Origin of the sequence: Stappia sp. BW2 (genome assembly GCF_008107695.1) — a bacterium.
GTDB lineage: Bacteria > Pseudomonadota > Alphaproteobacteria > Rhizobiales > Stappiaceae > Roseibium.
In genome coordinates, this window is record NZ_VIRG01000060.1 from 1 (window position 1) to 57,671 (window position 57,671).

Sequence of the window (57,671 nt, forward strand, 5' to 3'; positions counted from 1 at the left end):
GCCCCGCCCCGCCCTGCCGCGCGCTGAATGGTCCCTGCTCCCTTTATCGTCGCGTCTATTGCGCATCACCTGTGGGGCTTCGTTCAAAAAAGGTCGCATCCGTCTCAAGACATTCTCGAGGGTGTTGCATGCGTTTTGGAATATCTCAGGCGTCTTGGAGAGCCCAGAAACGGAAAGTCGTAGTACCCGCTTTCGCCTGCAGCCGTGCGTCGATGGCTCGTTCTCTAGGTTACCCTGCATCGCAGGCACCGGGTCGCGGAAGCGTTTTCTGCACGGGAAATATGGTCGGCCATGCGTCTGACCGTTCGCGCTACCCGCCGGCCATAAGCGAAGAAGAGCCGCGAGGCGTTTGCAGCGGATTGTCTGGATCCGTTGCTCGCACCCAATGGCGGATCGGACTATGCCGGAACAGGGTTGGTGGACTTTGGGTGCAGGAATTTGCCGTTCGGCGGCTTTAGCCTCTGATGTCTTTCGGTGTTTTGAACTATCAGGCATGCGGGGTGTTCAAATCACTGGAGAATGTGTGTTGTCACTGGGTTCGGGTGATCAGGAAAGCCGACCCGGGACAGCTGTCAGTTTGCAGCCAGGGTGCACCAAGGGCGAAGAGACGGCCGGCGTCAAATCGGGACTTCTAATCAGTCGCGGCACCGTGGCAATCAAGGGCCAATGAGGAGCGTCCTGATGGGCAATGGCGCCGTGCTCCGCACTATCGACCAAGGGGGAACTTCAAAAGTGCGCCCTCGCCTCCCAATCGATCATAGCCATCGTCAAGATATGGCGTGGGCTACGATGTCTTGAACCGAAAGAATTCGCCGCCCGGTGTCTGTGCTTTGGCCTTTTCATCAAGGCAGTTAACCCTGATGCCGCTATTCGTGACGCCGTGTAGCAGCCCAGCCATTGCCCCCCTCGCCCACGCGCCAAGCAACTCTTACGATGCTGGCAGTCGCAAAAATTGCTTTGCCAGATTGCGAGGGCGAGGCTAGCCATCACGGCTTGGACCTTATGAGCAAATGGCGATGCAATGATCCATGCCTGGCTCGCACCCTGTTATGCTCTGCGCGCCGCCTTAGCGTCGAGGGACATTTGATCACGGAGGCGAAACTGGCGAGGTTTGTTTCTTGAGGCTGTATTGAGCGTACCTGTGTAGGTTCAGGCGGCTACCATGCGTGTGGTGAATACATCAGCTTCCTGCTTTGGGTACTCGGTTTGGCGGTGCTCCTGTGGTCGTTCCGACGGCGAGAAGATGGTGCGCGCAAAGCGAGTAATCGAACGTAGGCATGGTGCACTAGTTTCCAATCAGCGACGTCGCAAATCGCGGTTGGCGGCTCAAGGGTTCCCGGTAGATTGGAAGTCCAATCAGAGCGGTTGTCTGCAATCTTTTTCCACCCCTGTTCTTCGTTCGCGAGGGGTGACGGTCTGGTTTCATGAATGGTCGCCGACTAACTGGAAGCTATTCTGAAGGGAGCATCGACTTTCTCTCAGATGCCCCCGGGCTCGTTACGCCCCTACCCTTCTTCGTTAGAGCGACGATGTCATTGCCTTTATTTTTATAGGTGTCTTTTTGCCTTCTTGGGGCTTCCTACCCATCAGAACTGGTGCCATGTGGCCCAATAGCTCTGCTCTGATTACTGCATAATTTCGCCCAACTAGTGTCGCTGTCCGTTCCTGTTGTTGAGTGAGAAAGGGTGTTGCGACGTTGGTTTAGGCGTTAAATACCAGAGGTGAGTGAAACTATTCTGCCTACGTCACCAAGGCCACTAGACGAGCGTTATGAGGCCGAATCTCACTGTTTCGTCCTAGTTCAGCGGTTTGGGCATTTGTTTGAATAAGTCTTCTTCTAACGGCCATGCGGCGGAGAGGAGCAAATATAGCAATTGCTATATCGCGTAGACGAGCAAGCCGAACGGGTTGCCTACTCCGACCTCTAACGAGCGTCGTTCGCAGTTTATAGCAATTGCTATATTCGATACTCCAAGGACCAGATTTGGAAAAGACGGGTATTGCCGGTCGGGAACTGTCTAGTTGACATGGGGCTGGGCAAGCCATTTGACGTGAGCCAACGTTCCCAAGAGGTTCCTAGGAGAGGGCTGCGGAGCAGCGCAATTTGTCTCGCTTTTCGACATCCGGGGCTGATGTTCCGAGTGCGAATGCCAGGGCATGTTAGTCTAGACCATCAGTGAGTGGCGCGTGCGGGTCAGGCGAAGGCCTCAGGGGCGTTGCGTGTCGATTTGATGTTTTTCTGACTTAAGAAGCATCGGGCAAGGCGCAGACGATAGCGTGTAGGAAATATAGTTTTTTGGAGGGGCTGGCAGACGCTTTGAAGAGGCTTTAGCTCAACCTATCTTCTGTTCGCCTTCAAGGGTGTTCGTGTTGTCCCGAATGCGCTGCAGAGTTCGCGTAGAGGAGAGGTGGACGGTGAAGCAGAGGTGGAAGCGGTTCAGTCAGCGATCCCGATCGGACGGGGCAATAGCTTGGCCCGAAGTCGCAAGCAGATATCCGGTTTGATGCTATCGGCATCGCTTCTCTTCCAGCGCGAGGGGCTGTCTGCAGGATCCAGCTGAAGTTCCGTCTTTCGGGTTTTGCAAGACAACGAATGGTGTGTTGGTGGTGGTCCAGAACATATTCAGCGCAGTAGGGGAGGGGCGGTGTGTGGCGTGAGAAAGTGGGCCTGGAATCTGCGCACCCTTCTGCACATGCCCCGAGGTGCAATCCAGTTACAGGTCACTTGAACCCTTTGAGGTTAACTGCCGGCGGGCGGGGCTAGGCTCTCTGTGATGGTCATTGTGGCGGGCCATGCAATCTTGGTTTTGTGGCTGCTGTCGCGTAACACCTTCAGAACTTCTCTTGCAATTGTTTGGCCCAGCTCCTTCAGGTCGATGTCGTAAGCCGTTAGGGGCGGGTGCAGGAAGGGGAGAGGCTTGCTCCGTCGAAGAGCTGCAACCGAAAGGTCTTTGCCAGGCGATAGTCCTGCTTCCTGCAAAGCGGAGTAAACGCCAAAAGCCATAAGGTCGTAGTTGAGCAGCAGTGCAGTCGCGCGGTTTGGCATGTCAAGGAGTTGGCGTGTCACCTGATGGCCACCGGACTCGCTGACTTCGCATTCGAAAATGAGATCAGGGTCGAATTCCAATCCCGTTTCTGCAATGGCTTTTTTAAACGTTTGGCGCAGCAGGCTGGTGATGTGGGATAGGGCAGGGGGCACCGTAATCGCGATACGCTTGTGTCCGAGTTCCACCAGCTTGCGGATTGTCTGGCCGACGTAGCCTTCGAGATCAAGATCGATCCATGGATGTTGATCCGCCAAACTAGACCGGCCGAGTGTCAGGAACGGAAGTCGCGACTTGAGCAGAAACTCGATCCGCGGGTCGTTTTTCATGGTGGTCGTGACAACAATGGCGTCCGTAGTGCCACGTGCGATCACGCGTTTCAGAAACGCGGTCGGGTCGGTTGCGGAATGGCAGGGCAGGATGATGAGATCGTAGCCTTCCCTTTCGAGCTCTGCCAGCATGGCATCGATCGCCGGCATGAAGAAATTGTCGCCGCTCCACAGTTTCGTCTGACCGGTTTCGAGCATGAAACCGATGGTCTGCGTCGTTCCACGACGGAGGGAGCGCCCTGAGGCGTTTGCGCTGTATCCCAGTTCAACAGCGGCGTTGAGCACCCGCTCTCGGGTCTTGGCATTTACGTCCGGCTTGTCGTTCAGCGCTCGCGAAACGGTTCCAATCGAAATCCCAAGATGTTGCGCGAGGTCTTTTATGTTCAATGAAAAGGACTCCTGGAGCAAATGCCGAGACCGTTTGCGAAAAGATCTTGGTGAAAAGTTACTCTGCGACATTGCACCGTAAACGTTTATGGAATGCAAGCGACAAAAGCAAGGAAGTGCCGGTCGTCAAGGACCTAAAGCCACCTGGAGATCTGAAAAGGGGGAGGGGAGGGGGCGCCAACTGGCTTCAATCAAGCAGCAGGTCAGCCCTGCTGAACCTCAAAAAACAGACTGAGGTGGGAAAGTCTTTCCGTTTGAGGAAGCCTGCTTTCAAACCCTAAGTTTCGATCCACTCGCACAGAAAAGCAGTCTGCTGGTCACTACTTTCCGAGGTAATGCTCAGTGTGCCACATTCCCTTTATCGGGGTCACGTCCTGCTGGTTCTCTTGAAATTCGTGCCACCAGCGTGCGGCTTGCCAGATTGCTTCTGGACAACTGGCACGGCTCTCCAGGCCAGGTGTCAGATCGTAACCGTTGGCGGAGCACAGAGCCTCGATGAATGCGGCCGACGGAATTCCATAGCCGTCGAACAAAGGATTGGTTGCCCGGCCGACACCCCAGGCGTAGCCAAGCCAAAGCAGAAGCAATTCAACGCAGTCCAGGTCAACACGCTGCTTCTTGAACTGTAGAATGGTTTTCTTCATCTCGCTCAGTTTCACCGGAAGCTGCATGAGCGCTATGTTGGGGTACATGTTCTTGCTGGCGTAGTTGGAAAGGTGGGCCTCTTCGACAGCGTTGTCGGAGGGTGGGTAACCAAATCCCTCTGCCGGCTCCAGAGGGATTTCCCAGATCGCACCTTTCTTTGTCGGGCCGGATCCTTGAAGCAGCACGACATGTGACCAGTGGCTTGGACTCATGTCGTTTCTGAGGTGGCCCTGGGCGACGCGTGTATGAAAATAGGCCTTCTGTTTGCCGCCGATGAGGACCAGATAGGACAGGCCGCTTGCGCCCTCTCTGCTTGCCAAATCTTCAAGATTTCTATTGACCCACTTAACGTTGTCTTCGTTTCTATGTCTGACCGTCTGCACGAATTCCGGATTAAGGTCCTTGGCCGAAGAGGCAATGATGTTCAGCATCTGAAATCTCCCTGAGGCCGGTTATCTGAGAAGTCCAAGCGGGACCACTCTCGGATTGGCCGGGCGTTTGTGGATTTCGTAGTAGGTAACTTTGGCTTCGAGCGTATTTGCGGCTTTACGCAGGGCAAGCATGGCGAATTGATCGCCCTGGTGTTTGTAGAGGACTTCAGTTCGGAAGCGTTTGCCGAAGAGCTGCTGCGCAAAATACGGCTCCGCATCGGGCGCTTTTGAATGACGTGGCCAACGCGCTTCCTCACCTTTGAAGAACTTGCGAAACCCAGCGCCTATGTTCTTGAGCTGGTCGCTGCCGACGGTAGACACCAACGAGGAAGGCGAGCAGACGATTTCAATGAACCGGGTCCTTCCGGCTTCCTTGATCCTGGTAACGCGCCCCCAGTGTACATCCCCTGTCAGAAGCAATACGGGGCGGCCGGCGTCGGAAAGCCGCTGGAGTGCTGTAACGATACCTACATAGTCGCGGTAATTGGACAGCAGCCAGTCTGCAACGGCACCCTGAAATTGGCCAACCGGTTTGTCCAGGAGCGATTGACCCGTCACAACGGCGCCGATTTTCTTTTCGTCGATTAATCGGTCCACCCAATCGTTCAGCTGCTCAAGTCCGCTGGGAGCAAGAGTTGCGCTGCGGTCTTCTGCCCGGTGAGTGCGCTGATCAAGCACCATGATCGAGAGTGGATTGACATCAATTTCAATGTTGTCTCCGCGATTTGCGGGCGTTGCGCATTGGAAGGCGTCGAAGAGCTGGTCTGCGGCGCTCTTCCAGCGTTGCCTGGAACTCTTCTTCCAGGAGTTTTGAATGATTGGAGAGCGGTGCGGGAAATTGTTCCAATATTCGTGGTCATCTGCACAAAAGACTGCCGGAGCGGACTTCAACAGGGCATCAAGACCGAAATATGTGGTCCAGTTGGTTTTGTAATATCTTTCAAACCTGGCAGCCAATTTGGCTTCGTTGTCGGGGTAATTGTTGAGTGTTGGCAGGTCGAGATAGACCTGGTCGCCCATAAACAGGGAAAGATCCTGTCGTTCTGCTGTCGGAATGTTCAAATAGGTTTGCGTAACAAGTGCTTGATGGTTTTCGGCCTGGTGGAAGCAAGACACCAGAAGAATTCGAAACCAGGCATCGTGGGAAAGAGTTTCCGGGAAATGTCTGATCTTTAATTCAGTTGACTGGGTCGGTGTCGCAACTGAAACCCGATTGACGGGGCCGAATGAGCCTTCGACCGGGAACTCATAGACGCCGGTGAACGAGGCAGCGCCAAATCTGTGAGCAGGCGTAAGCGGGCGCAATGGGGTCGGCTCAACGGCTTGGTCGTTGAGTTTCCACTTCAGTTGCAAGGGAGGTGCTTCTTCTCCCGTATGATCAACGCACAACCATACGCGTATCTTGTTTTTCGGTGCGGTTCGCGTGAGCAGCGTCAGATTGGTCACGGCCAAAGACCTAACAATTGAAGGTCAGAGTTTAGTCAATTCAAGCCGCCACAATCAAGGGTTTAGTGAATTCAGCCGTACGTCATGTTCTGCGGAAGATGAGATCCGCGTCGGATTGGTGGGGTGTATGGTGCGCTGGGGCGCACTTTGCCAGCTGGGTTACCCGACGGCTATTCAGCAGTCTTTCGCCAGGCCTAGGAACCGTGTTTGGAGAGCAGGGGCATGAAGCAGGAAAAAAGTTCGGCCTGTGATGAAATATTGCATTTGCGGTAGAGTTGCTTGCGAATGACCTTAACCGTCTGGAAGCTGATCCCCAGCCTCAAGCCGATTGAAACCGAGGAATGGCCGCGCAGGATCAAAAGGGCCACCTCTGCCTGACGCGGGCTGAGCTTGACGTCCAGTTCCTGTTCACCTGCGGTGATCAATGTGCTGGTGAGATCGGCTTCGGAATACTCTCCACCCCCCTCAAGACCGGACCAGTGCTGCTCTATCAGGCTGCATACGATCGGCGCCAGCTGGCTCGCGAGAAGCAAGTCGCGGCTGGAATACTTGCGTGCCGATGAGGCGTCTCTTCCAAGGCAGACATGAACCGACACTCCGTCGGACGGGTAGGCGACGTAAGCTATTTCGTCGATAAGTGTCGTGCGCTGGTAATAAGCCGCGAAATACTCGTTTCGATGGAACTGGTCCGGTGCGATGTCCTTCAGTCGGTAAAGACCGCGCGGCTCTTTCTCCACGTGCAGGGCATGAAAGGGATCAAGCAGATAAATTCCGGATACATAGTCGGTGTCGAGCTTTTCATGAACACGTCTTTCAACCGATTGCGCAAAAAGCACTTTCGGTTGCCTGTCCTGGAAATAGGCGAGCATGGTGGTATTGTCGATTTGGTAGCATCGGCTAAGCCATTGAAAGAGCGTGTTTTCAAACGTGTTTCTGCCGATTGAAGCGATGGCGTCGCCAAGAAGTTTCTCTGCTGAATTGGGAAGACGCACCGCATACCTCTTTGGGGGTATATACCCCCGAATTTTATATTTTTACGATCAAATTCATAAATTGAGGGGTATCACCAAGAGGTGCGTATGACTAGTCCCGGGATTGCAGTCTCAGTCGAACAAGTCGTCAAACGCTACGGAAGCGTGACAGCCCTTCACGGTGTTTCACTGGATATCCGGGAAAACGAATTCTTCACTCTTCTGGGGCCGTCAGGCTGCGGCAAGACAACCTTGCTGCGCGCGATAGCCGGATTTGAAGACGTCACGGAAGGCCATATCCGGCTGAAGGGCAAGGATCTGGTTGATCAGCCACCGTTCAAGCGGCCGGTCAACACCGTATTCCAGCAATATGCGTTGTTCCCGCACATGAGTGTGACCGACAACGTCATGTTCGGGCTGTTGCGCAAGGGCTGGAGCCGGCAAGAGGCGGAACGCCGCGTGCGGGACGTTCTGGAGCTGGTTCAACTGTCGGACTTTGCCGCTCGAAAACCGGGCCAGCTTTCCGGCGGTCAGCAGCAGCGTGTTGCGCTTGCCCGGGCGCTTGCCCCAAGACCGGAAGTCCTGCTTCTCGACGAGCCGCTCTCCGCCCTGGATCTGAAACTGCGTCAGGCCGTGCGCATGGAGCTCAAGGCCATTCAGCGGGAAACCGGTATTGCCTTCATCTTCGTGACCCACGACCAGGAAGAAGCGCTGACCATGTCGGACAGGATCGCCGTGATGTCGTCAGGTCGCGTGCAGCAAGTGGGCCCACCACGGGAAATCTACGAAGCGCCGGTCAACCGTTTTGTCGCGGACTTCATCGGTGAGACGAACCTGCTGGATGTCGAGGTCGAGTCCGTCAATGACGGCATGGCCAAGGTCCTGTTGCCTGGAAACCGACGCTTCGAATGCCCGGCAGCAGCTGTCGAAGCACGGGGGGCAGGGCACTTGTCCGTGCGGCCGGAGCGTATTTCCATTTGTGCAGAGGCCGCCGGAGACCTGATCGCAACGGTCACGGGGCACACCTATCTCGGCACTGACAATCAGCTGCACGTGAAACTGGTCGACGGCGAAGTGATGAGTATCCGTCTGCAGAACACGGAAAGCACACTTCTCCCGAAAACCGGCGATGTGATCGGCCTCGAACTGGAAGCAGGCGCTGCGCGTCTGCTGGCAGACTGATGGCGGCCGGAGCGCCCGTCGGCGCAGGCGGAACGTCCAATATCTACAAGGGTAGCGGCTGGAAACTGCTATTCCCCTCCTGGGTCATCATTGGCATCTTTCTGCTCGCACCTGTTCTGATGATGGCTGTCTATTCCTTCCTGACGAAGGAGTTTCGGGGCGGCGTGATCTGGGAGTTTTCGCTCAACGCCTACGATCAGTTCTTTTTCGATCGCGGCCTCTTCGGCGATGAGCCTCCCACGCTGGAATGGACCTATATCGGCATCTTCTGGCGATCCATCTGGCAGGCGGGACTTGCCACCATCACCTGCCTGTTGATCGGGTTCCCGACAGCCTGGTTCATTGCCACGAGAAAACCTGAATCCCGTTCGATCTGGCTGTTTCTCGTCACCATTCCCTACTGGGTGAACCTGCTGATCCGGACAGTCTCGATGAAGTTTCTGATCCGCGACACCGGCCCGCTGAACGAGTTCCTGCTGTCGCTCCACGTGATCAATGAGCCACTCGGCCTTATCAATACGAACTTCGCGGTGCAGCTCGGCCTGTTTTATTCCTACCTTCCCTTCATGGTGCTTCCGATCTATGCGGCGGTGGAGCGCTACGACTTTTCCCTGTCCGAGGCAGCGGCAGACCTCTACGCGAGCACCTGGACCATCCTTTGGCTGGTGATCCTGCCGGTCGTCAGGCCAGGCATCATCGCGGGCTGCATCCTGGTTTTTGTTCCCTCCCTCGGGGCCTTTCTGGCGCCGGATCTGCTGGGCGGTGCAAAAACCTTCATGATCGGGTCGCTGATCGAGGAACAGTTCAAGGGCAACGCCGGAAACTGGCCCTTCGGGGCCGCCGCCTCGATGATCCTGCTGACCATCGTGATGTGCGTTCTGCTGGTCTATGCCCGCAACCAGAACAAGGCGGAGGCGCGCTGATGGCTGCTTCGACAAATCTGCGCCGCTTCCCCGGCTTTCTCACGGTCACGATTATCTGCCTTTTCGTGCTTTATGCCCCTCTGATCGTCGTCGCTGTCTATTCCTTCAACGCGTCGACCTCGATCACCAATTGGGGCGGCATTTCCCTGGCCTGGTATGTGGATGTGTTCACCGGGCCGGAAGCACCAAAGTTCCAGCAGGCTGCGCTCAATTCCATAATCATCGCGGTTTGTGCCTCCATCGTTGCAACCATTGTTGCTACCCTCGCGGCCGTGGCGATGACCCGTGCCGGCCGTTTCCGGGGTAAGACCCTGTCCTTCGCGCTGATCAATCTGCCGCTGATGGTGCCGGAAGTGGTAACCGCCGTGGCAAGCCTGGTGTTTTTCTCCGCAATCGGATTCACCACCGGTCTGACGACCATCCTTATCGCGCACACCGTCTTCTGCATTCCATTTGCCTACCTGCCCATTTCGGCACGGATGCAATCGATTCCGGACATGTACGAGCAAGCCGCCATGGACCTTTACGCCACGCCGCGCGAAGCGTTCAAACTGGTGCTGCTTCCGCTGATGACGCCTGGCGTTCTCTCCGGCTTCCTGCTCGCCTTCATTATTTCGCTCGACGACTTCCTGATTACGAACTTCGTCAAGGGCGCAGGTATCGAGACCCTGCCGACAGCCATCTTCGGTTCCGTCAAGCAGGGCATCAAACCAAACATAATGGCCATTTCCACCCTGATGCTCGTCGTATCGGTGGTCTTCGTTTCCCTGTCCTGGCTGATTGGCCGGATGGGGCAAGAAAAAACATAAGCAGCTGAAACAGCAACCAACCAGACAGAGTGGAGATATTCATGAGGAAACTACTCGCATCAACCGCCGTGGCCCTGTTGGCCCTTACCGCCGGGGCCCACGCCGAAGGCAAGCTCTCGATCTATCACTGGTTCGAGTACATTCCGCAGGAACTGCTCGACAAGTTTGCCGAGGAATATGACGTCGAAGTCACCATGGACACGTTCGACAGCAACGAAGCCCTGCTCGCCTCGCTGAAGGCAGGCAAGCTGGGTAGCTACGACGTGGCCGTGCCCGGCGACTACATGGTCAAGATCATGCGCGACGAAGGCATGCTGGACACGTTTGAAGCGTCCGAGCTGCCCAACTTCGGCAACATCGAAGACAAATGGGTGGACGTCGAGTTCGATCCGGGCCGCAAGAGTTCAATTCCCTATCAGTGGGGGTCAACCTCGTTCTCGGTGAACAAGGATGTCTACAAGGGCAAACTCGACAGCCTTTCCTTGATCTTTGATGCGCCGGCAGAGCTGAAGGGCAAGATCAATGTGCTGGACACCGCGGGTGAAACGCTGACCCTGGCGTCGCTTTACCTCGGCATTCCGCAGTGCACGTCCGACCGGTCCCAGCTCAAGGAACTCAACGCTCTGGTTCAGAAAGCCAAGGGCGACTGGGCTTCTTTCGGCTCTGACGTTGCCAAGGATGTTCTGGTTTCCGGCGATGCCGCTGCCGGCATGATCTGGTCGGGCTTTTCCGCCAAAGCGCGCGCGGAAGGCGCCAACATCGAATATGTCTTCCCCAAGGAAGGCATGATCGTGTGGATGGACAACGTCGTACTTCTGAAGGACGCCCCCAACCGTGAAAACGCGCTGAAGTTCATGAACTTCCTGCTGGATCCGGAAAACGCCGCCGCTGTCACCAACTACGCGCAGTACACCGCGGGCGTGAAGGGTGTTGGCGAATTCCTCAAGCCGGAAGTTGCCAACTCACCTGAATCCAATCCGCCGGCAGACCAGAAGGGCGTCTTCGTCCAGGCCTGTCCGGAAGACGTTCAGGTTCTCTATGACGCCATCTGGACCAACCTGAAAAAGTAGAAACAAGGTATCGGAAGATCATGAAACTGGCGCTTTATCAGGGACCTGCCACCTGTGGGGACATCGAGGCGGGGTTCAACCGGCTCGAAACCCAGCTGACGGCAGCCGCCATGGCAGGCGCCAGTATGGTCGTCTTTCCCGAGCTTTTTCTACCCGGGTATAACCGCCCCGATCTGCACAAATCCCTCGCCCAGCCTCTGGGCGGGGAATGGTGCGGGCGGTTGTCGAAACTGGCTGAGAAAACCGGTTGCGGTCTGACAGTCGGTTGGAGCGAACGCTGCGATGAGGCTGTCTATAACGCCGCAACCGCCTTCGGCCCCAGCGGCGAACGGCTTGGTCATTATCGAAAGATCCAGCTTTTCGGCGAGATGGAAAAAGCCAGTTTCAACTTCGGCACACATTACACGGTGTTCGAGTTCTGTGGCCGCAAGACAGCAATTCTCATCTGCTACGACGTGGAGTTTCCGCAGCATTGCCGGCAACTGGCAGATCAGGGCGTTACCCTGGTGCTGGTGCCGACCGCCAACCCGCAGCGTTTCGAGCATGTCTCCCACACACTCGTGCCAGCGCGAGCGGCTGAAACCGGGCTGACCATCGCCTACGCCAATTTCTTCGGTGCCGATGGGGATCTCACCTTTGGCGGCAACTCCTTGATTGCCGGTCCCGATGCGCAGCTTCTGGCAAGCGCTGGGGTCGGAGAAACACTTCTGGTCGCGGACCTCGCACCAGTATCAGACATCCCGCGGGACCTTCTGTCCCGGCAAGACCTGGATTATCGGGAGGGAAATTTCCAATGAACATCAAAACGGATATCAACACAGATGCGGTTTTGACCGCAGACACCCACCTGATTCAGTCCTTTGCCGACTTGAACCTGCTCAAACAGGATGGTGCCCGTACAGTGATCGTCGGTGCCGAAGGTGCCATGGTGCGTGACAGCGAAGGCAACGAGCTTATCGATGGTATCGGTGGGCTGTGGTGTTCCAACGTCGGTCACGGACGACGGGAAATCATCGACGCCATTACGAAGCAGTTGGGTGAACTGGACTTTTATTCGACGTTTTACAACTTCACCCACCCGACTGCCGCGGCGCTTGCGGAAAAACTCGCCCAACTGGCACCTGGCCAGCTCAACAAGGTCTATTTCGGCAATTCGGGGTCCGTCGCAAATGACAGCGCCGTACGCATCCTGCACCACTACAACAATCGTCTGGGGCGTCCGAAAAAGAAAAAGATCCTGAGCCGCATCGGGGCCTATCACGGCTCGACGCATCTTGCGATCGCGATGACGACACCAGCCTATTCCGAGGGATGGGATCACGTAGAGGGCCTCGTTCACCACCTCAAAAGCCCGCATTACTGGCGTGAAGGCAACGGTATGACCGAAGCCGAATTCTGCGATGCGCTTGTCGAGGACCTGAAGGACACCATTGAGCGTCTGGGTGCGGAAAACATTGCTGCCTTTGTTGCCGAGCCTATCCAGGGCGCTGGCGGCGTCGTCGTGCCGCCTGCGGGTTATCATGCGCGAATGGCGAAGGTCTGCGCGGACTATGACATCAAGTACATCGCGGACGAAGTGGTGACCGCCTTTGGCCGCCTTGGCCATTTCTTCGCATCGCAGGATGTTTTCGGCCACGAACCGGACATCATCAACACGGCAAAGGGACTGACCTCCGGCTATCAGCCACTGTCGGCCACCATTGTCTCCGACGAAATCCATGAGGTCATTTCACGTCCGGGGGGCATGTTCCTCCATGGCATGACGTATTCCGGTCATCCGGCCGCAGCCGCTGCGGGCCTTGCCAATATCGCGCTGATGGAAAAGGAACAGATCCCGGAGAAGGCACGCACGACCGGCAAGCTGTTCGAGAACACCCTGCGCGGCCTCGCGGATCTCGATATCGTTGGCGAAGTCCGGGGTAGCCACTTCATGATGGGTCTGGAGTTCGTCAGGGACAAGGAGACCAAGGAGGGGTTCACTCCGGAGGATGCCATCGGGCTGAAACTCGCCCGTGCCGCCCAGAAACGCGGCCTGATAGCCCGCCCGCTCGGCAATATTCTGATCCTCTCGCCGACACTCATTCTGACCGAAGGGCAAATCGGCCAGATTGGCGACATCTTGCGTGAAAGTATTGAAGACGTAAGTCGAAACTTGTGACACCTTCGCGCCGGGGCACCCTGAACATGGGTGCCCCGCATCGTTCAAAGTAGGATTGTCTGCAAGTTTCGCCTCATGTCCAACGCCTACGCATTGCTTGAAAAACTCATCGCCTTTCCAACCGTGAGCCGGGATGGAAATATCGACCTGATCAGATGGGTGCACGAGCTGCTCAGCCAGGCCGGGATCAGGTCCAGGCTTTTGCCTTCGGAAAGCGGCGACCGAGCCAACCTGTTTGCGACCGTCGGCCCGGAGGGGCCCGGCGGAGTCGTGCTTTCGGGTCACACCGATGTCGTGCCCGTGGAGGGCCAAAGCTGGACCAGTGATGCCTTTTGCCTGCAGGAACGGGACGGCCTTCTTTATGGCCGCGGCACTGCCGACATGAAGGGCTTTGTTGCCTGTGCCATCGAGGCCGTTCTCGGGACGGTTCACAAACCGCTCCACACCCCGGTGCACCTTGCTTTGTCCTATGATGAGGAAATCGGCTGCGTCGGCGTGCGGCCCATGCTGGAGGATCTGGCAAAAGCCGGGCTGAAACCTGACTGGGTAATGATCGGCGAGCCGACCTCGATGCGAGTTGCGACTGGCCATAAAGGCAAACTGGCTGCGCGTGCGACCTGCTGCGGACACACCGTTCATTCGGCCCTGGCGCCCACTGGGCTGAACGCGCTTCACATGGCTGCGGATTTCCTGTCGGAGATCCGGACCCTTCAGGAAGAGACCCAGGAAAAAGGGGCGCGGGATCAGGCCTTCGACATACCTTACACCACCTTGCATGCGGGCATCCTGAAGGGGGGCACGGCTTTGAACATCGTGCCGGATACCTGTGTGCTCGATTTTGAAATTCGCAATGTTGCTGAAGAAGATGCGGAGACCTTTCTGGATCGATTGCTTGAAAAGGCCGCTCATCAGGAACGTGGCCTGAAACAGCGGTTCCCTGAAGCCCGGATCCGGATAGACGTTCTGAACACCTATCCGGGGCTGGAAACCAAAAGCGACAGTCCGCAGGTTTCCGGCGCGCGTGCACTTTCCGGAAGCAACGCCCCCTTGAAGGTTGCTTTCGGCACGGAAGGCGGGCTGTTCCAGCAGCATTTCGGCGTGCCTGTGGTCGTTTGCGGACCAGGATCAATGGACCAGGGGCACAAGGCCGACGAATTTATTGCCCGAGACCAGATGGAGCGCTGCCGGCAGATGCTGGCGCGGCTGGTGGAGACACAAGCCGGGTGACCGGCCACGACCGCATGAAAAACTAATCCTGAGAGGACCTGACCAAAGATGACGATCGAGAAGGTGGATGCGCTGGTGGTAGGCGGTGGACAGGCGGGCATCGCGATGAGTGAGCATCTCGGCCTTGCCGGCCTGTCCCATCTTGTGCTGGAGAAAAAGCGGATAGCCGAACGCTGGCGGTCCGAACGCTGGGATTCTCTGGTCGCCAACGGCCCTGCCTGGCACGACCGCTTTCCAGGCCTCACCTTCGACGGCGACCCGGACGCTTTTGTCCCCAAAGAAGCCGTGGCAGACTATTTCGAGGCTTACGTGAGGAAGATCAACGCGCCGGTCAGAACCGGTGTCGAAGTGACAAGTGTAACCCCTCTCGAACGCCGTCACGGTTTCCGCGCTGAAACCTCGGAAGGCGTCATAGAGGCTGACACGGTGATCGCGGCAACCGGTGCTTTCCAGGTCCCGGTCTTCCCCAAACTGATCCCCGACATGCCAGGGCTTACGCAGATCCACTCTACGGCCTACCGCAATCCAGAACAGTTGGCAGACGGGGCGGTGCTCGTTGTCGGAGCAGGGTCCTCCGGCGTGCAGATTGCGGAAGAACTGATGAACTCCGGCCGCAAAACCTATCTTTCCGTCGGGTCCCACAATCGGCCCCCACGTTCCTATCGCGGCCGGGATTTCTGCTGGTGGCTTGGTGTTCTGAACAAATGGGATGCCGAGTTCGTTCCCGGATCCGAACACGTCACCATAGCCGTTTCCGGTGCCAACGGCGGACATACGATCGACTTCCGCAAGCTCGCGGATCGCGGCATGACGCTGCTTGGTATGACCGGTGCCTGCGAGAACGGTGTATTGACCTTTTCCGACGACCTTGCTGAAAACATCAACGCAGGTGATGAGAACTACCTGTCGTTGCTGGAGGAAGCCGATGCCTATGTCGACGCCTACGGTCTCGATTTGCCGCCTGAGCCGGAAGCCAAAATTATCGGTCCTGATCCTGAGTGCGTGTCACACCCTCTTCTTGAACTGAATCTGAAAGAGGCTGGCATCACCACCGTTATCTGGGCGACCGGGTTTGTCCGGGACTACGGTTGGCTGAAAGTGGATGCCTTCGATGAAACCGGTGCACCGGTCCATCAGCGTGGCGTCTCCACCGTTCCCGGCGTCTATTTTCTGGGCCTGCCGTGGCAGACACGGCGCGGCTCATCCTTTATCTGGGGTGTCTGGTATGACGCCAAATACTTGACCGATCATATTGTCAAACAGCGAAACTACCGGTTTTTCGAACCTGCAGCCCAATAGCTTTTTCCATCTCTTCGAACATGGAGCCCGCAATGGCCCACACCCGCATCCGCAAATTTAATACCAAGGACACATACCCGGAACAGAACCTGGACAACGACCTGTGTCAGGTCGTTGTGGCCAGGGGCACCATGGTGTTCGTCCGTGGACAGATCGGTCAGGACCTCGACACCTCCAAGAATGTTGGCGTCGGTGACGTGAAAGCCCAGACAGAACAGGCAATGGCCAACATCAAGATGCTTCTCGAGGAAGCCGGGTCCGAGTTGGATCACATCACCAAGATCACCATCTACCTCATCGATCCGCGGTATCGCGAGGACGTCTATCGCATCGTCGGCAAGTGGTTGAAAGGTGTCTTTCCGGTCTCCACCGGCATTGTGGTGTCAGCCCTTGCCCGTCCCGAATGGCTGGTCGAAATCGACGCCACCGCCGTTATTCCAGACGCCTGATCCAGCCGACTTGATCGAGGACACAAGATGACCTTTTCCATTGCCGCCCGCTGCCCCGAGACGGGGACGATGGGCATCGCCATTTCCTCGTCGTCACCGGCAGTAGCCGCGCGCTGCGCCCATGCACGTGCCAAAGTCGGCGTCGTGGCCAGCCAGAACATCACCGATCCGTCTCTTGGAAGCCGGGGGCTGGACCTGCTTGAGCAGGGTTTCGGCGCTGAAGCGGCACTTGCCGCGCTGCTCAAGGACTACCCGACTGCCGACTGGCGCCAGATCACCATTCTCGACAGCACGGGCAAAGCCGCGGTTCACTCCGGGCGGGAGACCCTTGGTGTGAATGCCACCGCGACCGGGCGAGACTGTGTTGCTGCCGGGAACCTTCTTGCAAACACCGGCGTTCCGGCAGCGATGGTTGAAGGCTTCGAGGGGGCCACGGGCGATCTGGGGGACCAGCTGATTGCTGCCATGGAGGCAGGAACAAGGGCTGGAGGCGAGGCGGGACCGGTTCATTCCGCCGGTCTCTACATGGTTCGCGATGTGAGCTGGCCAATCGCCGACTTGCGCGTTGACTGGATCGAAGAAGATCCCATTCAGGCCCTCGGAAACCTCTGGCGTCTCTACAAGCCGCAACTTGAGGACTATGTGACACGCGCGCTCGATCCGACCGCTGCGCCCAGTTACGGTGTTCCGGGGGACGAGTAACATAGGACCTTCAGAGGGGAGGGGAGGCTTTCCCGGTGGCGGTTCCGTTGGCGAGCTTCGACGTCTTGAAGCTGCAACGGCCGCTCTTGTAAGCGTCGCGGCTGGCTTGATCGTCCAACCGCGCTAAGATACTCAGCGCAGGAAGCCCGTTCTGTCTGTGAGGACACCATCAACCGTTTTCCGTCGATCCAGGCCCTCAGGGCAATAGAGAGCGTGGCGCGCAATGGTGCGCTATGGCGTGCCGCCGCGGAGCTGAATGTCACCCGCAGCGCGATCAGCCATCAGCTGCGTCTTCTGGAGCGTGATCTTGGCTTCAAGATCATCGTGCGCAACGGCAACCAGACCGAGATCACACCGCGCGCCATGGCCTATGCCGAGGAGGTGCGCCGCGCTCTCAGCATGATTGCCACATCGACGGCTCGTGCCTCGGAAAACGGGCTGACAGGGCGATTGACGATCAGCGCGCCACCCGGCTTCGTCGCGGCCTGGCTATGTCTGCACATAGGGGACTTTCTGGCACAGAACCCGGAAGTGATCGCGAATGTCATCAGTTCGCAGAACCACGCCAGCACTGCCAATCCCGAGGTCGATACCTTCATCACCTTCGGAAAAGAGGCGCGCGCCAATGTCCTGATCGAGCCGATGATGTCGGTCGATTTTACACCGCTATGCAGCCCGGCCTATCTCAGCCGGTTCAACACCTTCAACGACCTCGGCATTTTGAAGAACGCGACCTTGCTGCATATGCTCGATTTCTCAGACTGGGAAGACTGGATGCAATTGTCCGGCCTGCCGGCAAAAGATGCGCATCGCGGCATTTGCTACTCGGACATGAATATCGTCCTCACAGCCATTCTTGCGGGTGAGGGTATCGCAATCGGTGACACGGTCTTGTGGCACAAGGAATTGCAGGAAGGCAGACTCATGCGCCCGTTTGCCCAGTCGCTGCACACTGACACGGGTTACTTCATTTGTACGCCGGAAGAGAATTTTGAAAACCCGATTGTTGTCGAATTTCATAAGTGGTTGAAGACGCGTCTGGAAATTAGCCGGTTTCGCCCCAAGAGCGAGGCGTGACAAATTTTGTTTGTCGGCACTCCCAATAAGTTTCATTTGCGGCGGACCACATCTCCTTTCTAACTTCGTGTCGAGAGTTACACGATTGGAAAGGCGCAGCGAATTTGGCAAGCACCGCGCGGACCAAAGCAGGTTTGGTCGCCAAGACGCCCAGTGCGTTCAGTGCGCCAGACAAGATGTCTCTGAACATGGCCGAAGCTGAGTTTGCTGTGCTGCTGCGTCTGTCACGGCAATGCGCTGTTTCCCCACTTCACGGTCCCGCCAGAACGCCGCTTTTCCGCTCAAGGTGTTGACGCGCCGGGTGCGCTGGGCCGGTTGACCTGCTTTTGAACCGGCTGCGCGGCCCCTGTGCTGTCACGCTCGCCAAAAAATTCAAGACTGAACCAAAAAGGGTGCCCGATGCATTTTGGTCTGACCGAAGAACAGGAGATGATCGTCTCCACCGTTCGCAGTTTCGTGGAAAAAGAGATTTATCCGCACGAAGCTGAAGTGGAGCGCACCGGTGAAGTGCCGGCTGAGATCGCTCAGGAAATCAAGCAGAAGGTCATCGACCTGGGCTTCTATGCGTCGAACTTTCCTGAAAGTGTCGGCGGCCCTGGCCTGAGCCATCTTGAGTTTGCGCTGGTCGAGCGAGAGCTGGGCCGTGGCTCCATGGCACTCACCCACTTCTTTGGCCGCCCGCAGAACATCCTGATGGCCTGCAAGGGCGATCAGGTCGAGCGCTATCTGATGCCGGCGGTTCGCGGGGAAAAGATGGATGCGCTTGCCATGACCGAACCGGATGCGGGATCGGACGTGCGCGGCATGAAATGCATGGCCGTGCGTGATGGCGGCGACTGGGTCGTCAACGGCTCGAAGCACTTCATTTCCGGCGCGGAACATGCGGATTTCGTCATCGTCTTCGTGGCGACCGGTGTTGATGAAACACCGCGCGGTCCGAAAAAGCGGATCACCTGCTTCCTCGTTGATCGAGGGACACCGGGCTTCGAAATCGCGAGGGGCTACAATTCGGTCTCGCACCGCGGCTACAAGAATTCCGTCCTCTACTTCAACAACTGCCGTCTGTCGGATGCACAGGTGCTTGGCGAAGTTGATGGCGGCTTCGACGTGATGAACGAATGGCTCTATGCCACGCGCATCACCGTCGCGACAAATTCCGTGGGCCGTGCACGCCGGGTATTCGAGCATGCCTTGAACTACGCGGCAGAGCGTCAGCAGTTCGGACAGCCCATCGGCAAGTTCCAGGGGGTCAGCTTCCAGATTGCCGACATGATTACCGAAATTGATGCCGCCGACCTTCTCACGCTCTCGGCCGCATGGCGTCTCGACCAGGGGCTGCCTGCCAACCGTGAGATCGCGTCCGCCAAGGTCTATGCTTCGGAAATGCTGGCGCGCGTAACCGATGCTGCCCTGCAGATTCATGGGGGCATGGGGCTCATGGATGAGCTGCCCATCGAACGGTTCTGGCGCGATGCCCGTGTCGAACGCATTTGGGACGGCACATCGGAAATCCAGCGCCACATCATCAGCCGGGAGCTCTTCCGGCCGCTGGGGGCCTGATTTATGGCGAGTTTCCGCCGCTTCTTTTCTCCCAAAGCCATCGTCGTGATCGGTGGCGGAACGTGGTGTGAGAGCGTCGTGCGGCAGTGCCGTGCGACCGGTTTCGCCGGAGAGATCTGGCCAGTGCACCCGAAAAAGCCCGCTGTCGGGGGCCTGCCGGCCTATCCGGATCTGGCTTCGCTTCCCGGTGTCCCGGATGCCGCCTTTATCGGGGTCAACCGAGAACTGACAGTCCACGTGGCCGCAGAACTCGCCGCCCTTGGCTGTGGCGGCGCGGTCTGTTTTGCGGCAGGCTTCAGCGAAGCTGTATCCGAGTTGTCCGACGGCGGCGAGTTGCAGGCCCGTCTTGTCGAAGCCGCGGGCGACATGCTTGTGCTCGGCCCGAATTGCTACGGCATGGTCAATGCCCTTGACGGTGTGTCCCTGTGGCCCGACCGCCATGGGCTCGATCCGGTGGAGACCGGCGTGGCCGTGATCGGCCAATCCTCGAACGTCCTGATCAATCTGACCATGCAGCGCCGCGGCCTGCCTCTTGCCGCAGTGCTTGCGGCAGGCAATCAGGCGCAATTGTCAATTGGTCACCTTGGAAGCGCGCTGCTGGAAGATCCGCGTATCACCGCGCTGGGGCTTCATATCGAAGGTATCAGCGATCTTGCGGCTTTCGAGGCACTTGCTGCCCGGGCGGCGGAGCTGCGAAAGCCAATCGTTGCCTTGCGGGTGGGGTCCTCCGAACAGGCGCAGGCGGCAGCGGTCTCACACACGGCTTCTCTGACCGGCAGCAATGCCGGCGCGGTGGCGCTTCTCAAGCGGCTGGGTATTGCCCAGGTGGATACGCCAACGGAACTGATCGAGACGCTGAAGCTCTTGCACGTCACCGGAGGGCTGAGGTCCAGCCGGATTGCGTCTGCCTCCTGTTCCGGCGGCGAAGCGTCCCTGATGGCGGATATGGGAGAAATCGCCGGCGTTTCCTTTCCCGCCCTGACCGAAGACCAGAGGTCCGGCCTCAGAGCGGCGCTCGGCCCCAAGGTCGCCCTGGCGAACCCTTTGGATTACAACACCTATATCTGGGGCGACGAGGACGCGTTGGCGGCGACTTTCATCGCCCTTTGCAGCGCTGACATGGGCCTTGGGTGCGTGGTTCTGGATTATCCGCGCGATGATCGCTTCGAGGCGCCGGACTACGATCAGGTGCTGCGGGCGGTTGCCCGCACCCGTGAAGTCACCGGCACACCCATGGCCTTGATCTCACTGCTGTCCGAAGGCTTGCCTGAACCCATCGCCCGCCGGGCCATCGGGCTTGGCATCACACCGCTCTGCGGCATGGGAGACGCACTCAGAGCCATTCGTGCGGCTGCTCAGGCCAGCCTTGCCGGAAACGCGAACACCCGCCCCCCGCAGGTGATACAGCCCCGAAGCGGGCAGGGCGACGCGCGCGTTTACTCCGAGGCGGAAGCCAAGGAGCTTCTGTCCGGGTTCGGGGTTCGCGTGCCCCGGTCCACCCGTGCAGATGGGCCTGAACAAGCTGGCGAGAGTGCTGCGCGGATCGGCTTTCCGGTTGTGCTGAAAGGCGAGGGCATCGCTCACAAGACCGAAGCCGGTGCCGTTGTCCTGAACCTGTCCGGCGCCGGAGCCGTGACCAAGGCCGCGGCTGCAATGCCTGCGGCGCGTTTTCTGGTCGAGGAGATGATCACCGGCTCTCTGGCCGAGCTGATTGTCGGGGTGACCCGCGATCCGGCTCATGGTTTCGTGCTGACCCTGGGACTTGGCGGCATATTGACAGAACTGATCCGGGACACGGTCTCGGTTCTCGTGCCGTCCTCCCGGGAAGAGGTGCATGAAGCACTCCTCAGCCTCAGGACAAGTGCCTTGTTGAGCGGTTATCGTGGCCGACCGGCGGCCGATCTGGACGCCGTCCTGGATACAGTCATGGCCCTGCAGGATCTGGTGCGCACGCACGCGGACGCCCTGCACGAAGTCGAAATCAACCCGCTGATCTGCCGCGCCACCGGCGCCATCGCAGCAGATGCGCTCATCAGAATGGATGAACGAGCATGACTTTTGAAAACGTATTGACCGAGCGCCGTGGAGCGGTGCTGGAAGTCACTCTGAACCGCCCCAAGGCCAATGCCATCGACATGGCCACAAGCCAGGAGCTGGGCGAAATCTTTACCCGGTTTCGGGATGACCCCGAACTGCGGGTGGCCATCATCACCGGGCAGGGCGAAAAGTTCTTCTGCCCCGGCTGGGATCTCAAGGCCGCGGCTGACGGCGAAGCGGCCGATGCGGACTATGGAAAAGGCGGCTTCGGCGGCTTGCAGGAACTGCGTGGTCTGAATAAGCCGGTGATTGCCGCCGTCAATGGCATCGCCTGCGGTGGCGGGCTGGAGCTGGCGATATCCGCCGACATCATCTTGGCGGCCGAACATGCCACCTTCGCCCTGCCGGAAATCCGCTCCGGCACCGTGGCGGATGCTGCAACGATCAAGCTGCCCAAGCGCATTCCGTATCACATCGCGATGGAGCTGTTGTTCACCGGTCGCTGGTTCGATGTGGAGGAAGCCAATCGCTGGGGCCTCGTCAACCGGATCGTTCCTTCCGCCGACCTGATGAACGAGGCGCGCAAGATGGCAGACGAGTTGGCCAAGGGACCGCCGCTGGTTTTTGCCGCCATCAAGGAAGTCGTCCGAGAGGCCGAGGATATGAAGTTCCAGGATGCGCTCAACCGGATCACCCGCAGCCAGTTTGAAACCGTCGAACGGCTTTATCGGTCCGAGGATCAGCAGGAAGGCGCCCGCGCCTTTGCCGAAAAACGCGATCCGGTCTGGAAGGGCCGGTAACACGACAAGACGACAAGAGGGAACCATGCCACTTCAGATGAACCGAAACGTCTTCATCACCGCAGCCGTAACCGGGGCAGGGGCCACGCAGGATAAGAGCCGCCTTGTGCCGCGCTCGCCGCAGGAAATTGCCGACGCTGCCATTGATGCGGCCAAGGCAGGGGCCGCGATCGTTCACTGTCATGTCCGTGACCCGGAGACCGGGGCGCCGTGCCGCGATCTCGGTTATTACCGGGAGGTGACGGACCGCATTCGTTCTTCCGAGGTCGATGTTGTGCTGAACCTGACCGCGGGCATCGGTGGCGACCTGACCTTCGGCGATCCGGAAGCGCCCATGGCACTGGATGACGCCAATACCGATATGGCCGGCGCCACAGAGCGTATGACTCATGTGCGCGAATGCCTGCCCGAGATTTGCACGCTCGATTGCGGCTCGATGAATTTCGGCGATGGCGACTACGTCATGACAAACACCACCAACATGCTGCGCGCCATGGGCACCATGATGACGCAACTTGGTGTGAAGCCCGAAATCGAGGCCTTTGATACCGGTCATCTCTGGTTTGCCAGCCAGTTGGTGAAGGAAGGCGTGCTGGAAGATCCCGCGCTGGTGCAGCTTTGCATGGGCATCCCCTGGGGCGCGCCGAACGATCTGAACACCTTCATGGCCATGGTCAACAATGTGCCGGCCGGCTGGACCTGGTCGGCCTTCAGTCTTGGCCGGGACCAGATGCCCTATGTGGCGGCGGCCGCTCTTGCCGGGGGCAATGCGCGTGTCGGCCTGGAGGACAATATCTACCTTGAGCGTGGCGTCATGGCGACCAACGCCCAACTCGTCGAAAAGGCGGCCAACCTCCTGTCCACCATGGGCGCAACCTTGATGAGCCCGCAGGACGTGCGCGACCAGTTGGGCCTCGTCAAGCGTGCACCGGCCTTCGCATGAGCACCGGACCAAAACGCGTTGCCGTCATCGGCGGCGGGGTTATCGGCGGCGGATGGGCCGGCCGGTTCCTTCTGAACGGCTGGGATGTCGCGGTCTTCGATCCTGCTCCGGAAGCAGAGCGCAGGATCGGCGCGGTGCTGGATCGTGCCAGGGCCTCGCTGCCCGCGCTCTATGATCGCCCGCTTCCGGCTGAAGGTAAATTGACCTTCTGTTCCAGCATCGCCGAGGCGGTTGAGGGGGCGGACTGGGTGCAGGAAAGCGTCTCGGAACGGCTTGAGCTGAAACACAAGGTGTATGAGGAGATCGCACTGCATCTGCCCGAGGGTGGCTTCATCGCCTCTTCGACCTCCGGCTTCAAGGCGTCCGACCTGGCCGCCAAGGGCGCGCCCGTCGTCGTGGTGCATCCGTTCAATCCGGTCTATCTTCTGCCGCTGGTGGAGATCTCCGGTGAACCGGCCTTGCGCCAGAAAGCTCTGCCGGTCGTCACCTCCATCGGCATGCATCCGCTTGAGATGAAGACGGAGATCGACGCTTTCATCGGCAATCGCTTTCAGGAATCTGTCTGGCGCGAAGCGCTCTGGATGCTGAAAGACGGCATCGCCACCACGGCGGACATCGATGACGCGATCCGGATGGGCTTTGGCCTTCGGTGGGCTCAGATGGGGCTGTTCGAGACGTACCGGATTGCCGGCGGTGAAGCGGGCATGGAAAGCTACATCGAGCAATTCGGCCCGACACTGCAGTGGCCGTGGTCGAAGCTGACCGATGTACCGGAGCTTGATGCGGCGCTGATCAAGGCCATAGGCGATCAATCCGACGCCCAGTCCGGCCATATGACCATCGCCGAGCTGGAAACCCTGCGCGACGACAATCTGGTCGCCATCCTGCGAGGCCTGCGCCGCACCGGCAGTGGTGCTGGCGGTGTCATAACCCGGCATGAAGCGCATCTGGAGACGGGCGGCGAGATCGACGGTCTTCCAATCACGCTGCGCCGGGTCGTGCCTGTGACATGGACGGACTACAACGGCCATATGAACGAAGCTGCTTATCTGGAACTGGGCACCTGGGCAACCGATGGTCTGATGCAGCTTGTCGGCGCTGATGAAGCCTATATTGCCTCCGGAAAGAGCTATTTCACGGTCGATACCCGCATTCGCTATCTCGATGAGGTGCATCGCGGTGAGGAGCTGGTCGTGACGACGCAGGTGCTCGACGGGAGTGGCAAAAAGATGAGGCTGTTCCACAGAGTGCTGAAGCCGGATGGCCGCCTGTGCGCCACTCTGGAAACCTTGCTGCTGCACACAGATCTCGCTACACGCCGGGCCTGTCCACCCGAGCCCCATGTTGCCGCGCTCCTCGAAAAGCTCGCTGCGGATCATGCCGGACGACCCGCCGCAGGGGCCGGTGGGGCCGTTGGAGACCGTGCCTGAAAACTGGAGAAGTCGATGTCGCCTGAAGAAAGACAAACTCGCGAAGAGCTCGCTGCCTGTTACCGCCTCGCGGCGCTCCACAGGTTTACGGATCTGATCTACACCCACATCACCGCGCGCGTGCCCGGAGAAGACGGGCATTTTCTGATCAATCCGTATGGCTGGCGCTGGGAAGAAATCACCGCCTCGTCTCTTGTGAAGATCGACGTGGACGGCAACAAGGTGGACGGCAGTCCGCACAGGGTCAATCCGGCGGGGTTCACCATTCACTCAGCCGTTCATATGAACCGCCACGATGCCGCCTGGATCATGCACACTCACACACGCGCCGGGGTGGCCGTGTCCTGCATGGAAGAGGGGCTGTTGCCACTGAACCAGATCTCCCTGCAGTTCCACAACCGGATCGCCTACCACGATTTCGAGGGCATCGCGCTGGACCTTGAGGAGCGCGAACGCATCGTGAAGGATTTTGGCAACCACCCGGTTCTGGTTCTGCGCAACCACGGTCTGATCGCAACGGGCCGCAGCGCTGCCGAGATGTTCAACAATATGTTCTATCTGGAGCGGTCCTGCGAGATCCAGGTGGCTGCCACGTCCAGTGGCCGGAGCCTGCGTTTGGTGGACGATGAAATCGCTTCCCATGTTCACAAACAATATGTCCAGATGAACGAGGAAGACGGTGATCTGGCGTTGGAATGGGCCGCCCACTTGCGCTCTATTGAAGGACTGGGCACCGATTACCGCGCCTGAACCGTCATGCCCGTGTTTGGTATCTGCGGAGGAGACACTGCCGCTCGTTCGGATGCGGTGTCTCACTCGCGCTGAAAGGTCAGGACCACGCCGCGTTTGACCAAGGCGAGCAATTCGTCCTCCGGCTTCTTTGCCTCAAAATGAGGGATGAAGACGTCTGGCAACGACAAGAGGCTCTTCATTCCAAGCTGACTTTCCTTCCTTATTGGCCCTTCAGACTTGAAGGGCCAATACGGGATTGCCAATGAGCTCGAATCCTTCATAACAAGATGAGGAGATGCAATTGGGCAGTGTCAGCGCAAAAAACAGCAGAATACGTGAGGTCGGTCTGCCATTAGCAGCACTGGCCATCTGGTTGCTGTGTCTTCTGGCGCCCTTGCATATGGCTGCCGGCGCTCTCAGAGGGCTCTCCGACGCCGGTGTTCAGATAAACACTTCGTGGTCCATCTGTACCACCCTCGCCACCGGCAAGAACAACCCCGAACACTCGGTGCCGAATTGTGCCGTGCAGTCCCTTGCGAAGATGGGTCTGGCACTACCAACGGTTCCGGCCCCGATTGCGGTCGTCTTGCGGCAGATCGGGCGCATTGATGTTGCCGTCCACGACAGGGGAGGCCATCCCCTTCAAGCCTTTAGGCCGAACCAGCCTCGCGCGCCACCGTCAACGCTGGCTTAGCCGACACACCTTTTTGCCCATCCACGAATGCCAGATCTGCTCGATTGAGCGGATGCATTCTGCGTGTGCGGTTTATGGTCTGGGCCCTAAACCCTTGCCCCATCAGCCCCTCAGGTCAGCTTCGAAAGCATGTGAGGCCTGTCAGGGCTGAGGAAGGGTATTCCAGGCATTTCTCAAGATCTTCAAGGCGGAGAGGACGCGGCACCGCGTGACACCCGCCTTTCCTTTCTCGCGTCCAGCGACGTCCCACCACGACGCGCGCGGCGCAAACTGTGGACACATCAATGTCAGAAAACGTCAAACGCGGAGGAAATTCCGCGCTCTATCGCGCCGTATGGCGATGGCACTTCGTGGCAGGTCTTCTGATCCTCCCCTTTGTCATCATACTTGCGGTCACGGGCGGAGTTTATCTGTTCAAGGACGAGATCAACGACGTCGCCTACAAACAGCTCCGTTTCGTTACGCCGAGCAAGCAACAGATGCTCGCTCCCTCTCAAATCACGGGGGCAGCGCTTGCGGTTCACCCGGGAACGCTGAAAGCCTACGGCCCCCCCGCGGCTGCAAACCGGAGTGCGGAGGTCAAGATCGTCGGTGAAGACGGGTTGAAAGATACCGTTTACGTCAACCCCTATGACGCCACGGTTCTCGGAAGCCTGTGGGACGGAGGCGCCGCCGGAAGCCCGGCCATGTATGTGGTGCGCAAACTTCATTCCCTGGAATATGTCGGCTGGCTCGGAAACCGTATCATCGAGGCGACGGCTGGCTGGATGGTGCTCCTGGTTGGTACGGGCATCTACTTGTGGCTGCCACGTGGACGCAAGGTCGGTACGGTGTCGATCAAGGCAACGCGCGGTCGCCCCTGGTGGCGAGACCTCCACGCGGTCACAGGGCTCTATACCGGCCTGTTCATCGTCTTTCTGGCCATGACAGGGCTGCCCTGGTCATCCGTCTGGGGTGGCAAGTTCTACGACTACGCCTATCAGCTTGGTCTTGGCATGCCGGACGGCTACTGGTCGAACACACCGGTCTCGACCGTCCCGGTTGCCGATGTGGTGGACCGGGCACCCTGGATCATGGAAAAGCAGCCCATGCCGCTTTCTGCGGCCAGTGAAGGTGTGCCCCAGGAGCTTGACGCCGTGGTTGCGACTGTCGAGAACCTGGGCATCGTTCCAGGCTACGCCATCTCCATGCCGAACGGCCCTGAAGGCGTTTTCACCGCTTCGGTTTATCCCGACGATATTACCGGAGAACGCGTGATCCATCTGGATCAATACACCGGGCAGGTGCTCTATGATGCTGGATTGAACGACCTGGGTGCGCTCGGCTGGGCCGCAGAATGGGGCATCAGCATCCACATGGGGCAGGCCTGGGGTCTGGCCAATCAGATCGTTCTGCTCCTGGCCTGCGCCGCAATGGTCGGGCTCTGCGTCTCCGCTGCCGTGATGTGGTGGAAGCGTCGTCCGGTCGGCGGCATTGGCGCCCCGCAACTCCCCGTCGACTGGCGGATCCCCAGAACCCTGCTTCTGATGGCAATCGCAGCGGGCATCTTCTTTCCCTTGGTGGGGCTGTCGATGCTGGTTATCGCCGTGGTCGAGGTCGTCATCTACCTTTCCAGGAGACAGCGCTTCCAGGCAACCTGACCGAACCGAAACGCCGGGCCTGTCCCGGCGTTTCCTGTTCTGTGGCGGGAGAAGATCGCCAGGCATATTCGGAATGAGAGGACGTCTGTATGGGCGCCGTCAGAGCTTCATCCTCACAGGCTTCGTCGTCACCAATCCGCTCGAAGCATCTTCCGTAAGGGCAATTCATGTGGCCAGTCTGACTACCGGGCGCGACGCAGCGCGAAGCTTTGCCTTTCACATGTTGTCGAGAGACCCTACAATTAGGGATATTTATTTCGTACCGCCCATGTCTTTTGAAAAACCGGGGACGAGTCCACGTGCCATTGTTGAGCTGGTTGGAGGAAAGAGGGCTTGGCGATTACGGGTCGATGCTGGAAAAGCACGGCGTCGATATGGAAGTGCTGCCTCACCTGGAATACGCGCATCTGGCCGAAATGGGTTTTTCCATCGGCGCACGCCTGAAGCTGCTCAAGGAAATTGACAAGGGACTGCGGGAAACGCAGCACCAGGAGGCACAAAAGCAGTCCGGTCCCAGCGCGGAGCGGCGCCAATTGACCGCAATGTTCTGCGATATTGTCGGGTACACGCGACTTTCAGCGGATCTGGATCCTGAAGAAACCCGCAGGCTTCTGCGCGAGTATTGGAAAGCCGTCAAATCTATCACGGCGCGCTTTGGTGGGCATATTGCTCAATACCTGGGAGACGGAGCCCTCATATATTTCGGCTATCCCGCGGCCCTTGAAGACGATGCCGAACGGGCCGTCAACGCTGCCCTGGCTTTGCTTGCGCACAATCAGGAAGCTGAGGGTCATGGCGGTGCCAACCTGCACATGCGCGTTGGCATTGCGACGGGCCCTGTTGTCGTTGGTCTGCCGTCACAGCTCAAGAGCAGGCCGGAGGATGCTCTCGCGGTTGGGTCGAATGTCAATCTGGCGGCCCGATTGCAGGCGATGGCGGCCCCCGACAGTCTCTTGATTGACGATGTCACCCGAAAGCTTGTTGGGGATCTGTTTGTTGTCGAGCCGCTGGGCGAAAAGGCAATTGCCGGTCTCGAAAAGCCCAAGGTCGTCTTTCAGGTCATTGCGCCACGGCTTGCCCGAAGCCGTTTTGAAGCAAAAAGCCGTTCCCGCAGTGGCATCTTTCTGGGGCGTGGAGTTGAAAACGCCCTGGCAATGGAAGCCTGGCGCAAGGTGCAGGCAGGAGGGTGTCATGTCGTCTCGGTGAGGGGAGAGCCGGGCATCGGCAAATCTCATTTCGTTTGGCAGCTGACTGATACGATTGCTTCCGAGGATGTTGAAGTGATCCAGCTTCAGTGTGCTCCCGGGCAGGCAAACACCCCCTTTTTCCCCCTGGCTGAGGCGATCATGGAGCAAGCTGATGTGTCTCCTGTCGCCACGAACGAGGAGAAGGCCAGAAAGCTTGGAAAGCTTGTCGGTTCGCAGCTTGGTCTATCGGACGAGCAGCTGGACGTTTTGGCCGGACTTGTCGGCTCTGGAAGCAGCAAGGCCGCAAAGCCCAAGGCAAACCCCGTTGTCTGGCGCAAACAGGCTTTCCAGATCCTGCGCCGGTTCTTCGCCGAAAAAGCGACGGTTCGGCCGCTGGTACTGGTTGTTGAGGATATGCAGTGGTGCGATCCGACGTCGCTCGAGGTTCTGAAGAACATCGTGTCCGATAGCGCACCGGCTTCCATTTTGATGATTACCACATCCCGCCCGGACGGCTGGCAGGCCCTTATGGCGCCTTACGGCAAAGCCACGAATATTTTCCTTGAGCGGCTGACAGCGGAAGACACAACGGGCTTCGTCAGGGAACTCCTCGGGCATGACGTCCCCAAAGCGCTCGTTGATCTGATCTTTGAGCGCACGGATGGTGTTCCGCTGTTTGTGGAAGAGCTGACGAATGTCATTCTTGAAAAAGATCTGCTGTTTCGCACCGAGCACGGCGTTGAACTGAGCCGGCAACTCGACATGGGCGACATACCGAGCAACCTCCAGAGCATCTTGCTCGCGCGCCTGGACCGGCTCGGAGAGCACAAGCGCCTGGCGCAGGTTGCCGCGTGTATCGGACGCAGCTTTTCCATTGATGTATTGGCCGGTGTTGCAGATGCCGGCCAATCAGCCTTCAAGAAAGGTCTTGAAGTTCTTCAGTCTGCCGAGCTGATCCACCCTTCCGGCGGACTGCCCAGCCGGCAATTCACGTTTCGCCATGCACTTATCCGCGATGCTGCTTACGGCACACTTCTGGCTGCCGACCGTCGGGACATTCACTCCCGCATTGCTGAGGTGATGCCCGAGCTTCCGAATTTCGACAGTTTGCTTCGGCCGGAGGACATGGCGTTTCATCTTGTGCGTGCCGAACGTTACGAGGAAGCGATCGTGCGATGGCACGAAGCTGCGGTTGTCGCGAATTACAGGTCTGCCAGCGAGGAAGCCATTGCCCATCTGAAGAAGGGCCTGGAACTTCTCGAACACGTGAAAGGCAAGTCGCGCCGTGAAGCGCTGGAGTTCCTGCTGCTGATTGAACTGGTCGCGCCCTATCGTGCCGTGCGTGGATTTGCTGCGCCCGAGGTTGGGGAAACAACCCGGCGTGCCATTCAACTTGCCGATCAGGCACAGGACGTGGATGCAATTCTGCCGCTGCTCTACAATCAGTGGGTTTATGTTTTCGTGACCGGACACCGGGATGACGGCGATGCCCTCATCGATGAACTGTTCGCGCGTCGCTCTTACGACCAGGGGAATTTGCTGCGTATGACGGCGCATCGCGCCAAGGCAGCCAATGAGTTCCTTCGAGGTCGCTTCCTTTCTGCAAGACAGAATTTCGAGACCTCAATCGCCTATTATGACCCGAAATATCAGGCATCCGTCACCTATTCGATAGGGTTGGACGCCCTTGTTGCCGCGTCTGGCTACAACGCTCTGGCTTGCTGGTGTCTTGGTGACAGCGAGGCGGCGGAAGAGAACATGAACAGGGCGCTTGCCCATTCCGCGAAACTGGATCTTGCCGGCAGCCGAGCCTTTGCAACCTATCATGAGGCGCTTTTGCGCGGCGTGTTGATGGAGCAGCAGGACATTCTGGTCGACAATGGTCGCCTTCTGCAAAAGGTGGGGCTTGAGCATCACTACAACATGTGGCTGGCCTGCGGGCGACTGCTCGAAGCGATGGGCGTCTGTTGCCAGGAGCCTTCTGAACATTCCGTCCGGCTGGTAGAGCAGAGGCTTGAAGAGTTTCGCGACATGGGCGTGGTCTACCTGCCGACATATGAGACCTTCCTTGCAAGGCGCTGGCTGGACCTGGGCAGGGGGCGGGAAGGCCTGGTGCACATCAAGAATGCCCGCATGCTCATGAAGCAGTTTGGGGAGGTCTGGAACGAGCCGGAAGTTGGCCGCGTCGAAGCGCAACTGCGGCTCTTTGAGGGGGACGAGCCTGAAGTCGTCGAAGCAATTCTGCGGCAGGCGGCCGATGTCGCGGAGCGCCAACAGTCCCGAACCTTCGGCAATCGCATCGAGAGCGCTCGACAGTTGCTGCAGGAGAAAATCGCCGCTGCGCGCAACGGTTTGTTTGCTTGAAACAGGCCGCGCGGGTTGGGATGCATGCGGCACGCTTCCTTCCTGTTCAAGCCGTGTGGTCTTTGCAGAAAACAGGCTCGCCGTCCCCCGATCATCAGCAGCGAGGGACGCGTATTCAGGTGTGCATTTGAGTGGTCAGTAAAATACTCCTGATGTGAACAGGTTCACATAACGTAACGGAAATTTTTGGTACGACACTCCCAAAACTGGGAGGAAAAATGTCTACCGAAATATGGTTCGCTCTTGCAGCGACAAATTTTGCTGCGTCGATAGCGCCCGGGCAGAACGTTGCCTTCGTTAGCGCCGCGACAACCCGCTCAGGTTTTCTGGGCGGCGTTGCTTCACTTGCCGGCATCCTTTTTGCAGAACTCGTCTGGGTGCTGTTGGCAATTCTGTTTGCAGTTGGACTGCTGGAGGTCAGTCCTTTTTTCATTCACGCCATGCAGTTGGCCGGCGGACTTATCCTTGCCTATTTTGGTTTCAGTATATTGCGGGAAATGAAATTCAGTAAGATGGAGCAGGCACCTGCTTTCCGCTTCACCCATTATGCGGCAAAGGGAGCGTGGATCGGTTTGGCGAACCCTCTTGCTCTCATGTTTTTCGTTGCCCTTTTTCCCGGGTTCCTGCTCCAAATGACGGACAAGTCCTACGCGACCACCCTGATTTTATGCGTCCCCGTGATCCTGCTTTCCTCGGCCTGCGGTCTCATTCCCTGGATGGCAGCCACAAGAGTGTTGTCGGTTCACAAGGGCATTGCCAACGTTGTGAATTGCGTTTCCGGGACGACACTGTTGATCATGGGCGCGCTCGTTTTCCTGAAGCTCATCTAGCACAGGAAGAATTTACGCCGGTCGACCGTCGGGCTATTTGGGACGGATCGGATTTTTTTCTGGCTGTCGAATAATGGCGGTGGCCAAGTTAATTGTTCGAAAGCAAAAATTTGTACGGGATACGAGCTTCTCGCAATCCAGTCTGCGGGGACTCGCAAAGCTCTGTCACCAACGCGGAAAGACTGACGGACATCATTGCCCGCGATTGAGCCTTTCGGCGGCACTTGCGCGTGTTGCCAAGGCTTTCACGTCGGGTATCGAGATCAGTCCGTTTGTCAGCGTGATCATCCCATCGTGTGCAAGGGCGTTGAGCCTCTTGTTGAGCGCTTCTCTTGTAACGCCCAGCATGTGTGCCAGCTCGTTCTGTGAAAATTTTCGTTTGAAATAGGCACCATCGTCTTTCTGTTCCGCGTACGTCATTGCGAGATCCAGGAGTTTTTGAGCAAGCCGCCCGTCAAGGCCAAGAAAGGCGAAAGACCCCATCGCTTCCGTGTTGCGGCGCAGGATTTCACACAAGAGCTGGATGAGGTGATGGGCAAATTGCGGGCTGTTATCCAGCGCGATTTCCATCGCATCCGTGGGCAGGAAAAGACACTCGGATTTTTCGAGAGCAGTTGCGTTCGCGGTACGCGGCAGTTTGTCCAGAACCGAGATTTCGCCAAATGGATCGCCTTGTTCCAAAAGCGCGAGGGTCAGTTCACGGCCTTCCGCATCCGAGATCCATATGCGGATGGAGCCTGAAATGATGACGCGAAGTCCATCCGGTTCGTCCCCGGCTGCGAAGATTGAGCGCTCCGCCTCGTAACGAGCGATGGTGCTCAAGCGGGAAAGCAGATCCAGACTGCCTTCATCAATATTTGAAAAAAGATAACACTCTCGAATGACGTCTCTCAGCATGGGATGCCTCAATCGGATTGCCAGCATGTGCCGAAGTTATTAATCGAAAGGAATGTCTTGATTGAACTTCCAGGTCGCTGGAAGCCCAAAGAATAGACAAGGAAAGATGTGTGGCGTCACATGGATAGAAATCGAATGTAATTCACCTAGTGTATTACGTAGGTGATTTTTGGAAATAGTGCGATCTGACTGGTTTCTCCTTCTTTCAGAAAATTCGTTCCAGACACATGAGGTGCGGCCGAAATAGGAGCACCTCCAGCTTCCGCTCAGTATGATGGGTAATATTCGATCTCTGTTGCAAGTGCCTTTTGAGGTTAGAGCGGAGGAAATTTCAGAAAAATTTCTGCATGTGTGAATTGGTTCACATAACTTCGGGTCAATTATCAGGAATATTCCTCTGCGTCATATGTTGGAAAGATTGATTTAGAAGGGATTATTTCTATGAGTTATCTAATCTATCGCAGTGTTGTCCACGATGGGGCGAGGCTCGCAGAATCGCTTGCTCCTTGCGATCTCGTTTATCGTGGATGCCGTCACGACGGTGTGACCGAACTGCAGGTCGCGCAGAAGACTGCAACTTCCATGTGCTACAGAAGTGTAAGCTACAATCTGTATACGGGAGCGTCAGCAGTTGAAACACCGAGCGCCATATCATCGGCCTCAACCAGACTGGCAGGCAGTGAAACTGTCGCTCTGATGCGCGCCGTTTAAGCGGCCTCAGCGTGGAGCCGGATTTTCCGCCATTTTCCACGCGGTGACGGAGCAAGAAACGACTGAAGCACCGATGACGCTGCGTCTCGGTGCTTCGGTTCTGATGTTCGGACGGTGTCCACCATGCCGCCGGGTGAAGAAGATCTTCCGGTTGGTATTTTGCCGCGATGGCAGGAGCGAAATGCTGCTATCGCGCGTGGAGCAGGAGATCCACTGAGCCGTTTTCCGAAATGATTACCGGAAATGCATGCCATGAGTGATTGATTGTCGAGCATAGTCGCTTCAATATGTTATCGATAACTTTTCCGAAAGGCATTTCATGGAACTGGTTGAAACCACAAGGCGGCTTACTCACCGCGGCGCTCTTGCGATGCTTGTTGCAGCGGTTGAAAAGGCTGAAGAAATCGGCCAGCCGCAATGCGTCGTCATCGTCGATGCGAGCGGTGTGACGCAGGCTGAGATCCGGATGTCCGGCGCAAAATTCCTGAGCCTGAAAAGCGCGACGGCCAAGGCGCGGACAGCGGCCTCCATCGGGGCAAGAACGTCTTCCATTCCGGAAGCCGTTCGTCCTTTGATTGGCCTGGCAACTGAAGGAAACGTCACCGGTCTGGAAGGAGGATTGCCTATCATTGTGGAAGGGCAGATCCTTGGAGGGATCGGAGTGGGGTCCGGCAGCGGCGATCAGGACACTGAAGTTGCGCGAGCCGGTCTTGCGGCCATTGGGGCGGACCTTTGAAAATGGCTTCTCAGGGAATGTGCCAGTTTATTGCCCTGTGATCCGGCGACCTGGTTGAAAGCGATGAAGGCGGAGGACAAAAGCACTCCGCCTCTTTCATGTGGTCGAGCCTCAAGCAAAGGCAATCTGGGCCTTGACGGACCTGGACCGGTCCCCTGCAGTTTCGAACGCCTTAATGGCATCGTTCAGTGGAAAGGTCTGCGTTATGAAGGGTTTGACGTCAATCAACCCCTTTTGCATCAGGCTGACACCGGTGAAGAATTCCTCATGAAAACGGAAGGATCCCTTCAGGCAGAGCTCCTTGGACGTCAGCGCCATCATGGGGACTGACATATCGCCGCCCAAGCCCAATTGAATAATGGTGCCGCCCGGCCGCATCGCTGCAATGCCCGCTGAAAGGGCAGGAGCCGCGCCGGAACATTCGTAAAGGACGTCGAAGGTGCCCTTGTCAGCGGAAAAGCGCTCCAGGTCCGAAGGGGCGGCTGCCATGTTCACCGTTTTATCCGCACCTGCGGTCCTGGCCATCTCGAGTGTGAAGTCACTCAGATCCGTTGCTACGATGAAGTCCGCTCCGGCTCTGCGGGCAGCAACGATGCACAAGATGCCGATCGGGCCACAGCCCGTCACGAGAACGGACTTGCCCAAGAGACTTCCGGCCTGCCGCGTCGCGTGCAGGCAGACCGCCAACGGTTCGGCCATTGCGGCTTCGCCTGGTGTCAGGCCATCGGCGGGTGCGCACTGGAGGGCATCGGCAACCAGGACTTCGCGAAAGGCGCCTTGAATGTGCGGAAACGGCATGGCGCTTCCGTAAAAGCGCATGTTGAGACACTGGTTAAAGGAGCCTTCGTTGCAGAAACGGCATTGCCGGCAGGGCCTCGACGGTGAAATGGCAACGAGTTGTCCAAGCGCAAGGCCCGACACACCTTCCCCGAGTGCAGTGATGTGACCGGAAACTTCATGCCCGAGGATCATCGGTTCTTTCAGCCGCACCGGCCCGAAGCCGCCGTGGTTGAAATAGTGCAGGTCCGAGCCGCAGATGCCGCCGGCGGACAGCTTGACTTGAACTTCGCCGGCTCCGGGCTGTTCTGCCTCGCGCTCTTCAATGCGCAGGTCTTTGGCAGCGTGAATGACGATAGACTTCATGACTGCCTCACAGAACAGGAGTTTGAAGGGTTTTGCCGGCGAAATGCGCGGACAGATTGTCCCGAACGAGTTGGCCCATGGCCTTTCTCGTTTCGAATGTTCCTGAAGCGTGGTGCGGCTGCAGCAGAACGTTGTCCAGTTTCAGGAAGCGTGGGTTCAGCGCGGGTTCTCCTTCGAACACATCAAGCGCCGCCGACCCAAGTCGTCCGGTCTCAAGGGCGTCCAGAAGAGCGTCTTCGTCGATATTCGATGCCCGGCTGATATTGATGATCATGCCATCCGGCCCGACTGCGTCGATCACCTGCCTGTTGACGATGTGACGGGTTTGCGCCGATGCAGCAAGCGTCACGAACAGAAAGTCGGACCTGCGGGCGAGCTCAACCGGATCGGCGACGAACTCCCAGTCAGGTGCGTAATCCTTGGCCGTGACGCCCGAATAGGCAATGTCGAGATCAAACCCGGCAAGACGCTTGGCGACCTCAAAGCCGATCCTGCCCAGGCCGAGTACGCCTGCTCTCTTGCCCCAGACACGATTTTTGAGCGGATACAGACCCTTCGCGGCCCAGCTTCCGTCACGGACCCAGTTTTCTGCACCGATCATGCCGCGCGACTGGACGAGCATCATTGCAACACCGAGATCGGCCACGTCGTTGGTCAGAACATCCGGTGTGTTGGTCACCCGGATGCCGCGCTCCCGGCAGGCGTCCAGATCAACCGCATCGAAACCGACGCCATAGACCGAGATGATTTCCAGGTTTGGGCAAGCCTCTATCAGCGCCCGGTCTGCTCCGAGCTCGCCGCGTGTCGCTATTCCGCGAATGCGCTCACTGACCGAAGAGAGAAAAGCAATTTTATCCGGTGCTTCGAAATATTTGTGCATGGTAAAGCCGGCCTCCAGCGGGACCTGATCCCATTCGGGGTAAGGGCCGATCTGGAGAATGTCAGGTTTGCTCATTTTGGGGCTCCGAGACTTGACAACATTTGTTATCGATAACATAACGAAGGGAGCTGTCAATCGCCATCTGAAAAGGAAGCCCGCATGAGCCTTGCCCTGTTTGACCTGTCCGGTAAGCGGGCCCTGATCACCGGTTCTTCGCAAGGGATTGGTCTGGCCCTTGCCCGCGGCCTTGCGGGGGCCGGTGCCGACATAGTGCTGAACGGCCGGGATCCGGAAAAACTCAAGAGTGCGGCGGACGGACTGCGTGCCGAAGGGATGACCGTCGCGGAACTGGTCTTCGACGTGACCGACCATGAGGCTGTGCGCAGCGCAGTGGACAGTTTCGAAACCTCGACGGGTGGCATCGACATTCTGGTCAACAACGCCGGCATGCAGCACAGAACGCCTCTGGAGGACTTTCCGGCAGACGCGTTCGAGCGCCTCATGCAAACGAACATTGCCTCTGTCTTTCATGTCGGGCAGGCGGTTGCTCGTCACATGATCAAGCGCGGAGCCGGCAAGATCGTCAACATCTGCTCGGTGCAGACGGCACTCGCGCGTCCGGGAATTGCGCCCTACACGGCGACCAAGGGGGCGGTTGCAAATCTGACCAAAGGCATGGCGACGGACTGGGCAAAATACGGGCTGCAATGCAATGGCCTCGCCCCGGGATATTTCGATACGCCTTTGAATGCGGCACTGGTTAGCGATCCCGACTTCAGCGCCTGGCTGGAAAAACGGACACCGGCAGGCAGATGGGGCAAGGTCGAGGAACTGGTCGGCACCTGCATCTTCCTGTCGTCCGACGCGTCCTCCTTCGTCAACGGAACCACAATCTTCGTGGACGGCGGCATATCGGCGTGCCTGTGATGCCGGTTTTTGTTGTCATGGGCGTCTCGGGCTGCGGCAAGTCCCAGATCGGCAGGAAACTGGCAGAGGCTGTCGGCGGCCGGTTCATCGATGGCGACGACCTTCATCCGCAGGAAAACATCGTCAAGATGAGCGAAGGGATTCCGTTGACCGACGCCGACCGGCTGCCATGGCTGGCACAGGTCGGGGAAGCCCTGCGGGATGTTTCGGAAGTGACCTTCATCGCCTGCTCGGCGCTGAAGCGAAGCTATCGTGAGCGGATCATCGCGTATGCGCACCGTCCAGTGACGTTCCTGTTTCTTCAGGGAACGCCTGAACTGCTGCGCGAGCGGATGGCGCACAGGGAGGGGCATTTCATGCCAACGGCATTGCTGGACAGCCAGCTCGAGACGCTTGAGCCGCCGGGACCGGACGAGCTCGCTTTCGTCGTTTCAATCGACCAAACGCCGGACCAGATCGTGGCGGCACTGGTGACATCCATTCGGAGGGAAATCGCATGAGCGTAAACGTGGCGTTGATCGGCGCCGGAGCCATGGGCGGAGCGATCGGAACACGCCTTGCGGAAACGGGCAACACTCTTCGCGTCTTTGACCTTGACCCGGAAAGGGTCTCGGCGCTCGTTGCAAAAGGCGCCGTCAGCGCCGCTTCTGCTGCGGAAGCTGCCTCCGGGGCCGACTATGTCATCACAAGCCTCAACGCGCCGCGCATCGTGGACAATGCGGTTTTTGCGGAAAACGGGGTTGCCGATGGCGCCCGTCCGGGAACTCTGATTATCGACATGTCGTCTATCGATCCCGGTGCAACCCGGGAACTGGCCGCAAAGGCAGAGGAGCGGGGCTTGCGCTGGGTGGACAGTCCGCTTTCAGGAGGTGCGCCCAAGGCGCTTGTCGGCGAGTTGACGCTGATGGCAGGCGGTTCGGAAAAAGATGTCGCAGACGCGCTCAACGTCCTGAAGTTCGTCAGCTCCAACTATACCCACATGGGACCGGTCGGGGCGGGCCAGACCACCAAGCTGATCAACCAGGTGCTGTGTGGCCTTGGCTTTCTGGCGGTGGCCGAAGCAACGCAGCTCGCGCTTGATGCGGGCGTCGATGCCGCGAAGATACCGACGGCACTGAAGGGGGGGCGCGCGGACAGCGCGATCCTGCAGGAATACATGCCCCGTTTCGTGTCGCGCGACTACCGGCGCACAGGCCGTATCGACAACATGGTGAAAGACCTGAACGGCGCACAGGATCTGGCGCGGAAAACCCACACCGCCATGCCGCTGACGGCTGTCTGCGCCGAAGTTCACAGAATGCTCACAGCAGCAGGTTTGGGCGGCGAGGACCAGGCTGCGCTGATGGAATATTTCAAGGGTCCCGACAAGGAGAACTTCAAATGATCACCCGTTTCGCGCTTTTCGAAGGCAGCATAAAGCCTGGCAGGACGGAGGATTTCCGGGCGGCCGTGAAGGACCGGCTGGTGCCGCTCTGGCGGCAATTTCCCGGTAACAGCGATGTCAGAGTGATGTTCGGGGAGGAGCGCGACGAAGGCGCCCCGGAATTTCCGCTGATGTTGGCGATCACCTATCCGGACCGGGCGGCGATGGAAAACGCCCTCGGCAGCGATGCTCGCAGCAGATCTCGGGACGTGACAGGGGAAATTGTCGCTGAGTTTTTCGACGGGCGAATTCATCATCACGTCACCGAGGCAAACCAATACGAAGGATAAGCCTTCAAAATTGATCTGTTTGAAATTCCCGGGCGGTGTCTCCGGCAATTGCGGATGCCAACGCGATTTGCGTATGTAATCGCATGGACAAAGGTGGATCAGCATGCAGCGAACGGTGACGATGAAGGATGTGGCGGACAAGGCGGGCGTCTCCGTGATGACCGTCAGCCGCGCCTTCAAACAGCATGCGTCCGTGGGGGAGAAAACGCGGAAACGTATTTTGCAGATCGCCGAAGACCTCGGCTATGTGTTCGACAGCACGGCGGCCAACCTGCGCTCGCAGCGCACCGGTTTTGTTGCCGTGTCCATCCCTTCGATCAACAACGCCAATTTTGCCGACACGGTTGGGGCTTTGTCGGAAAGCCTCAAGCTGGCCGACTTGCAGGTCCTCCTCGGCTACAGCAATTACGACATCCAAAAAGAAGAAGAGATCGTCGAGCAGTTCCTCCGGCGTCGTCCGGAAGCCATCGTTCTGACGGGAGGGCGGCATACCGACCGGACCCGGCAGTTGCTCGCGAGAGCCAATATCCCGGTTGTTGAAACATGGGACCTGCCCGAGAAACCGATCGGGCATGTGGTTGGCTTTTCCAATGCCGCCACGATGCATGATCTGGTCCGCCACCTGGTCGGGACGGGGCGAAAGCGCATTGCCTTCATCGGCGGCGACACGGACGGCGACACGCGCGGTGCAGACCGCCGCCGCGGGTTCATCCAGGCAATGTCGGACCAGGGCTTGTCGACGGAACGTCTGATCGGAGCGGGCGAGCCGCCCATTTCCATGCGCGAGGGGTCCGACGCCATGGCCAGGCTCCTGCAGGACTTTCCGGACACGGAAGCGGTCATTTGCGTTTCCGATCTTTCCGCCTTCGGGGCGTTAACGGAATGCGCGCGCAGGGGCATGAAGGTTCCCGAAGACATCGCCATAGCCGGCTTCGGTGCCTATGACATTTCCTCGATCTGCCTGCCCACCCTCACCACGATTGATCCTCACCCCGCTGATATCGGCCGGCGAGCTGGTGAATTGATTGTCTCGTTGCTCAGGGGTGAGGGCGAGAAAGAAAGCGACCCTGTTCATGTTGCGATTGAGCCGAACTTGAGTGTGGGTGGATCGACTGCCTAGGCGCGTCGGGCTCAAACAGTTTCCCCTTCAATGAGCCGGAACCCCACATCCGTGACTTTCCTGGCGCTGTCGCCATTGATACGCATCAGAAGTTTTTCAGAGGCGATCTGGCCGATCCGCAAGTGGTTCACCTGCATGGTGGTCAGCCGGTAGGGAAGTACGGAAGCGATGGGAAGTTCGCCCCAGCCGGCAATGCCGAGATCCTTGGGCACCGAAATCTTCTGAATTTCGCAGAAGTGGATTGCTCCAACGGCCATATTGTCATTCTGGAAAAACACGACCTCGGTTTCCGGAGCGCCGGAGAGCAGTTGTTCGATGCCGTAGTAACCGGTGTAAAATCCGGGAACGTCCTTCAAGAGAAGCTGCTTCTTCAGAGAAGCCGAGCCGTCGGCTATCGCGCGGTCGAAACCGTTGAGGCGAGCGGCGGCCGCATTTGCCGCGTCGTGAGAGGTGCCGACATAGCCGAGCCGGGTGTAGCCCTTGGTAAGCAAATACCGGCCCATCTGGTAACCGCTGTCAAAATGGTTGAGGCCGACGCACATGTCGAACGGGCTTGAGTTCAAATCCCAGATTTCGACGACAGGAATTTTTGCGTTTTCCAGGAGCTGAAGCGAGCGGTTCGTATGAGCTCTGCCTGTCAGGATCAGTCCTGCAGGTTGCCAGGCGAGAACTGTTTCAATCCATTTTTCTTCTTCGCCCGCTGCACGCTGTGTCATGCCCAGAACGGTCTGATGCCCGAAAGAGCAAAGCTTCCTGTCGATGCCTTCCAGAACATGCGTGAAGACCTCGTTGCCGAGGTCTGGAATGCTGACGCCGATGAAGGTGGATTTCTGGTCGCCGGAGAAGACGGTGGCAAGGCGGTTCGGCAGGTATCCCAGACGTGTGACCTCAGCCAGAACCCTTTCCCTGGTCTGCTCCGAGAACCCGCCTTCATTTCTGAGGACGCGACTGGCCGTCATTTTCGAGACACCCGCTGCCTCGGCAACTTCAGACAGGCTTATCTTTTTGTTTTTATTGCTCAAAATACATTCCGCGTCACAAAAAGTTATCGATAACTTTTTCGTTGACTTTCGTGTTTTCCGGACGGATGATATCTCTACGTTACCGGTAACTCAATCCTTGCCTTGTGGAGGAGGCGTACTGCGAGAGACCGGTGACGACTGGGAGGAACACAGTGGCAGGTAATCTGAAAAACCGTCTGTTTTTCGACGGCATTCAGAAGCATTTCGGCGGAACTTATGCCGTCCGGGACGTTTCGTTGGCAGTCGACCGAGGCGAGATCGTCGCGCTTCTGGGTGAAAACGGCGCCGGTAAGTCGACACTCATCAAAATTCTCGGGGGCATTCACAAGCCGGATGCCGGCCGCGTGCTGATCAACGGTGAACCTTACGAGCATCGGCCAGGCGGCTTCGGCCAGCACCAGGCGGTTGCCTTCATCCATCAGGACCTCGGCATGATCGAATGGATGACCGTTGCCGAGAACATGTCGCTGGCGCTCGGCTTCAAGAAAAGGTTCGGCCTGATCGACTGGCAGGACGCCGAGGCGTTTGCTGCGGAGGCCCTCCTGAAAGTTGGCTGTGATTTTTGTCCCTCCACACGCGTACAGGATCTCTCCCGCACGGAAAAATCGCTCGTGGCGATTGCCCGCGCGCTGGCCGTCGATAGTGACTTCCTGGTGCTTGACGAGCCGACGGCGTCGCTGCCGGCGGATGAGGTTGCGCGTTTGTTCGAAGCCCTGCGACCGCTGCGGGATGCCGGAGTTGGCATGATTTACGTCTCCCACCGGCTCGATGAGATCTTCCAGATCGCCGACCGCGTGGCGGTTCTGAGAGACGGTGAACTCGTCGGGGTCCGTGCGATCCAGCACACGAACGCCGAAGAACTGGTTCACATGATCGTTGGTCGTAAGACCCGGCAGGTCACCAAGCTGACGGAGACGCCCGGAGCACCGGTCCTGTCCGTAAAAGGTCTGGCGACCCGGGTGGCTGGGCCGGTTGACTTTACACTCCATCGCAACGAAATCGTCGGCCTTGTGGGTTTGCGCGGGGCTGGACACGAGACGATTGCGCGGGCGCTTTATGGCCTTGAGCCGCATGAAGGCGAAATAGAGCTCACGGGCGTCGGGGCTCCGGATTTGCGCTCTCCCAAGACAGCACTTGATAGCGGCATTGGGCTGGTTGCGCGGGATCGAACGGAAGAATCCGTCGCCATGCCGCTGACCCTTCGCGAAAACACCTTTCTCAATCCCGCGGCCGTCGGCCGAAGCCTGTTTTCCTTCATGTCGCCGGACACGGAAGCCAGGGAGGCTGAAAGGATCGGCCGTGAAGTGGCGCTGTCGCCGAACGATCAGACACTCGCCATTGAGGCCCTTTCCGGCGGCAACCAGCAAAAGGTGGTGATCGCTCGCTGGCTGGCGACGAAGCGAAAGCTTCTGATCTGCGAGGATCCGACCGCAGGTGTCGATGTGGGTGCGAAGGCGGAAATCTATGACCTGTTGAACAAGGCGCTGCGGGAAGGGGTCGGCATCCTGCTCGTTTCGACCGATTTCGAGGAAGTCGCAACGATTTGCCAGCGCGCCATCGTCTTCAGCCAGGGCGCGATTGTCGGTGAGCTTTCAGGGGCGAAACTCTCGACGGAAAACCTCATTCAGGCCGCTTCGGCCAGCAACGTTGCCGCCGCTTAAGGGTAAGAACAATGCAGTCACTTGAATCCACCGCTCTTGAGCCGACCAAAACGGAAATGCGGGGCTTGACCACCCGCGCCAAACTTGTGCGCCTGCTGCCGGTCTATGGTCTCGTCATTCTGACGCTGCTGCTGATCCTGCTGTTCTCGGTCCTGTTGCCCAGAACCTTTCCGACGCTCCTGAACCTTCGGGCAATCGTTTCGGACAAGGCGATCATCGCCCTTCTGTCACTTGGAGCGATGATCCCTATGGCTGCCGGCCGGATCGATCTGACGGTCGGCTATGGCATTGTGCTCTGGCACATCCTGGCCATCAGCCTGCAGACCCTTCTGGGGATTCCCTGGCCAATGGCGGTCATGATCGTCTTGTTGCTCGGAGCGTTCACGGGGTTCCTGAACGGGCTTCTGGTGGAAGTGGCCAAGATCGACAGCTTCATCGCGACGCTTGGCACGGGCACGGTTCTTTATGCGATCGCCCTCTGGCACACCGGGGGCCGTCAAATGGTGGGGGTCCTGCCGGATGGCTTCTTTGCCCTCAGCACAACCTTTGTCTTCGGTCTACCGATCACCGGATATTACCTGATCGCGATCACCGTCTTCCTGTGGCTGATGCTCGAATATACGCCGGTTGGCCGATATCTCTACGCCATCGGTGCGAACCAGCGCGCGGCCCATCTGAACGGCATTCCGACACGGAAATATGTGATCGGTGCCTTCATGGCATCGGGCACCATGACGGCGCTCGCCGGTGTGCTTCTGGCATCGAAGCTCCGCATCGGTCAGGCAAGCGTCGGTCTGGAATTCCTGCTGCCAGCGCTCGTCGGTGCCTTCCTCGGTTCGACAACCATCAAGCCCGGACGGGTCAATGTCTGGGGCACCATCGTCGGGGTTGCGATCCTGGCAGTGGGGATTTCCGGAATTCAGCAGTTTGGAGGCTCATTCTGGGTCGAGCCGCTCTTCAACGGCGTCACTCTGCTGATTGCAATCGGTATTGCGGGTTACGCGCAGCGCCGCAAGGGGGCGGTGAAAAAGTAACGTTGGATGCAATGGAGGAGACTATGCAAAAACGTACATTCCTGAAGATCATTCTGGCCACGACGATGCTGGCAACCGCCGGGATCCCGGTCATGGCCGAAACGCCATGGGACGGACCGACCACCGGTCCGGCGGCCGCGCCGGACAAGTCCATCGTTGTTGTTGCCGCAGACATGAAGAACGGCGGTATTCTGGGCGTATCCAAGGGCGTTGAGGAGGCGGCCTCCCAGATCGGCTGGAACATTCGTGTTCTCGATGGAGCAGGATCCATTCAGGGCCGCACGGCGGCCATCGGTCAGGCGCTCGCGCTACAGCCGGACGGGATCGTCATCAACGGCTTCGATGCTGTCGAACAGCAGGCGGCGCTTGAAGACGTGGCAGCCGCGAACATTCCCATCGTCGCCTGGCACTCCGGGCCGAAGATCGGTTGCGACGCGCCGGGCGGGATCTTTGCCAATGTGTCGACCGACGCCATGGCGGTATCGGAAGTTGCTGCCAACTGGGCGCTTGAAGACGGCGGCAAGGATATAGGTGCGGTCATCTTCACCGATTCCACTTACCAGATCGCCATCGACAAGGCAGACCGTATCAAGGAAACAATCGAGGCCGGCGGCGGCAAGGTGCTTGAATATGTCGATACGCCGATCGCCGATACCTCAAGCCGCATGGGGCCGCTGACCACCAGCTTGCTGCAGAAATACGGCGACGAGTGGACCCACGCCCTGGCCATCAACGACCTTTACTTCGACTTCATGGGTCCCGCGCTGGCGGCGGCCGGTGTTTCCAGTGAAGACGGTCCGCAGGCAGGATCGGCCGGCGATGGCTCGGAAGCGGCTTTCTTTCGCATCAAGACCGGCGCCTATCAGGCGATCACCGTTGCGGAACCGCTCAACCTGCAAGGTTGGCAGCTGGTTGATGAACTCAACCGGGCAATCCAGGGCGAGCCGTGCTCGGGCTATGTCACGTCTCCGGCTCTTGTGACGAAGGAAGGAGTGGAGAAAATGGGCGACAGCACTGCTTTCGATCCCGATACGCCGTATCGCGATGCCTATACGGCCATCTGGAAACAGTAATTTCCTGCCCACTCTACTTACTTTGGAAGACGGGCCGCGCGGCTGGAAAGCCGGGCGGCTCAAACTCCATGGATCTGCTCGCCAACTCCGCTCTTCTGAAATGAACACGCAATGGCTTCATTACGCTTTGTCAGTGGCTCATCCAGACGGAAAGCCATTTCCACCCATTTCCTGCGCGCCTTCGCCAGTCTGCCGATGCTGTTCACCTTCACAGCATCGAAGCAGGTTGTCTCCGACGTGATTGCGGGGGTGGGCAAGGGATGATCCTGGAGTGGCTGCTCTCCCCGGTAGATCCGGCCAGAGCCCACGATGTCGGGCTCGCCCTGTCCTGGCACGCCCGTATCATGGTGCTCGGCTGGGGGATCCTCGCGCCGCTGGCGATCCTGACTGCCCGTTATCTCAAGGTTCTGCCAGGGCAGAACTGGCCCGGGGAACTGGACAACAAGATGTGGTGGCGCTGCCACTGGATGGGCCAAAGCACTGTTTTGGTTCTGTCGGCCGCGGGTGTCGTCATGGTCTTGCTATCCGGCCAGAACACGGGCCATGAACAGGTGCACCGTCTCTTCGGCTATTGCCTGCTTGCTCTCGGCGGCTTTCAAGCCCTGTCGGGCCTGCTTCGTGGCACGAAAGGTGGGCCGACCAGCCCGGCGCCGGATGGGTCTTTCCGGGGAGATCATTACGACATGACACCTCGCCGGTAACTTTTTGAAAGCTTTCACAAACTCTTCGGCTACCTTGCTCTGGTCATGATGACGGGAGCAATAGGGACCGGGCTATGGGCCACAAATGCGCCGCGATGGATGTGGCTTGTGCTGTTGGTCTGGTGGATCGGACTGACGGCCGCTGCGGTTGTGCTGCAACGCAAAGGCTGGGCGGTCGATACCTATCAGGCGATCTGGGGACCTGACACGGTCCATCCGGGAAACTGGGCCGAAACGCCCGCTCATGCAACAAGGGCGGCAATCTACAGCAAGAAACGGGATATGTGATGTTTGGTGTTTTGGAAGGCACAGGCTTTGAAGTCATCGAGCCGGAATTCGAAGACTGTTTCATCGGACATGCGCGTGTGGAGCGCCTGTGGACCGGCGCTCGCTGGTCGGAGGGCCCCGCCTGGTTTCCAGCAGGACGGTACCTGGTCTGGTCCGATATTCCCAACAATCGGCTGATGCGGTGGGACGAGACGGACGGCTCCGTGTCGGTCTTCCGCTCCCCCTCCAACAACGCCAACGGCAACACGGTCGACACACAGGGTCGGCTGGTTTCATGCGAACACCAGACGCGGCGTGTGACAAGAACAGATCATGATGGATCGATCAGCGTCATCGCATCGCACTGGAATGGAAAGCGTCTCAACTCGCCAAACGATGTCGTCGTGAAATCCGATGGTTCGGTCTGGTTCACCGATCCTTCCTACGGGATCATGATGGATTACGAGGGAGACCGCGCGGAAAGCGAAATCGGCGCATGTCACGTCTATCGTGCGGATCCCGAGACGGGAGACGTCACCACTGTTGCAACGGATTTCGTCAAACCGAACGGTCTGGCGTTCTCGGCGGATGAGCAGCATCTCTTCATTGCGGACACTGGCGGCACCCACCAGAAAAACGGTCCCGCCCACATACGGAAGTTCGAGGTGAGCGAGGATGGCAGGGGTTTGCGCGGGGGCGATGTGCTGGCGTCCTGCACAAACGGCTTTTTCGATGGGTTTCGATTGGACCGGGACGGCCGCATCTGGACCTCGGCGGCCGATGGCGTTCACTGTCTGAACAGCAGCGGGACCTTGATCGGCAAGGTGCATATCCCGGAAATCGTCAGCAACGTCTGCTTCGGCGGGGCCAAGCTCAACCGGCTTTTCATCACCGGGACGACGTCTCTTTATTCCGTCTTTCTCAATGTAAACGGGATTTCCAGATAGCGCGTCAACCTGGCTTGCGTCCGAATTTTGCTTCACCCGGTCTGTCTGGAAAGCGAATGGAGTTTGCCAGGCCCTGGATCAAGCGAAAGAAGACGCTGAGGGGCAATGGCGTTCAGGCCTGAACCGGCCACGATGTCGGGTATCCCGAACCAGCTTGCGACCGTCATTGCCATGGTGCAGAACGTTGGCAGCCAGTGCGTCTCGCTCCCGCAAACGGGGTCATCTCTGGAACAACCCAGCTCAGAACGCTCTGGAAAAGCAGGGGGCATGTCTTCCGTGGCGGAATTCTTCTGCCCATTGGTTTTCCGAGCGTTCTGACTCAAAAATCGATGGCTACGGCGTTCTCTCTACTTGGTCGCACCCGACGTCAGTCCGGAAATGAACTTCCGCTGGAAAATCAGGTAGGCGAGGATCAGCGGCGCGATCACGATGACCGCACCGGCAGTCAGCACGGGCGTGTTCACCGTGTAGCGGCCCTGGAAGAACAGCATGCCGATGGGCAAGGTTCGGAAACTGTCGTCGTTCACCAGGATCAGAGGAATGAGGAACTCGTTCCAGGTCCAGATGAAGAGGAACAGCGCCAGTGTCGACATTGCCGGCACCATCAGGGGCAGGATGACGCGGCGCAGGATATAGCTGCGCCTTGCACCATCGAGCACCGCCGCCTCCAGGATTTCCTGCGGCAATTGCCGCATGGCACTTGCCATGAAGATCGTCGCGAATGGTATCGACATTGCAATTTGCGGCAGGATCAAAGCTGCGTAGGTGTTGATGAGACCCGTGTAGCGCATCTCGTAGTAGAGCGGGATGATGAACGCCTCTGTCGGCACCATCATGCCGATCGTCATCATCACGAAGAGCGTGCGCTTGAAGGGAAAACTGAGAAAGGCGAAGCCGAAGCCGGTCAAGGTTCCAAGAGCGATGCTGATGGTCACGACCGGAACGACGACGAACACCGAGTTCTGGAAGTAGACGTTGAAATGCCCGTCGATCCAGGCGCTGACGTAATTCTCGAAATGGGGATATTCGGGAAGGACGAACGCCCCCTGCAACAGGTCCGGCCGGCTCTTCAGAGACGTCAGGATCAAGAGCCCGAAGGGGATCACGGTCATCAGCGCGAACAGCCACAGGATGATGCGCATCGGCCAAGCAGTTGTGTTGAGGCCCGACGATTGGCTCATGACGCATCTCCTGCGTGATTGGGGCGAACCAGCCGGTGGACCGCATAATTGACAACGAAAATCAGGATTGCACCAACGATGGCGACGGCCGCCGCATATCCATAGCGGTTAAGCTGAAAGCCGAGCTGATACATGTAGATGTTGGGGACAAGCGTTGCGTTGGCGGGGCCGCCACGGGTCATCGTGAAGATCAGGTCGAAACTCTTGATCGAGGCGATGATGGTGAGCAGAAGCGCGATGCGGATCTCCGGAAGCAGCAGCGGCAAGGTGATGAAGAAGAAGGTCCGGATGCCCCTGGCGCCGTCAACCTTCGCGGCTTCAAACAGAGAGGGGTCGATCCTCTGCATGCCGGACAGGAAGAGCACCATGCAGAAGCCGAAGAAATACCAGCTTGCGACGATACCGACGGCCGGAAGAACGAAGGTGAAATCACCGAGCCAGGGAAGGGCGTAGTCGCCGAGGCCGACAAGCTTCAGCGCCTGGTTGAAGGGCCCGAAGGCGGGGTTGTAGAGCCAGTGCCAGATGATGCCGAGCACGGCGGTGGGCATGATATAGGGCAGAAACAGCAGGGTGCGCAGCGCGAGCTGCTCCTTCTGTTTGAGGTTCCACACCAGAGCGGCCAGCGCGACACCGAGGCAGACCGGAACGGCGCAGTAGAAAATCATCAGGATGGCGTTGTTCTTCAATGACTTGAAGAAAACCTCGTCTGCGATCAGGCTGATATAGTTGCCAAACCCGATCCAGTCCGGAGCGCTGATACCATTCCAGCTTGTCAGGCTGAGAACGAGTGCCGCAATGATGGGGCCAAAAACCAGGGATCCATAAATCAGCAGTCCCGGCAGGATGAAGATGAGATTGCTGCTGACTTTGGCATCGAGCGGTGAGCGCGACATTCAGGCGTTCCAATACAGTGACGATTTGCTGGCGGGGTGCTCCCGCCGCGTCCGTTCGATGGACCGACGCGGCAGGAATGGTTTTGGCGCAGGATCCGGTCAGGTCTTGAACGAGGCCGGAGGGGCTGCAGGTTCCAGGATCATTTGCTCTTCATGTATGCCTGATAGTCGGCATCGAGTTTGTCGATCAACTCTTGCGGGGTCTCTTGACCGGCGAGCAGCAACGGCGTGTTGTCGTCGAAGGTCTTCAGCATGGTCGGGCTCGCCCAATCCGGGTAGTGACCGATCGCGTTGTTCTCGTTGAGCGACTTCCAGATTTTGATGCCTTCCGACAGCAGCGGTGTGACCTCGATGTCCGCATCGGCAGGAACAGAGGAAGCAGGCAGGTAGCCGGCTTTTGCCCATGTGACCGCGGCATCCTCGGACACCATGTAGTTGATGTATTCGCCAGCAAGCGCCTTCGTGCCGTCTTCCTTGGCGATGCTGGTGATTGCCCAGGCAAGGTCGACACCCCCAACGGAGAGAGGATGCTCTACGCCCTTGGGGCCGGGGATCGGCATGAAATGAATGTCCGGATTGGCCTTCATGTCACCAAAGTACCAAGTGCCCGAAATCAGGAAGGCGCCTTCGCCGGAGACGAAGAGCTGGACAGCATCATCGCCGGAAATACCCTGGTAGCCATTGAAGAAATAGCCGTCCTGTGCCCAATCCTGGACAATCTTGGCCGATTCCACATTGCCGGGCGTGTCGAACGTGCCGCCATGGCCGTAAACGAGATCGTCGAGCGCCTTGCGATCCGAAGCATCGATATGCGCCTGGGTGATGCCGGCGAGCATGTGAAGCGTCAGATGGCCCTTTGCCGTGCCGATCATGAAGGGTGTCTTGCCGGCTTCCTTGATCTTGTCTGCGGCGGCCTTGAGGTCTTCGAACGACTTCAACGGCAGCTCGACACCGGCGTCAGCGAGGACTTTTTCGTTGTAGTAAAGCCCAACGATTTCAGCGAGGGAGGAGATGCCGTAGGTCGGGCCGACACCGAATTCGCCTTTGTCCGACCAGCGGTCACGGGCCAGCAGGCTTTCGGACTGGTTCTTGTCCCAGCCATATTCCGCGATGAAGTCATCCACTGGTACGAGGAGGTGTTCCTTGACCATGAGACCCATGGCGCCGGCGCCCTGGTTGACCTTCGTGACATCCGGTCCGTCGCCCGAGGAAACCGCCAGCTTCAGGGTCATGTTGAGGTCGGCGAAGTCACGGATCGTGTGATCGAGCGTGATGTCGGGATGAGCTTCCTTGAACCGGCCGTTCAGTTCGGCCATCACGGCTGCGCGCGATTCAGAATCATGATCGTCCCAGACCGTCAGCGTTTCAGCGCGGACCATTCCCGAAAGGCTGAAGCCGATAATGGCAGCGCCGGCCAGCACTGCTGACCTTCGCACTGCTGGTGACGCACTGCAGGATATTAGACGTCTAAACATGGGTTGTCCTCTCCGGTTGTTATTGCGATTAGCTTGCTTCCCCGATCGGCCTGGCCTTGTCGTACAGTGCCGAACGTCTTGTTCTGCCAGACCTTTACCGCTCCGGCGAATTCATGTAGTGCTCTGCCACATTCCTTTTGCACTTCCGCATTCCTCGGTTTGAGGGCATCGGCTTGAGCCCCCCAAATAGATGATGCGAGCTGGCCGAGAGCCGGCAACGAGGTCGATGACACCATGAACGCCACAGCTGACGATCGCCTCATCCGTCCAGCGACCGAGGATGACCTCGACGCCCTCTTCGACATCTGTCTGAAGACCGCCGATGGTGGCGGCGACGGGAGCGCGTTTTTCAGCGACAAGCGTCTGCCGGGCTACATCTGGTCGGTGCCCTATTTCAGGTTCGAACCGGGATGTGCTTTCGTTCTTGTCGAGAACGGGCGAACGATCGGCTACGTTCTCGGAGCGCCGGACACCGCGCGTTTCGAGGAAGAGCTGGAGCATCACTGGTGGCCGGACATTCGCCGCATCGTGGCGGATATGACGCCGACGCTGCGCGATGATGCAAAGGCCCTGCATCGGATCAACCATCCGGAAAAAACGCAGCAATGGCTGCTGGCGGACTATCCTGCCCATCTCCACATCAACATTCTGCCGGACGCACAGTCTTCCGGGTGGGGCCGCAGGATGATCAACACGGTGCTTGATGCGCTGGCGAAAGCCGGAGCGCCGGGTGTTCATCTGGGACTTCATCCGCAGAACGAGCGGGCGAAAGGCTTCTACAGCCACCTCGGCTTTGAAGACATCAGCCGCGACGACCACGTGCTTTTTGCCCGCCGTCTTGGCCGCTGAACCAGCCTGTCGTGACAACAGGTTTTTCCGTAACCGGCCCGAGCTATTGCCGGATGCAGCGGGTTTGCCGAGGATCATGAGCCCTCCGCATTTGCGGCTTCAAGGCCGTGTTTGAGAACGGTGGCGGCGGGCATCGCGCTCCATCCCTGAAGCAGGGAGCCGCGGCCGTAGGGCGGTGAGAAATATTCCACCGCGCCGGCCCAGCCGTTGGCAAGGCAGGTTTCCCACCATCGCGTCAGGGCATAACGGGCGCCACCAAGGCCTTGATGCAATCGCTCTTCCGCATACGCCCCATCCCAGTAGGGCCAGTCCGATCCATTGTGATAACGGAAGGCGAAGGCAGTCTTAGCGCGCGTGTCCCGGGACCGCTTGAAGGGAGGATAAGCACACATGACGCCCCAGTCGCCATAGGGCTGTTCCTTGTTGTTCCTGGATTCCAGGTTCTTTTCAAAGGCCTTGAGAAGACCTTTTGCCCGTTCCGCGGAAATGGCGTCAAACCGGGAGAGCGTCAGGCTGTCGAGAACGAGGTGATCTTCGATGAACCCGTCAGGTGTCTTGTAGTCGGCATACCCGTTGCGTTCGGCGACGAAGAGACCGTCCTCGATCTCGGCGCGGGCCTTCTTCGCGGTTTCACGGGCTTTTTCGGCCAGGTCCGGATCATGGTCGCTGCCAAGCTTGGCAACCGCATCGAGCGCGCCGACGAAGAGGCCAAGATCGTAAGAAACCAGACCCTCGCGGAATACGTTGTCCGCCCAGTCGCGGTCGTTGCGCGGCTTCAGGGGCAGCACGCTTCCCGGTGCTGCAAACCCCAGATAGCGATTGATGATGGCCGTAACGATGGGCCAATGCATGTGCGCCTCGGCAATGTCACCGGTGGCGTTCACATAGTCGCTTATGAAAAGAATGAAGAAGAGGGGGCTATCGAAATGATCGCTCCACCAGTCCCCGGGGCGATTGTGATGCTCCGGGAATGCCTTTCCGCGCCTGTCAGGATTGGCCCGGCACTCGGCGACGAAGCGCTGCCATGCCTCGGATTGTGCGGGTCCTGTCAGGATGACGCCACTCGGGGCTTCGCCATCTGGCTGGATGCCCTTGGCAAGCAGGCGAATTTCCTCGCGAACCGCTTCCGGTGCCAGGGTCAGAAGCGGCTGCATCGTCCAGTAGCCATCGCGGTAATAGGTGCGCGCGGGTGCGCTATAGGCCTGTCCCGCGGCCAGGCCGGCAAAGACACCCTTTTCATCCTGCCGGATGCTTGAAAGAGCTGCGTGAATGCCTTGCTTCACCATGCTGCGCATCAGGGGATCGGCTTCCGGAACGGCGTCGCAACGCGTCACATAGGCCTCGGCTTCGGCAATGATCTCGTCATTGGAAAGAGTAAGCGCGCCCTTCGCCTCGTCCATCGAAGCGCCTACGGCAATCCGAAGATCGTTTTCGCCGGCTTCCATGACGACGACACCCCAGGGGAGTTCGATGGTCCGTTGGTCTTTTGTCCTTGTGACCTTGGCCTTGACGCCTTCGCCGTCCATTTCGTGCCACCAGGCGCAGCGTCGCGCCGGGTGAGTGGTCTTCAGCTTGACGTTTCTCACAAGCATGATCGGCTTTGACTGCGCGACATAGGCGCCGCCGGACTCCGCGACCAGCCGGTTCGGCCCATAGACATAAGGGCCGGGCAGGGGAGAAAACCGGACGCGGCCTAGGCTGCCGGACGCCCAAAGAGCGAGATCGACATAACCGTCGGGATGCAGGTCGGCCTGAAGGCGCGGCGCCATGATCGGCAGGAGAACGGGGTGCTGGGTGGCAATTTCACCCTGTGGCGTCGGCGTCATCATGATGGGGTTGCTGGTGCTCTGACGTTGAATGGGGGATTAGCTGAGCCGGCGGTAACCGCGGCCTGTTTGATCGTGGACGCAAGAAGGCCGGCCTTCATCATTGCCGGCAACCTGGACGCCGTGCAGAACACAGCGGCTCGCGCGCCATTCGGTGGCGCAGTGACCGGTGCTGAAGCTCTGGCGTCTCGCATTGCCTGCATGGCGAACCTCGTCGCGTTGCAAATGAATGAGGAGAGCCTATCCAACCGGGAATTAATTTGTCAAGGCAGTGGACAAATAGAAATAAAAACGCTAGCCAATATTTAAGAGACGCGTTCTTTTCGGTTGGGAAATCGCCGGAATTAGCGAAATTTTAGATGCGCATATCCGATTTAGGTATAGGTGCTGGACTAATTGGGAGCTCACTTCAGAACGATGGCCATTACGTCTTCTGTTGCGCAGACACCGATTGCGCGTAAAATTTCGACGAATGCGGTGATCCGGACCGTTCTGGCGCAGGGCCCGATCTCCCGGGCTGATATCGCCAAATTCACGGGTCTTTCCAAACAGACGATTTCCGATGTCGTGCGCGATCTGGAGACCGATGGCTGGCTGAGGCCGGTCGGCAAGACCGATGGGCGTCCCGGACGTACCGCCATTACCTACGAGTTGAACGCCAGCGCGGGTCTTGCCGTTTCCATCGATCTGGGGGGGACAAAGATCGCGGCCGCAATCGGTGACCTTCTTGGCAACATCATTGCCGAAACGAAAGTGCCGACAGATGTGCGGGGCGGTGTCCATCTGGTCGATCAGTTCCAGGCGGTGATCAGTGAACTAACGACGCTTGCCGGCGTTGAAATGGCCAAGGTGCGCATGGTTGTCCTCGGCACGCCGGGCGTGCTCGATCCCGCCACCGGCCACATTCATGTTGCACCCAATATCGCCGGAATCGAGGATATCGATCTGCGCCAGTTGCTGACTGACAGGCTCGGCATCCCGACGATCATCGAAAACGACGTCAATCTCGCTGCGGAAGGCGAACGCTGGAAGGGGCATGGGGTCGACGTCGGCAACTTTGCTTTCGTCGCACTCGGCACCGGAACGGGGATGGGCATCATTGCCAATGGGTCCCTGTTGCGGGGCGGGCGCGGGGCTGCGGGTGAAATCTCCTATCTGCCGATCGGCGGAGATCCGTTCGACCCCGGCGGTTTTCATCTGGGAACCTTCGAAACGGCCGTCGGCAGTGTGGCGATGGCCCGGCGCTACGCAGGTTTCGGCGGAAAGGAAAGCGCGAGCGTCGCCGATCTTTTCGTCGCCTTCGAGAAGGGTGAGCAAAGCGCCATCGCGGCGGTTGAAGAAACGGCGCGGCTGACAGCGCTTGCCATTGCTGCCGTTGGCGCCACGCTGGATCCGCACCTGGTAATCATGGGCGGCAGCATCGGTGCGCGGCCGGAGCTTGTAGAGGCCATCCGCCGTTATCTTCCGCGCTGCACCCCTCATCCGGTTCGCATCGAAATCAGCCGTTTCGGCAATCGGGCCGCCCTCATCGGCGGCCTGGGGATCGCGGTCGCGCATATGCACGAAGAGCTTTTCGGGGTCGATCTCGGAGAAGCTTAGAACAAAAACTCAGGCGTTCAGAATGGGATGCGGCCCTTGCAGGAACGCGACATCGCGGCCTGGGCCTGAAGCGTAAAGCACTGGGATTATTGACACATGAAAGTCGGTATCGTCGGCCTTGGATCGCGAATGTCACATGTGGCACGCTGCCTGAAGGCGCAGAAAGCTGATCTGGAATTCACCGCATACGCCGATCCCGCACCGGCGGGGCTCTCCTTTCTGGAGACCAGCCTCGGAACCACTCTGAACGGGTATGAAACCCTGCAGGACATGCTCAACGGCGAGGCGTTGGACATGCTGATGATCGGCTCGCCAAACCACATGCATATCGGTCATCTGCGAACGGCTCTCAAATCGTCGGTTCCCTACATCTTCACCGAAAAGCCCGTTGTGATCAGCGAGGCGGAAACCTTCGAGCTTTTGGACCTGATGCGCCGTCACGAGGGAATGCAGCGTCTGATGATCGGTCTCGTCCTGCGCTATGCGCCGCTCTACCGGATGTTGAAGGAGGCCCAGGCCAAAGGACATCTTGGGAAGATTGTCTCGATTGAGGCGTCGGAGCATATCGCCCCTTACCACGGCAGTTTCTTCATGCGGGACTGGCGCCGGTACGAGAAATTTTCCGGTGGGTTCATGCTGGAAAAATGCTGCCATGACCTCGACCTCTATCAGGGTGTTGTCGGCCGGCGCGCAAAGTACGTTGCAAGCTTCGGCGGCCGGAAAAGCTTCGTTCCGGAGAACAAGCCTGACGAACTTCCGGATTACCGGGCGATTGCGCTGCGCGCGGAGCCCTCGCGGGGCAATCGGGTTTATCCGTTCGAGCCGCGCTGGGGCGGCACGCCTTCGGAATTCGAGAGCGACGCGGACATCATCGATTACCAGACGGCGCTGATTGAGTATGAGGACGGCGCAAACCTGGCCTTTCATACCAACATAAACGTGCCCGACGAGTTCCGCCGGTTCGCGGTGATCGGCACAAAGGGCATGGCCGAGGGCGACTTCGTCCGATGCACCTTCAAGCTCACAGATGCCCTGACATCACAGACGCTTTTGGAGGATCCGAGCGTCGGCACGGGCAGGGACAATCATTCCGGGGCAGACGATCAGATGGTGGCGGACATCGCGGCTTTTCTCGACCGGGGTGTGCCGTTGAAGGTGACCGTGCTCGACGCGCTCGAGGCGGGACTAACGGCGATCAAGATTGACGAGGCGCGCCTCAATCGTTCGGTCGTGGACATGAGCGCGATCTGGGACCAATTCGACAGCTATGGGCTGACTGCGAAGAGCTGATGCCAATCGCCTCTGGAAAGAGGGCGCCTGCATCATGAAACGATGACGGAGTTGAGTCATGGGAATGCTTGAAATGGTTGATGTGCGCAAAGCCTTCAACAAGTTCGAAGTCATAAAAGGCGTCTCGATGGCGATCAACCACGGCGAGTTCATCGTCTTCGTGGGACCATCGGGCTGCGGCAAGTCGACATTGTTGCGCATGATTGCCGGGCTCGAAGAAATCAGCGCTGGCGAGGTTAAAATCGACGGCAAGGTGGTCAACGACCTCGAGCCCGTCAAACGTGGCATCGCGATGGTGTTCCAGTCCTATGCGCTTTATCCGCATATGTCAGTCTATGAGAACATCGCCTTTCCGCTGCGAGTTGAAAAGCTGCCGAAAGACGAGATCGACCACAAGGTGCGCCGCGTTTCGAGCATCCTGAAACTCGACGAGCGGCTGAAGCACAGGCCCGGCCAGCTTTCAGGCGGACAGCGGCAGCGCGTTGCCATTGGCCGGGCGATTGTCCGCGAGCCCTCTGTCTTCCTCTTCGACGAGCCGCTGTCCAATCTCGATGCGGCGCTTCGAGCCGAAATGCGTATCGAGCTTTCCAAGCTTCACAGTGACCTTGGGGCGACGATGGTCTACGTCACGCACGATCAGGTCGAGGCGATGACCATGGCGGACCGGATCGTCGTTCTCGATCAAGGCCTGATCAGCCAGGTCGGGACGCCGCTCGAGCTTTATCACAAGCCGGCCAACCTCTTCGTTGCGCAGTTCATCGGCAATCCGAAGATGAACCTTTTGCCGGTCACCTGCACGGCATGCGACGAAAGCGGCGTCACCGTTGAGCTTGCCAACGGCTCGAAAGTTACGGTGCCGGTGGAAGTTCGCGGCAACCTGCAAGGCGCTTCGCTGACCCTGGGCATCCGGCCAGAACACCTGTTGCTGGGGCAGGGGGAGGCCGAGCTTCAGGTCATGCCGACCGTGATCGAGCATCTCGGCATTCACACCCTTGTCTATGCGTCCGTCGAAGGGAGCGAGGAGACGTTCACCTCACTCTTCCACAGTATGGTGCCGGCAAAGGCGGGCGTGCCGCAGACTGTTGGCCTTAAAGGGCGTGACTGCCATCTCTTCGATGGCGAAGGCATGGCGCTGGAGCGCCGCGTCGACGCCAGTGAAATGGATCCGTCCTTGCCAGCCGCTGTGGCCGTTTGAAATGCCCTGGCAGGTTGAAGAAGAAACCCTGGCCTCGGGCGACGCCGCCCATAAGGACCTTCAATGAAAGTTTTGATTTTTCCGGACGCCAAAGACGCCATTGCGGCGGCAGCACGCCTTGTACTCGACCAGGTGCGACTGAAGCCGGATGCCGTTCTTGGCCTT

General features: G+C 58.5%; 51 protein-coding genes (1 of these 51 running past the window's edge). 39 read left to right on the forward strand and 12 right to left on the reverse strand.

From position 1 onward, the window contains the following. Positions 1-2,740 precede the first annotated feature (2,740 nt). From FMN63_RS09680 to FMN63_RS09695, 4 genes are all read right to left on the reverse strand, one after another. Positions 2,741-3,760: a LacI family DNA-binding transcriptional regulator gene (locus FMN63_RS09680; protein WP_162530008.1), complete on the reverse strand. Its 1,020-nt coding sequence runs from the start codon at positions 3,758-3,760 to the stop codon at positions 2,741-2,743. A 320-nt stretch (positions 3,761-4,080) separates the two neighbouring features. Next, a complete protein-coding gene (locus tag FMN63_RS09685) occupies positions 4,081-4,836 on the reverse strand; it encodes a hypothetical protein (RefSeq protein ID WP_148583770.1) in 756 nt (251 codons plus the stop codon). 21 nt (positions 4,837-4,857) lie between these two features. After that, positions 4,858-6,282, reverse strand: coding sequence for an alkaline phosphatase D family protein (locus tag FMN63_RS09690; protein WP_162530009.1), 1,425 nt, complete (start codon positions 6,280-6,282; stop codon positions 4,858-4,860). A 194-nt stretch (positions 6,283-6,476) separates the two neighbouring features. Next, positions 6,477-7,274: a helix-turn-helix transcriptional regulator gene (locus FMN63_RS09695; protein WP_148583772.1), complete on the reverse strand. Its 798-nt coding sequence runs from the start codon at positions 7,272-7,274 to the stop codon at positions 6,477-6,479. A gap of 87 nt (positions 7,275-7,361) precedes the next feature. Between FMN63_RS09695 and FMN63_RS09700 the strand changes: the two genes are divergently transcribed. The 20 genes from FMN63_RS09700 to FMN63_RS09795 all read left to right on the forward strand — a co-directional run bounded on the left by FMN63_RS09700 (position 7,362) and on the right by FMN63_RS09795 (position 32,366). Then, positions 7,362-8,435, forward strand: coding sequence for an ABC transporter ATP-binding protein (locus FMN63_RS09700; RefSeq protein WP_148583773.1), 1,074 nt, complete (start codon positions 7,362-7,364; stop codon positions 8,433-8,435). After that, entirely contained in the window at positions 8,435-9,358 is a 924-nt protein-coding gene (locus FMN63_RS09705; RefSeq protein ID WP_148583774.1) for an ABC transporter permease, read from the forward strand. The genes FMN63_RS09700 and FMN63_RS09705 overlap by 1 nt, the downstream gene beginning before the upstream one ends. After that, a complete protein-coding gene (locus tag FMN63_RS09710; protein ID WP_148583775.1) occupies positions 9,358-10,167 on the forward strand; it encodes an ABC transporter permease in 810 nt (269 codons plus the stop codon). Before FMN63_RS09705 ends, FMN63_RS09710 begins: the two co-directional genes overlap by 1 nt. A 41-nt stretch (positions 10,168-10,208) precedes the next feature. Further along, positions 10,209-11,237 (forward strand): extracellular solute-binding protein, encoded by a 1,029-nt coding sequence (locus FMN63_RS09715; protein ID WP_148583776.1) that lies wholly within the window; start codon positions 10,209-10,211, stop codon positions 11,235-11,237. Positions 11,238-11,257: 20 nt separating this feature from the next. After that, entirely contained in the window at positions 11,258-12,034 is a 777-nt protein-coding gene (locus FMN63_RS09720) for a carbon-nitrogen hydrolase family protein (protein ID WP_148583777.1), read from the forward strand. Then, complete coding sequence (locus FMN63_RS09725; RefSeq protein ID WP_148583778.1) at positions 12,031-13,395, forward strand: aminotransferase class III-fold pyridoxal phosphate-dependent enzyme; 1,365 nt, start codon at positions 12,031-12,033, stop codon at positions 13,393-13,395. The genes FMN63_RS09720 and FMN63_RS09725 overlap by 4 nt, the downstream gene beginning before the upstream one ends. Before the next feature lie 75 nt (positions 13,396-13,470). Then, a complete protein-coding gene (argE, locus tag FMN63_RS09730; RefSeq protein WP_148583779.1) occupies positions 13,471-14,622 on the forward strand; it encodes an acetylornithine deacetylase in 1,152 nt (383 codons plus the stop codon). Positions 14,623-14,670: 48 nt separating this feature from the next. Beyond that, a complete protein-coding gene (locus FMN63_RS09735; protein WP_148583780.1) occupies positions 14,671-15,921 on the forward strand; it encodes a flavin-containing monooxygenase in 1,251 nt (416 codons plus the stop codon). A 32-nt stretch (positions 15,922-15,953) separates the two neighbouring features. Further along, complete coding sequence (locus FMN63_RS09740) at positions 15,954-16,370, forward strand: RidA family protein (protein ID WP_148583781.1); 417 nt, start codon at positions 15,954-15,956, stop codon at positions 16,368-16,370. A 27-nt stretch (positions 16,371-16,397) separates the two neighbouring features. Next, positions 16,398-17,072, forward strand: a complete 675-nt coding sequence (locus tag FMN63_RS09745) for a DUF1028 domain-containing protein (protein ID WP_148583782.1) — start codon at positions 16,398-16,400, stop codon at positions 17,070-17,072. 186 nt (positions 17,073-17,258) lie between these two features. After that, entirely contained in the window at positions 17,259-18,149 is an 891-nt protein-coding gene (locus FMN63_RS09750) for a LysR substrate-binding domain-containing protein (protein WP_286192601.1), read from the forward strand. Positions 18,150-18,548: 399 nt separating this feature from the next. Then, entirely contained in the window at positions 18,549-19,709 is a 1,161-nt protein-coding gene (locus FMN63_RS09755; protein WP_148583784.1) for an acyl-CoA dehydrogenase family protein, read from the forward strand. Positions 19,710-19,712: 3 nt separating this feature from the next. Beyond that, complete coding sequence (locus FMN63_RS09760) at positions 19,713-21,764, forward strand: acetate--CoA ligase family protein (protein WP_148583785.1); 2,052 nt, start codon at positions 19,713-19,715, stop codon at positions 21,762-21,764. Beyond that, positions 21,761-22,546, forward strand: coding sequence for a carnitinyl-CoA dehydratase (locus tag FMN63_RS09765; RefSeq protein WP_148583786.1), 786 nt, complete (start codon positions 21,761-21,763; stop codon positions 22,544-22,546). Before FMN63_RS09760 ends, FMN63_RS09765 begins: the two co-directional genes overlap by 4 nt. A 25-nt stretch (positions 22,547-22,571) precedes the next feature. After that, positions 22,572-23,489, forward strand: a complete 918-nt coding sequence (gene bcoG / locus FMN63_RS09770; protein ID WP_148583787.1) for a 3-dehydrocarnitine:acetyl-CoA trimethylamine transferase BcoG — start codon at positions 22,572-22,574, stop codon at positions 23,487-23,489. Continuing rightward, positions 23,486-24,919 carry a carnitine 3-dehydrogenase gene (locus tag FMN63_RS09775; RefSeq protein WP_148583788.1) on the forward strand — a complete coding sequence of 478 codons (1,434 nt, stop codon included), beginning with the start codon at positions 23,486-23,488 and terminating at the stop codon, positions 24,917-24,919. Before bcoG ends, FMN63_RS09775 begins: the two co-directional genes overlap by 4 nt. A gap of 15 nt (positions 24,920-24,934) precedes the next feature. Then, on the forward strand, positions 24,935-25,669 hold the full coding sequence (locus tag FMN63_RS09780; protein ID WP_148583789.1) for a class II aldolase/adducin family protein: 735 nt from the start codon (positions 24,935-24,937) through the stop codon (positions 25,667-25,669). 960 nt (positions 25,670-26,629) lie between these two features. Next, entirely contained in the window at positions 26,630-27,985 is a 1,356-nt protein-coding gene (locus FMN63_RS09785) for a PepSY-associated TM helix domain-containing protein (RefSeq protein ID WP_148583790.1), read from the forward strand. 299 nt (positions 27,986-28,284) lie between these two features. Further along, positions 28,285-31,536 carry an adenylate/guanylate cyclase domain-containing protein gene (locus FMN63_RS09790; RefSeq protein WP_148583791.1) on the forward strand — a complete coding sequence of 1,084 codons (3,252 nt, stop codon included), beginning with the start codon at positions 28,285-28,287 and terminating at the stop codon, positions 31,534-31,536. Between the two features lie 218 nt (positions 31,537-31,754). Next, entirely contained in the window at positions 31,755-32,366 is a 612-nt protein-coding gene (locus FMN63_RS09795; RefSeq protein WP_148583792.1) for a LysE family translocator, read from the forward strand. A gap of 192 nt (positions 32,367-32,558) precedes the next feature. Here FMN63_RS09795 and FMN63_RS09800 read toward each other — a convergent pair whose 3' ends face one another. Further along, positions 32,559-33,263, reverse strand: a complete 705-nt coding sequence (locus FMN63_RS09800) for a Crp/Fnr family transcriptional regulator (protein WP_162530010.1) — start codon at positions 33,261-33,263, stop codon at positions 32,559-32,561. 1,030 nt (positions 33,264-34,293) lie between these two features. Here FMN63_RS09800 and FMN63_RS09805 point away from each other — a divergent pair. Next, positions 34,294-34,710 (forward strand): GlcG/HbpS family heme-binding protein, encoded by a 417-nt coding sequence (locus FMN63_RS09805; protein ID WP_148583794.1) that lies wholly within the window; start codon positions 34,294-34,296, stop codon positions 34,708-34,710. A 111-nt stretch (positions 34,711-34,821) separates the two neighbouring features. Here the strand turns inward: FMN63_RS09805 and FMN63_RS09810 are convergent, their stop codons facing one another. Continuing rightward, positions 34,822-35,853 (reverse strand): L-idonate 5-dehydrogenase, encoded by a 1,032-nt coding sequence (locus FMN63_RS09810; protein ID WP_148583795.1) that lies wholly within the window; start codon positions 35,851-35,853, stop codon positions 34,822-34,824. Positions 35,854-35,860: 7 nt separating this feature from the next. Further along, complete coding sequence (locus FMN63_RS09815; protein WP_148583796.1) at positions 35,861-36,808, reverse strand: 2-hydroxyacid dehydrogenase; 948 nt, start codon at positions 36,806-36,808, stop codon at positions 35,861-35,863. Positions 36,809-36,892: 84 nt separating this feature from the next. Here FMN63_RS09815 and FMN63_RS09820 point away from each other — a divergent pair, with 84 nt between their 5' ends. The 5 genes from FMN63_RS09820 to FMN63_RS09840 all read left to right on the forward strand — a co-directional run bounded on the left by FMN63_RS09820 (position 36,893) and on the right by FMN63_RS09840 (position 40,493). Beyond that, positions 36,893-37,660 (forward strand): SDR family oxidoreductase, encoded by a 768-nt coding sequence (locus FMN63_RS09820; RefSeq protein ID WP_148583797.1) that lies wholly within the window; start codon positions 36,893-36,895, stop codon positions 37,658-37,660. Continuing rightward, on the forward strand, positions 37,660-38,160 hold the full coding sequence (locus FMN63_RS09825) for a gluconokinase (RefSeq protein ID WP_148583798.1): 501 nt from the start codon (positions 37,660-37,662) through the stop codon (positions 38,158-38,160). The genes FMN63_RS09820 and FMN63_RS09825 overlap by 1 nt, the downstream gene beginning before the upstream one ends. Further along, the gene (locus FMN63_RS09830; protein WP_148583799.1) at positions 38,157-39,044 is read left to right on the forward strand and encodes an NAD(P)-dependent oxidoreductase; all 888 of its coding nucleotides are present in this window, start codon (positions 38,157-38,159) and stop codon (positions 39,042-39,044) included. The genes FMN63_RS09825 and FMN63_RS09830 overlap by 4 nt, the downstream gene beginning before the upstream one ends. Continuing rightward, positions 39,041-39,373, forward strand: coding sequence for a putative quinol monooxygenase (locus FMN63_RS09835; protein ID WP_148583800.1), 333 nt, complete (start codon positions 39,041-39,043; stop codon positions 39,371-39,373). Before FMN63_RS09830 ends, FMN63_RS09835 begins: the two co-directional genes overlap by 4 nt. A 103-nt stretch (positions 39,374-39,476) precedes the next feature. Beyond that, the gene (locus FMN63_RS09840) at positions 39,477-40,493 is read left to right on the forward strand and encodes a LacI family DNA-binding transcriptional regulator (protein WP_286192576.1); all 1,017 of its coding nucleotides are present in this window, start codon (positions 39,477-39,479) and stop codon (positions 40,491-40,493) included. Positions 40,494-40,504: 11 nt separating this feature from the next. On the opposite strand, the gene FMN63_RS09845 is transcribed toward FMN63_RS09840, so the two are convergent. Next, complete coding sequence (locus FMN63_RS09845) at positions 40,505-41,515, reverse strand: LacI family DNA-binding transcriptional regulator (protein ID WP_286192577.1); 1,011 nt, start codon at positions 41,513-41,515, stop codon at positions 40,505-40,507. A gap of 152 nt (positions 41,516-41,667) precedes the next feature. On the opposite strand from FMN63_RS09845, the gene FMN63_RS09850 reads away from it, so the two are divergent. The 7 genes from FMN63_RS09850 to FMN63_RS09870 all read left to right on the forward strand — a co-directional run bounded on the left by FMN63_RS09850 (position 41,668) and on the right by FMN63_RS09870 (position 47,198). Continuing rightward, positions 41,668-43,176: a sugar ABC transporter ATP-binding protein gene (locus FMN63_RS09850; protein ID WP_148583802.1), complete on the forward strand. Its 1,509-nt coding sequence runs from the start codon at positions 41,668-41,670 to the stop codon at positions 43,174-43,176. A gap of 11 nt (positions 43,177-43,187) precedes the next feature. After that, entirely contained in the window at positions 43,188-44,210 is a 1,023-nt protein-coding gene (locus FMN63_RS09855) for an ABC transporter permease (protein WP_148583803.1), read from the forward strand. A gap of 23 nt (positions 44,211-44,233) precedes the next feature. Further along, a complete protein-coding gene (locus tag FMN63_RS09860) occupies positions 44,234-45,283 on the forward strand; it encodes a substrate-binding domain-containing protein (protein WP_148583804.1) in 1,050 nt (349 codons plus the stop codon). A 111-nt stretch (positions 45,284-45,394) separates the two neighbouring features. Then, positions 45,395-45,547: a hypothetical protein gene (locus tag FMN63_RS29390; RefSeq protein WP_153297097.1), complete on the forward strand. Its 153-nt coding sequence runs from the start codon at positions 45,395-45,397 to the stop codon at positions 45,545-45,547. Beyond that, positions 45,544-45,984, forward strand: coding sequence for a cytochrome b561 domain-containing protein (locus tag FMN63_RS29640; protein WP_205513945.1), 441 nt, complete (start codon positions 45,544-45,546; stop codon positions 45,982-45,984). Before FMN63_RS29390 ends, FMN63_RS29640 begins: the two co-directional genes overlap by 4 nt. A gap of 108 nt (positions 45,985-46,092) precedes the next feature. Next, positions 46,093-46,272 carry a hypothetical protein gene (locus tag FMN63_RS29645; RefSeq protein WP_205513947.1) on the forward strand — a complete coding sequence of 60 codons (180 nt, stop codon included), beginning with the start codon at positions 46,093-46,095 and terminating at the stop codon, positions 46,270-46,272. After that, positions 46,272-47,198 carry an SMP-30/gluconolactonase/LRE family protein gene (locus tag FMN63_RS09870; protein WP_148583805.1) on the forward strand — a complete coding sequence of 309 codons (927 nt, stop codon included), beginning with the start codon at positions 46,272-46,274 and terminating at the stop codon, positions 47,196-47,198. Before FMN63_RS29645 ends, FMN63_RS09870 begins: the two co-directional genes overlap by 1 nt. 347 nt (positions 47,199-47,545) lie before the next feature. Here FMN63_RS09870 and FMN63_RS09880 read toward each other — a convergent pair whose 3' ends face one another. The 3 genes from FMN63_RS09880 to FMN63_RS09890 form a co-directional block, all read right to left on the reverse strand. Next, positions 47,546-48,379, reverse strand: a complete 834-nt coding sequence (locus FMN63_RS09880) for a carbohydrate ABC transporter permease (RefSeq protein WP_148583806.1) — start codon at positions 48,377-48,379, stop codon at positions 47,546-47,548. Continuing rightward, the gene (locus FMN63_RS09885) at positions 48,376-49,272 is read right to left on the reverse strand and encodes a carbohydrate ABC transporter permease (RefSeq protein ID WP_148583807.1); all 897 of its coding nucleotides are present in this window, start codon (positions 49,270-49,272) and stop codon (positions 48,376-48,378) included. Before FMN63_RS09885 ends, FMN63_RS09880 begins: the two co-directional genes overlap by 4 nt. Before the next feature lie 140 nt (positions 49,273-49,412). Next, positions 49,413-50,747, reverse strand: coding sequence for an extracellular solute-binding protein (locus FMN63_RS09890; protein ID WP_148583808.1), 1,335 nt, complete (start codon positions 50,745-50,747; stop codon positions 49,413-49,415). 234 nt (positions 50,748-50,981) lie between these two features. On the opposite strand from FMN63_RS09890, the gene FMN63_RS09895 reads away from it, so the two are divergent. Beyond that, positions 50,982-51,596: a GNAT family N-acetyltransferase gene (locus FMN63_RS09895; RefSeq protein ID WP_148583809.1), complete on the forward strand. Its 615-nt coding sequence runs from the start codon at positions 50,982-50,984 to the stop codon at positions 51,594-51,596. A 74-nt stretch (positions 51,597-51,670) separates the two neighbouring features. Here FMN63_RS09895 and FMN63_RS09900 read toward each other — a convergent pair whose 3' ends face one another. Next, on the reverse strand, positions 51,671-53,425 hold the full coding sequence (locus FMN63_RS09900) for a glucosidase family protein (RefSeq protein WP_148583810.1): 1,755 nt from the start codon (positions 53,423-53,425) through the stop codon (positions 51,671-51,673). On the opposite strand from FMN63_RS09900, the gene FMN63_RS09905 reads away from it, so the two are divergent. From FMN63_RS09905 to nagB, 5 genes are all read left to right on the forward strand, one after another. Then, positions 53,384-53,731: a hypothetical protein gene (locus FMN63_RS09905; RefSeq protein ID WP_148583811.1), complete on the forward strand. Its 348-nt coding sequence runs from the start codon at positions 53,384-53,386 to the stop codon at positions 53,729-53,731. The two genes, FMN63_RS09900 and FMN63_RS09905, sit on opposite strands and share 42 nt — an antisense overlap. Before the next feature lie 108 nt (positions 53,732-53,839). Next, complete coding sequence (locus FMN63_RS09910) at positions 53,840-55,021, forward strand: ROK family transcriptional regulator (protein WP_148583812.1); 1,182 nt, start codon at positions 53,840-53,842, stop codon at positions 55,019-55,021. A 96-nt stretch (positions 55,022-55,117) separates the two neighbouring features. Then, the gene (locus tag FMN63_RS09915; RefSeq protein WP_148583813.1) at positions 55,118-56,311 is read left to right on the forward strand and encodes a Gfo/Idh/MocA family protein; all 1,194 of its coding nucleotides are present in this window, start codon (positions 55,118-55,120) and stop codon (positions 56,309-56,311) included. 58 nt (positions 56,312-56,369) lie between these two features. Further along, positions 56,370-57,506: an ABC transporter ATP-binding protein gene (locus tag FMN63_RS09920; protein ID WP_148583814.1), complete on the forward strand. Its 1,137-nt coding sequence runs from the start codon at positions 56,370-56,372 to the stop codon at positions 57,504-57,506. 63 nt (positions 57,507-57,569) lie between these two features. Then, positions 57,570-57,671: the 5' end (the start) of a glucosamine-6-phosphate deaminase gene (gene nagB / locus FMN63_RS09925; protein ID WP_148583815.1), read on the forward strand. 696 nt of this gene lie beyond the right edge of the window; 102 of the gene's 798 nt are visible here — the first part of the coding sequence; it begins with the start codon at positions 57,570-57,572; the stop codon falls past the right edge of the window.

Bases quoted from the DNA above. Each gene is read 5' to 3' on its own strand.
- FMN63_RS09880 (WP_148583806.1), bottom strand. From the start codon at position 48,379: ATGAGCCAATCGTCGGGCCTCAACACAACTGCTTGGCCGATGCGCATC.
- argE (WP_148583779.1), top strand. From the start codon at position 13,471: ATGTCCAACGCCTACGCATTGCTTGAAAAACTCATCGCCTTTCCAACC.
- FMN63_RS09700 (WP_148583773.1), top strand. From the start codon at position 7,362: ATGACTAGTCCCGGGATTGCAGTCTCAGTCGAACAAGTCGTCAAACGC.
- FMN63_RS09735 (WP_148583780.1), top strand. From the start codon at position 14,671: ATGACGATCGAGAAGGTGGATGCGCTGGTGGTAGGCGGTGGACAGGCG.
- FMN63_RS09840 (WP_286192576.1), top strand. From the start codon at position 39,477: ATGCAGCGAACGGTGACGATGAAGGATGTGGCGGACAAGGCGGGCGTC.
- FMN63_RS09785 (WP_148583790.1), top strand. From the start codon at position 26,630: ATGTCAGAAAACGTCAAACGCGGAGGAAATTCCGCGCTCTATCGCGCC.
- FMN63_RS09855 (WP_148583803.1), top strand. From the start codon at position 43,188: ATGCAGTCACTTGAATCCACCGCTCTTGAGCCGACCAAAACGGAAATG.
- FMN63_RS09720 (WP_148583777.1), top strand. From the start codon at position 11,258: ATGAAACTGGCGCTTTATCAGGGACCTGCCACCTGTGGGGACATCGAG.
- FMN63_RS09815 (WP_148583796.1), bottom strand. From the start codon at position 36,808: ATGAGCAAACCTGACATTCTCCAGATCGGCCCTTACCCCGAATGGGAT.
- FMN63_RS09710 (WP_148583775.1), top strand. From the start codon at position 9,358: ATGGCTGCTTCGACAAATCTGCGCCGCTTCCCCGGCTTTCTCACGGTC.
- FMN63_RS09810 (WP_148583795.1), bottom strand. From the start codon at position 35,853: ATGAAGTCTATCGTCATTCACGCTGCCAAAGACCTGCGCATTGAAGAG.
- FMN63_RS09820 (WP_148583797.1), top strand. From the start codon at position 36,893: ATGAGCCTTGCCCTGTTTGACCTGTCCGGTAAGCGGGCCCTGATCACC.
- FMN63_RS09765 (WP_148583786.1), top strand. From the start codon at position 21,761: ATGACTTTTGAAAACGTATTGACCGAGCGCCGTGGAGCGGTGCTGGAA.
- FMN63_RS09920 (WP_148583814.1), top strand. From the start codon at position 56,370: ATGGGAATGCTTGAAATGGTTGATGTGCGCAAAGCCTTCAACAAGTTC.
- FMN63_RS09835 (WP_148583800.1), top strand. From the start codon at position 39,041: ATGATCACCCGTTTCGCGCTTTTCGAAGGCAGCATAAAGCCTGGCAGG.
- FMN63_RS09890 (WP_148583808.1), bottom strand. From the start codon at position 50,747: ATGTTTAGACGTCTAATATCCTGCAGTGCGTCACCAGCAGTGCGAAGG.
- FMN63_RS09910 (WP_148583812.1), top strand. From the start codon at position 53,840: ATGGCCATTACGTCTTCTGTTGCGCAGACACCGATTGCGCGTAAAATT.
- FMN63_RS29390 (WP_153297097.1), top strand. From the start codon at position 45,395: ATGGCTTCATTACGCTTTGTCAGTGGCTCATCCAGACGGAAAGCCATT.
- FMN63_RS09805 (WP_148583794.1), top strand. From the start codon at position 34,294: ATGGAACTGGTTGAAACCACAAGGCGGCTTACTCACCGCGGCGCTCTT.
- FMN63_RS09885 (WP_148583807.1), bottom strand. From the start codon at position 49,272: ATGTCGCGCTCACCGCTCGATGCCAAAGTCAGCAGCAATCTCATCTTC.
- FMN63_RS09870 (WP_148583805.1), top strand. From the start codon at position 46,272: ATGTTTGGTGTTTTGGAAGGCACAGGCTTTGAAGTCATCGAGCCGGAA.
- FMN63_RS09760 (WP_148583785.1), top strand. From the start codon at position 19,713: ATGGCGAGTTTCCGCCGCTTCTTTTCTCCCAAAGCCATCGTCGTGATC.
- FMN63_RS09780 (WP_148583789.1), top strand. From the start codon at position 24,935: ATGTCGCCTGAAGAAAGACAAACTCGCGAAGAGCTCGCTGCCTGTTAC.
- FMN63_RS09740 (WP_148583781.1), top strand. From the start codon at position 15,954: ATGGCCCACACCCGCATCCGCAAATTTAATACCAAGGACACATACCCG.
- FMN63_RS09725 (WP_148583778.1), top strand. From the start codon at position 12,031: ATGAACATCAAAACGGATATCAACACAGATGCGGTTTTGACCGCAGAC.
- FMN63_RS09830 (WP_148583799.1), top strand. From the start codon at position 38,157: ATGAGCGTAAACGTGGCGTTGATCGGCGCCGGAGCCATGGGCGGAGCG.
- FMN63_RS09860 (WP_148583804.1), top strand. From the start codon at position 44,234: ATGCAAAAACGTACATTCCTGAAGATCATTCTGGCCACGACGATGCTG.
- FMN63_RS09795 (WP_148583792.1), top strand. From the start codon at position 31,755: ATGTCTACCGAAATATGGTTCGCTCTTGCAGCGACAAATTTTGCTGCG.
- FMN63_RS09745 (WP_148583782.1), top strand. From the start codon at position 16,398: ATGACCTTTTCCATTGCCGCCCGCTGCCCCGAGACGGGGACGATGGGC.
- FMN63_RS09755 (WP_148583784.1), top strand. From the start codon at position 18,549: ATGCATTTTGGTCTGACCGAAGAACAGGAGATGATCGTCTCCACCGTT.
- FMN63_RS09900 (WP_148583810.1), bottom strand. From the start codon at position 53,425: ATGATGACGCCGACGCCACAGGGTGAAATTGCCACCCAGCACCCCGTT.
- FMN63_RS09915 (WP_148583813.1), top strand. From the start codon at position 55,118: ATGAAAGTCGGTATCGTCGGCCTTGGATCGCGAATGTCACATGTGGCA.
- FMN63_RS09705 (WP_148583774.1), top strand. From the start codon at position 8,435: ATGGCGGCCGGAGCGCCCGTCGGCGCAGGCGGAACGTCCAATATCTAC.
- FMN63_RS09715 (WP_148583776.1), top strand. From the start codon at position 10,209: ATGAGGAAACTACTCGCATCAACCGCCGTGGCCCTGTTGGCCCTTACC.
- FMN63_RS09895 (WP_148583809.1), top strand. From the start codon at position 50,982: ATGAACGCCACAGCTGACGATCGCCTCATCCGTCCAGCGACCGAGGAT.
- FMN63_RS09775 (WP_148583788.1), top strand. From the start codon at position 23,486: ATGAGCACCGGACCAAAACGCGTTGCCGTCATCGGCGGCGGGGTTATC.
- FMN63_RS09800 (WP_162530010.1), bottom strand. From the start codon at position 33,263: ATGCTGAGAGACGTCATTCGAGAGTGTTATCTTTTTTCAAATATTGAT.
- FMN63_RS09825 (WP_148583798.1), top strand. From the start codon at position 37,660: ATGCCGGTTTTTGTTGTCATGGGCGTCTCGGGCTGCGGCAAGTCCCAG.
- bcoG (WP_148583787.1), top strand. From the start codon at position 22,572: ATGCCACTTCAGATGAACCGAAACGTCTTCATCACCGCAGCCGTAACC.
- FMN63_RS29640 (WP_205513945.1), top strand. From the start codon at position 45,544: ATGATCCTGGAGTGGCTGCTCTCCCCGGTAGATCCGGCCAGAGCCCAC.
- FMN63_RS09685 (WP_148583770.1), bottom strand. From the start codon at position 4,836: ATGCTGAACATCATTGCCTCTTCGGCCAAGGACCTTAATCCGGAATTC.